At 67.8% G+C, this 57,671-nt stretch carries 53 protein-coding genes, 2 tRNA genes and 1 pseudogene (1 of these 56 running past the window's edge); 16 read left to right on the forward strand and 40 right to left on the reverse strand.

Annotation, left to right across the window (positions count from 1 at the left end; all coding sequences use genetic code 11):
- The 13 genes and pseudogenes from GS4_RS00465 to GS4_RS00525 form a co-directional block, all read right to left on the reverse strand.
- Nucleotides 1–790 (reverse strand): annotated as a pseudogene (locus tag GS4_RS00465) (ComEC/Rec2 family competence protein); the annotation flags it as partial.
- Complete coding sequence (locus GS4_RS00470) at nucleotides 787–1,461, reverse strand: ComEA family DNA-binding protein (protein ID WP_369403289.1); 675 nt, start codon at nucleotides 1,459–1,461, stop codon at nucleotides 787–789. The pseudogene GS4_RS00465 and the gene GS4_RS00470, both read right to left, overlap by 4 nt.
- A gap of 1,031 nt (nucleotides 1,462–2,492) precedes the next feature.
- The gene (locus GS4_RS00475; RefSeq protein ID WP_040508889.1) at nucleotides 2,493–3,353 is read right to left on the reverse strand and encodes a DegV family protein; all 861 of its coding nucleotides are present in this window, start codon (nucleotides 3,351–3,353) and stop codon (nucleotides 2,493–2,495) included.
- Between the two features lie 39 nt (nucleotides 3,354–3,392).
- Complete coding sequence (octT, locus tag GS4_RS00480) at nucleotides 3,393–4,118, reverse strand: diglucosylglycerate octanoyltransferase (protein ID WP_040508891.1); 726 nt, start codon at nucleotides 4,116–4,118, stop codon at nucleotides 3,393–3,395.
- Nucleotides 4,119–4,166: 48 nt separating this feature from the next.
- Complete coding sequence (locus GS4_RS00485) at nucleotides 4,167–4,880, reverse strand: histidine phosphatase family protein (RefSeq protein WP_007616385.1); 714 nt, start codon at nucleotides 4,878–4,880, stop codon at nucleotides 4,167–4,169.
- Complete coding sequence (gene rsfS, locus GS4_RS00490) at nucleotides 4,877–5,239, reverse strand: ribosome silencing factor (RefSeq protein WP_007616387.1); 363 nt, start codon at nucleotides 5,237–5,239, stop codon at nucleotides 4,877–4,879. Before rsfS ends, GS4_RS00485 begins: the two co-directional genes overlap by 4 nt.
- Before the next feature lie 61 nt (nucleotides 5,240–5,300).
- Complete coding sequence (nadD, locus tag GS4_RS00495; RefSeq protein ID WP_040508894.1) at nucleotides 5,301–6,008, reverse strand: nicotinate-nucleotide adenylyltransferase; 708 nt, start codon at nucleotides 6,006–6,008, stop codon at nucleotides 5,301–5,303.
- A gap of 97 nt (nucleotides 6,009–6,105) precedes the next feature.
- The gene (locus GS4_RS00500; protein WP_007616391.1) at nucleotides 6,106–7,545 is read right to left on the reverse strand and encodes a vWA domain-containing protein; all 1,440 of its coding nucleotides are present in this window, start codon (nucleotides 7,543–7,545) and stop codon (nucleotides 6,106–6,108) included.
- Nucleotides 7,545–8,462 carry an AAA family ATPase gene (locus tag GS4_RS00505; RefSeq protein WP_007616393.1) on the reverse strand — a complete coding sequence of 306 codons (918 nt, stop codon included), beginning with the start codon at nucleotides 8,460–8,462 and terminating at the stop codon, nucleotides 7,545–7,547. Before GS4_RS00505 ends, GS4_RS00500 begins: the two co-directional genes overlap by 1 nt.
- Nucleotides 8,459–9,748, reverse strand: a complete 1,290-nt coding sequence (locus GS4_RS00510; RefSeq protein ID WP_007616396.1) for a glutamate-5-semialdehyde dehydrogenase — start codon at nucleotides 9,746–9,748, stop codon at nucleotides 8,459–8,461. Before GS4_RS00510 ends, GS4_RS00505 begins: the two co-directional genes overlap by 4 nt.
- 119 nt (nucleotides 9,749–9,867) lie before the next feature.
- Complete coding sequence (locus GS4_RS00515; protein ID WP_369403290.1) at nucleotides 9,868–10,536, reverse strand: HNH endonuclease family protein; 669 nt, start codon at nucleotides 10,534–10,536, stop codon at nucleotides 9,868–9,870.
- A 100-nt stretch (nucleotides 10,537–10,636) separates the two neighbouring features.
- The gene (gene recG, locus GS4_RS00520; RefSeq protein ID WP_007616408.1) at nucleotides 10,637–12,886 is read right to left on the reverse strand and encodes an ATP-dependent DNA helicase RecG; all 2,250 of its coding nucleotides are present in this window, start codon (nucleotides 12,884–12,886) and stop codon (nucleotides 10,637–10,639) included.
- Entirely contained in the window at nucleotides 12,886–14,553 is a 1,668-nt protein-coding gene (locus GS4_RS00525) for a DAK2 domain-containing protein (RefSeq protein WP_007616409.1), read from the reverse strand. Before GS4_RS00525 ends, recG begins: the two co-directional genes overlap by 1 nt.
- A gap of 467 nt (nucleotides 14,554–15,020) precedes the next feature.
- Between GS4_RS00525 and rpmB the strand changes: the two genes are divergently transcribed.
- Nucleotides 15,021–15,212 carry a 50S ribosomal protein L28 gene (gene rpmB, locus GS4_RS00530; protein ID WP_007616411.1) on the forward strand — a complete coding sequence of 64 codons (192 nt, stop codon included), beginning with the start codon at nucleotides 15,021–15,023 and terminating at the stop codon, nucleotides 15,210–15,212.
- Nucleotides 15,213–15,324: 112 nt separating this feature from the next.
- Nucleotides 15,325–16,155 carry an enoyl-CoA hydratase/isomerase family protein gene (locus GS4_RS00535; RefSeq protein ID WP_007616413.1) on the forward strand — a complete coding sequence of 277 codons (831 nt, stop codon included), beginning with the start codon at nucleotides 15,325–15,327 and terminating at the stop codon, nucleotides 16,153–16,155.
- A gap of 90 nt (nucleotides 16,156–16,245) precedes the next feature.
- Here the strand turns inward: GS4_RS00535 and GS4_RS00540 are convergent, their stop codons facing one another.
- From GS4_RS00540 to thiL, 3 genes are all read right to left on the reverse strand, one after another.
- Nucleotides 16,246–16,929: a uracil-DNA glycosylase gene (locus tag GS4_RS00540; RefSeq protein ID WP_007616415.1), complete on the reverse strand. Its 684-nt coding sequence runs from the start codon at nucleotides 16,927–16,929 to the stop codon at nucleotides 16,246–16,248.
- Entirely contained in the window at nucleotides 16,926–17,447 is a 522-nt protein-coding gene (locus tag GS4_RS00545; RefSeq protein ID WP_007616417.1) for a gamma carbonic anhydrase family protein, read from the reverse strand. The genes GS4_RS00540 and GS4_RS00545 overlap by 4 nt, the downstream gene beginning before the upstream one ends.
- A gap of 107 nt (nucleotides 17,448–17,554) precedes the next feature.
- Nucleotides 17,555–18,646 (reverse strand): thiamine-phosphate kinase, encoded by a 1,092-nt coding sequence (gene thiL, locus GS4_RS00550; RefSeq protein WP_040508900.1) that lies wholly within the window; start codon nucleotides 18,644–18,646, stop codon nucleotides 17,555–17,557.
- 242 nt (nucleotides 18,647–18,888) lie between these two features.
- Here thiL and GS4_RS00555 point away from each other — a divergent pair, with 242 nt between their 5' ends.
- Complete coding sequence (locus GS4_RS00555) at nucleotides 18,889–19,134, forward strand: Lrp/AsnC family transcriptional regulator (protein WP_007616420.1); 246 nt, start codon at nucleotides 18,889–18,891, stop codon at nucleotides 19,132–19,134.
- Between the two features lie 54 nt (nucleotides 19,135–19,188).
- On the forward strand, nucleotides 19,189–19,764 hold the full coding sequence (locus GS4_RS00560) for a DUF3515 domain-containing protein (RefSeq protein WP_040508903.1): 576 nt from the start codon (nucleotides 19,189–19,191) through the stop codon (nucleotides 19,762–19,764).
- A gap of 29 nt (nucleotides 19,765–19,793) precedes the next feature.
- Here the strand turns inward: GS4_RS00560 and GS4_RS00565 are convergent, their stop codons facing one another.
- The gene (locus GS4_RS00565; RefSeq protein WP_007616425.1) at nucleotides 19,794–20,801 is read right to left on the reverse strand and encodes an NAD(P)H-dependent glycerol-3-phosphate dehydrogenase; all 1,008 of its coding nucleotides are present in this window, start codon (nucleotides 20,799–20,801) and stop codon (nucleotides 19,794–19,796) included.
- A 125-nt stretch (nucleotides 20,802–20,926) separates the two neighbouring features.
- Between GS4_RS00565 and cofC the strand changes: the two genes are divergently transcribed.
- From cofC to GS4_RS00580, 3 genes are read left to right on the forward strand one after another with little or no spacing between them, the layout of a single operon-like run.
- On the forward strand, nucleotides 20,927–21,730 hold the full coding sequence (gene cofC / locus GS4_RS00570; RefSeq protein ID WP_245555525.1) for a 2-phospho-L-lactate guanylyltransferase: 804 nt from the start codon (nucleotides 20,927–20,929) through the stop codon (nucleotides 21,728–21,730).
- A gap of 7 nt (nucleotides 21,731–21,737) precedes the next feature.
- Nucleotides 21,738–23,921: an RNA degradosome polyphosphate kinase gene (locus GS4_RS00575; RefSeq protein WP_007616427.1), complete on the forward strand. Its 2,184-nt coding sequence runs from the start codon at nucleotides 21,738–21,740 to the stop codon at nucleotides 23,919–23,921.
- A 37-nt stretch (nucleotides 23,922–23,958) separates the two neighbouring features.
- Complete coding sequence (locus GS4_RS00580; protein WP_007616428.1) at nucleotides 23,959–24,888, forward strand: NUDIX hydrolase; 930 nt, start codon at nucleotides 23,959–23,961, stop codon at nucleotides 24,886–24,888.
- 236 nt (nucleotides 24,889–25,124) lie between these two features.
- Here GS4_RS00580 and GS4_RS00585 read toward each other — a convergent pair whose 3' ends face one another.
- The 3 genes from GS4_RS00585 to leuC form a co-directional block, all read right to left on the reverse strand.
- On the reverse strand, nucleotides 25,125–25,730 hold the full coding sequence (locus GS4_RS00585) for an HU family DNA-binding protein (protein WP_007616429.1): 606 nt from the start codon (nucleotides 25,728–25,730) through the stop codon (nucleotides 25,125–25,127).
- A gap of 175 nt (nucleotides 25,731–25,905) precedes the next feature.
- Nucleotides 25,906–26,499, reverse strand: a complete 594-nt coding sequence (leuD, locus tag GS4_RS00590; protein WP_007616430.1) for a 3-isopropylmalate dehydratase small subunit — start codon at nucleotides 26,497–26,499, stop codon at nucleotides 25,906–25,908.
- Between the two features lie 102 nt (nucleotides 26,500–26,601).
- The gene (gene leuC / locus GS4_RS00595) at nucleotides 26,602–28,050 is read right to left on the reverse strand and encodes a 3-isopropylmalate dehydratase large subunit (protein WP_007616431.1); all 1,449 of its coding nucleotides are present in this window, start codon (nucleotides 28,048–28,050) and stop codon (nucleotides 26,602–26,604) included.
- Between the two features lie 114 nt (nucleotides 28,051–28,164).
- On the opposite strand from leuC, the gene GS4_RS00600 reads away from it, so the two are divergent.
- Nucleotides 28,165–28,899 carry an IclR family transcriptional regulator gene (locus GS4_RS00600; RefSeq protein ID WP_040508904.1) on the forward strand — a complete coding sequence of 245 codons (735 nt, stop codon included), beginning with the start codon at nucleotides 28,165–28,167 and terminating at the stop codon, nucleotides 28,897–28,899.
- Nucleotides 28,900–28,943: 44 nt separating this feature from the next.
- The gene (locus tag GS4_RS00605) at nucleotides 28,944–29,450 is read left to right on the forward strand and encodes a pyridoxamine 5'-phosphate oxidase family protein (protein WP_007616433.1); all 507 of its coding nucleotides are present in this window, start codon (nucleotides 28,944–28,946) and stop codon (nucleotides 29,448–29,450) included.
- A gap of 21 nt (nucleotides 29,451–29,471) precedes the next feature.
- Here the strand turns inward: GS4_RS00605 and GS4_RS00610 are convergent, their stop codons facing one another.
- The 6 genes from GS4_RS00610 to GS4_RS00635 all read right to left on the reverse strand — a co-directional run bounded on the left by GS4_RS00610 (nucleotide 29,472) and on the right by GS4_RS00635 (nucleotide 34,687).
- Nucleotides 29,472–30,992, reverse strand: coding sequence for a catalase (locus GS4_RS00610; RefSeq protein WP_007616434.1), 1,521 nt, complete (start codon nucleotides 30,990–30,992; stop codon nucleotides 29,472–29,474).
- A 290-nt stretch (nucleotides 30,993–31,282) separates the two neighbouring features.
- A tRNA-Glu gene (locus tag GS4_RS00615) sits at nucleotides 31,283–31,355 on the reverse strand.
- 53 nt (nucleotides 31,356–31,408) lie between these two features.
- Nucleotides 31,409–31,480 (reverse strand) — tRNA-Gln (locus tag GS4_RS00620).
- A gap of 77 nt (nucleotides 31,481–31,557) precedes the next feature.
- Nucleotides 31,558–33,045, reverse strand: coding sequence for a glutamate--tRNA ligase (gene gltX / locus GS4_RS00625; protein WP_051989579.1), 1,488 nt, complete (start codon nucleotides 33,043–33,045; stop codon nucleotides 31,558–31,560).
- A 47-nt stretch (nucleotides 33,046–33,092) separates the two neighbouring features.
- Nucleotides 33,093–33,917: an alpha/beta fold hydrolase gene (locus tag GS4_RS00630; protein WP_007616436.1), complete on the reverse strand. Its 825-nt coding sequence runs from the start codon at nucleotides 33,915–33,917 to the stop codon at nucleotides 33,093–33,095.
- Nucleotides 33,914–34,687: a fumarylacetoacetate hydrolase family protein gene (locus GS4_RS00635; RefSeq protein ID WP_040509012.1), complete on the reverse strand. Its 774-nt coding sequence runs from the start codon at nucleotides 34,685–34,687 to the stop codon at nucleotides 33,914–33,916. The genes GS4_RS00630 and GS4_RS00635 overlap by 4 nt, the downstream gene beginning before the upstream one ends.
- A gap of 156 nt (nucleotides 34,688–34,843) precedes the next feature.
- Here GS4_RS00635 and GS4_RS00640 point away from each other — a divergent pair, with 156 nt between their 5' ends.
- Nucleotides 34,844–36,064, forward strand: coding sequence for an MFS transporter (locus GS4_RS00640; protein WP_281169192.1), 1,221 nt, complete (start codon nucleotides 34,844–34,846; stop codon nucleotides 36,062–36,064).
- Between the two features lie 138 nt (nucleotides 36,065–36,202).
- Here the strand turns inward: GS4_RS00640 and GS4_RS00645 are convergent, their stop codons facing one another.
- Together GS4_RS00645 and serA are read right to left on the reverse strand one after the other, a co-directional pair.
- Nucleotides 36,203–37,216, reverse strand: coding sequence for a 3-isopropylmalate dehydrogenase (locus tag GS4_RS00645; RefSeq protein WP_007616441.1), 1,014 nt, complete (start codon nucleotides 37,214–37,216; stop codon nucleotides 36,203–36,205).
- Nucleotides 37,213–38,808: a phosphoglycerate dehydrogenase gene (gene serA, locus GS4_RS00650; protein WP_007616443.1), complete on the reverse strand. Its 1,596-nt coding sequence runs from the start codon at nucleotides 38,806–38,808 to the stop codon at nucleotides 37,213–37,215. Before serA ends, GS4_RS00645 begins: the two co-directional genes overlap by 4 nt.
- A 295-nt stretch (nucleotides 38,809–39,103) precedes the next feature.
- Here serA and GS4_RS00655 point away from each other — a divergent pair, with 295 nt between their 5' ends.
- Entirely contained in the window at nucleotides 39,104–39,772 is a 669-nt protein-coding gene (locus GS4_RS00655) for a chymotrypsin family serine protease (RefSeq protein WP_007616446.1), read from the forward strand.
- Between the two features lie 203 nt (nucleotides 39,773–39,975).
- On the opposite strand, the gene GS4_RS25480 is transcribed toward GS4_RS00655, so the two are convergent.
- The 7 genes from GS4_RS25480 to GS4_RS00690 all read right to left on the reverse strand — a co-directional run bounded on the left by GS4_RS25480 (nucleotide 39,976) and on the right by GS4_RS00690 (nucleotide 45,856).
- Entirely contained in the window at nucleotides 39,976–40,221 is a 246-nt protein-coding gene (locus GS4_RS25480; RefSeq protein ID WP_157226440.1) for a hypothetical protein, read from the reverse strand.
- Between the two features lie 142 nt (nucleotides 40,222–40,363).
- The gene (locus GS4_RS00665) at nucleotides 40,364–41,170 is read right to left on the reverse strand and encodes a hypothetical protein (RefSeq protein WP_007616452.1); all 807 of its coding nucleotides are present in this window, start codon (nucleotides 41,168–41,170) and stop codon (nucleotides 40,364–40,366) included.
- A complete protein-coding gene (locus tag GS4_RS00670) occupies nucleotides 41,167–41,730 on the reverse strand; it encodes a hypothetical protein (RefSeq protein ID WP_007616454.1) in 564 nt (187 codons plus the stop codon). Before GS4_RS00670 ends, GS4_RS00665 begins: the two co-directional genes overlap by 4 nt.
- A 51-nt stretch (nucleotides 41,731–41,781) precedes the next feature.
- On the reverse strand, nucleotides 41,782–42,084 hold the full coding sequence (locus tag GS4_RS00675; RefSeq protein ID WP_007616456.1) for a hypothetical protein: 303 nt from the start codon (nucleotides 42,082–42,084) through the stop codon (nucleotides 41,782–41,784).
- Between the two features lie 226 nt (nucleotides 42,085–42,310).
- Complete coding sequence (gene ilvC, locus GS4_RS00680; protein ID WP_007616458.1) at nucleotides 42,311–43,324, reverse strand: ketol-acid reductoisomerase; 1,014 nt, start codon at nucleotides 43,322–43,324, stop codon at nucleotides 42,311–42,313.
- 70 nt (nucleotides 43,325–43,394) lie between these two features.
- The gene (gene ilvN, locus GS4_RS00685) at nucleotides 43,395–43,898 is read right to left on the reverse strand and encodes an acetolactate synthase small subunit (RefSeq protein WP_007616460.1); all 504 of its coding nucleotides are present in this window, start codon (nucleotides 43,896–43,898) and stop codon (nucleotides 43,395–43,397) included.
- Entirely contained in the window at nucleotides 43,895–45,856 is a 1,962-nt protein-coding gene (locus GS4_RS00690) for an acetolactate synthase large subunit (protein WP_007616462.1), read from the reverse strand. Before GS4_RS00690 ends, ilvN begins: the two co-directional genes overlap by 4 nt.
- Before the next feature lie 271 nt (nucleotides 45,857–46,127).
- On the opposite strand from GS4_RS00690, the gene GS4_RS00695 reads away from it, so the two are divergent.
- From GS4_RS00695 to ilvD, 3 genes are all read left to right on the forward strand, one after another.
- Nucleotides 46,128–46,574 carry a PH domain-containing protein gene (locus tag GS4_RS00695; RefSeq protein WP_007616465.1) on the forward strand — a complete coding sequence of 149 codons (447 nt, stop codon included), beginning with the start codon at nucleotides 46,128–46,130 and terminating at the stop codon, nucleotides 46,572–46,574.
- Nucleotides 46,575–46,640: 66 nt separating this feature from the next.
- Nucleotides 46,641–47,978 carry a magnesium transporter gene (gene mgtE, locus GS4_RS00700; RefSeq protein WP_007616467.1) on the forward strand — a complete coding sequence of 446 codons (1,338 nt, stop codon included), beginning with the start codon at nucleotides 46,641–46,643 and terminating at the stop codon, nucleotides 47,976–47,978.
- 220 nt (nucleotides 47,979–48,198) lie between these two features.
- Nucleotides 48,199–50,043 carry a dihydroxy-acid dehydratase gene (ilvD, locus tag GS4_RS00705; protein WP_007616468.1) on the forward strand — a complete coding sequence of 615 codons (1,845 nt, stop codon included), beginning with the start codon at nucleotides 48,199–48,201 and terminating at the stop codon, nucleotides 50,041–50,043.
- 114 nt (nucleotides 50,044–50,157) lie between these two features.
- Here the strand turns inward: ilvD and GS4_RS00710 are convergent, their stop codons facing one another.
- A complete protein-coding gene (locus GS4_RS00710) occupies nucleotides 50,158–51,471 on the reverse strand; it encodes a DoxX family membrane protein (protein ID WP_007616470.1) in 1,314 nt (437 codons plus the stop codon).
- 172 nt (nucleotides 51,472–51,643) lie between these two features.
- Here GS4_RS00710 and GS4_RS00715 point away from each other — a divergent pair, with 172 nt between their 5' ends.
- Nucleotides 51,644–52,720, forward strand: a complete 1,077-nt coding sequence (locus tag GS4_RS00715) for a PQQ-dependent sugar dehydrogenase (protein ID WP_040509018.1) — start codon at nucleotides 51,644–51,646, stop codon at nucleotides 52,718–52,720.
- A 129-nt stretch (nucleotides 52,721–52,849) separates the two neighbouring features.
- Here GS4_RS00715 and gatB read toward each other — a convergent pair whose 3' ends face one another.
- Nucleotides 52,850–54,352, reverse strand: coding sequence for an Asp-tRNA(Asn)/Glu-tRNA(Gln) amidotransferase subunit GatB (gene gatB, locus GS4_RS00720; RefSeq protein WP_007616472.1), 1,503 nt, complete (start codon nucleotides 54,350–54,352; stop codon nucleotides 52,850–52,852).
- A gap of 146 nt (nucleotides 54,353–54,498) precedes the next feature.
- On the opposite strand from gatB, the gene GS4_RS00725 reads away from it, so the two are divergent.
- Nucleotides 54,499–54,747, forward strand: a complete 249-nt coding sequence (locus GS4_RS00725) for a PspC domain-containing protein (RefSeq protein ID WP_007616473.1) — start codon at nucleotides 54,499–54,501, stop codon at nucleotides 54,745–54,747.
- A 22-nt stretch (nucleotides 54,748–54,769) separates the two neighbouring features.
- Here the strand turns inward: GS4_RS00725 and GS4_RS00730 are convergent, their stop codons facing one another.
- The 3 genes from GS4_RS00730 to GS4_RS00740 all read right to left on the reverse strand — a co-directional run.
- Nucleotides 54,770–55,804 (reverse strand): ATP-dependent 6-phosphofructokinase, encoded by a 1,035-nt coding sequence (locus GS4_RS00730; RefSeq protein WP_007616474.1) that lies wholly within the window; start codon nucleotides 55,802–55,804, stop codon nucleotides 54,770–54,772.
- A gap of 319 nt (nucleotides 55,805–56,123) precedes the next feature.
- Nucleotides 56,124–56,780, reverse strand: a complete 657-nt coding sequence (locus GS4_RS00735; RefSeq protein ID WP_007616476.1) for a response regulator — start codon at nucleotides 56,778–56,780, stop codon at nucleotides 56,124–56,126.
- A 10-nt stretch (nucleotides 56,781–56,790) separates the two neighbouring features.
- Nucleotides 56,791–57,671 carry the 3' portion of a sensor histidine kinase gene (locus GS4_RS00740; RefSeq protein WP_007616477.1) on the reverse strand. The gene runs 493 nt beyond the window's last position, so 881 of the gene's 1,374 nt are visible here — the last part of the coding sequence; the start codon falls outside the window, past its right edge; the stop codon is at nucleotides 56,791–56,793.

Genomic DNA, 57,671 nt, shown 5'->3' on the forward strand with positions numbered 1-57,671 from the left:
AGACCGCCACGAGGTGCGTGAGCCCGGCAGCGCGGAACTGTTCCTCGACAACGGGATCGAGGGTGCTGACGTCGCCGAGGACCAAACCGGGCAAGAGTCCGCCTGCCTCACGACCGAGCGCTTGCGCGCTCAACAACTGGAGGCGCTCGCGGACGGCTGCGGCGATCCGATGGTGCCGGGGCGGTCCCCCGATCACGGTCGGCGACCCGACGGCGGTCAGGCGAGCGACCGTCAGATCGTGGCCCCGCGGCGGCCGGATGCGTACCAGCGACACCGTCCGGAGGCCGGGTACCACCTGAGCCCATTCCGAGCTGTCGCCGATGAGGTCGGACCGACCGGCGCGCACCGCGGTGGTCCCCATGCCGACCACGTCGACGGTCACCCGCACCTGCCCGTGGTCACCGAGTGCGACCGGGTCGTCTCGGACGATGATCGTGGCGGTCACCTTCTGTCCGGCGGCGCGTGCCACCGGATGATCGGCGACGGCGTCGACCCGGAGGAGAACTGCCGCACCGCATCCCGCCGCGAGACCGCCGACGACGATCACCAGCCCGACGGACGACCAGCCCACCCGACCGCTGACGGCGGCGACCGTCGCGACCACGCAGACCATGCCCGCGACCCCGACGACGGTCACGGCCACCGCGGTGGGCGTCAGCAACGCGACGAGGGTGACGATCCACACCGCGACCGCGGGGATGACCAATCGGAGGTCGAGATCGGATGCGGCTGAACCCGATTGGGGCCCCGGTGCGCCCTCCCCCACGGCACGGGAATAGTCATCCGTCACACCGTGACCAGATCACGCAACCGGGCGAGACGCGCCGGACCGATCCCGTTCACCTCACCGAGTTGGTCCACCGACGCGAAACGGCCGTTGCGGGCGCGCCATTCGATGATCGCCGCAGCGGTCACCGGGCCGACGCCTGGCAACTCGTCGAGCTGAGCTTCGGTCGCCGAGTTCAGGTCGACCTTGCCACCGGTCGGCGCGCCACCGGTGCCACTCGCCGCCGACGCCGGCGGACCGTCGGCGGGCGCGGCTCCAGCTGAGCCGCCGGCCGACACCACGGCGCTGCGCATACCCATCCCGCCGCGTGCAGCAGCCACCCCGACGAGTACCTGATCACCGTCGCGGAGGGGCTGGGCGAGGTTGAGCGACAACGTGTCCGCGCCCGGACGGGCACCACCGGCCCGATCGAGTGCATCCGCCACCCGCGCCTGAGAGCGCAAGCGCACGAGCCCCGGACGCTGCACCAGACCGACGACACTGACCACGATCTCGCCGGACGGTGTCGCGCTCTCATGGCCGGGTCGTGGTCGCGTCGACTGTCCTGCAGTCGACGGCCCCGCAGCCGACGACCCGGTCGGGCCGGCCTGCACGGGAAAGGCGACTGTCCCGATCTCGTCGTCCCCTCCGAACACCCGGACCCCGGCTATCACACAGGCGACGATGCCAACCACGATCAATGCGATCGCAGCCGGTGGCGCCGGCGCCCATCGTCGTCGGGCCGGGTGCCCACGACGGTTATCGAGGTCCCAGTTTCGGTCGTGGTCCCCATCCCAGTCGTGATCCTCACTCAGGTCGTGGTCCCCGTCCCTGTCGGAGCCGGCCCCGAACGAATCCCGACCGAAGCGGTCCTCGGCGCCGTGGCGGTCCCAGGCATCACGCACGCGCCCCGGTGAACCACGCCGACCGTCCCGTCTGCCCGGATCACCCTGCGACGGAGCAGGTCCTGATTCCAGCCAGGTCGGCATGGCGGTGATCCCCCACCCTCGGGGTGGTGCCGCCGTCGGATCCTCGACGGCGTCGGTATCGCCGACCGCCTCGGTCTCCTCGACGATGGCTGTCGGCGGCCGCCACGCATCGATGGGCCTCGGCGCGATCTGCGCAGTGTCCGATCCTCCAGCACCCGATCCCGCAGCGTCTGATTCGGCAGCGTCCGATCCGCCAGTGTCTGATCCGCCAGTGTCCGATCCCCCTGTACCCGACCCGCTGATGCCCGGCCATGCGGTGTCCGCCCCTTCCCCCACCACCGTGTCCACGAATCTGTCGGGGTCCCGCCCCACCGTCGGCGCCGGGCCCAACCGATCGAGCGGACTGCCGCCGGCGCGGTCGACGCCATCGCGTCGGCGGTATCCGGTACGACGCACGCTTCCGTCGAGGCGTCGACCGGCCGTACCGATCGACGGTTCACGCTGCGGTCCGGATTCGTCGTCCGTGCGCGAGGCGGGTCCGGACGTCACTCGCGGGTCCGGAACGGGCACCTGCCATCCCGGGCGCGCAGGTTCACCTCTGGGCGGCGTCGGACTGTTCATGCTCGAGAACGCTAGGAGTCGATCGTCCCCGATGGGAGCGTCGATCGGGATCTGTGGATGGACCGCAGGGTGTGCACAACGCGTGCGGCGGCCGACCGACGCGGGCCGGCGTCAGCCCGGACCGGCTCAGCCGGCGTCAGTCCGGACCGGCTCAGCCGGCGTCAGTCCAGATCGGTTCAGCCGGCATCGATGCCCTCGATCGGGTCGAGGTGCTCTGCGATGACGACGCCCAAGGCGCCTGGCCCCACATGGCATCCGAGGATCGGTCCGAGATCGACGGTGATCCGAGATGTGACCACACGGAGACGCTCGGTCAGCTGGTCGCCGAGATCGTGCGCCATGTCGGCAGCGCGACAGTGTTGGATGCCGACGGTCACCGGACGCCCGGCGGCGGACTCGACCGCGGCGTCGACCATCTTGCCGATCGCCTTGGAGAACGTACGGTGCCGTTCCTTGAGCGTCAGGACACCGTCGACCATGTGCAGGATCGGCTTGATCGACAGTGCGGAACCGAGCATCTTGCTGGCAGCACTGATCCGACCGCTGTTGCGCAGATTGTCGAGATCGTGGACGCAGAGCATCGAATCGACGGTCGCAGCCTGTCGGATCGCCGACTCATAGACGCGGTCCCGGTCGGCACCGGACTGTGCGGACTGTGCCGCGGCGACCGCGGCGAAGCCGACCGCGAGTCCGACGGATCGGGAATCCACCACGCGCACCTGGCCGGAGAACTTCTCCGCGGCCAACCGGGCCGCCGACCATGTTCCCGACAGCCGGCGGGACATGTGTACCGCGACGACACCCGCACCCTCGCTCGCCTCGACCGCCTCGTCGAAGGCGGTCGCGATCTCGGCCGGGTTCGCCCCCGACGTGGTGACCCCGGGGGTGGAGACGATGTCCGCCGGGATGTCGTCGACCCCCTCGCTGTAGTCCTGACCATCGAGGGTCAGATGCAACGGCACGACGCGGACGCCGTAATGATCGGTCACCGACGTGGGCAACCGCGACGACGAATCCGTGACGACGACTACAGGCACGCGTCTACGTTAGCCGGTACACATCGCTTGCTCGCGGGCTCACCCGCGCGCAGCTGCGACGGCGGGCGCCACCGCGGCCGCGATCTGCCGATGACACTCGAACCCCCAGTGGATGCCGTCCGGATTCATCTCATGGGTCGGGTCGGCGAAGGCTGCTCGGGTGATCTCGTAGAACTCGACGGTCGGGACGCCGGCCTCGCGTGCCCACTCCGCCATCGCCGACGTCGTCGGGATGCGACCCGGATGCGCCCGTCCGTAATAGGGACTGATGTGGGTGGACGGAAGGCACAGCACCACCGGCAGATCCGGCCGCAGATGGCTGATCGCGCCGTGGATGCGATCCAGGTACTCGACCGTCACCGCGGGCGGCAACGCCATCGGCCAACCGACCGGCGAGAGCCTGGGCTGCAACCATTCGTAGGCGCTGCGGACCACCTGCCGCAGGCGGGCCGGCCGTACGTAGCGGATCTGCTCGCGGAGCGCGGTCGGCAACGGCGACGGAAGGCTGTCCATGCCCCCGAACGCGAGCACCAACACCTGAGCGTGCGGGAGCGCCGCCCAGATGTTCGGGTCCTGGGTGACCGCCCACCACACGTCGCGACTGGTCCACCCGATCCGACCGAAGACGTCGACCTCCGCGCCCACGCTCGCGCCAACCAGGTTGGGCCAGATCCGTGGATCGTCCGCCGCCAGTCCGCCTCGAGGCCCGTAGTACGCCAACGAATCCGACAACACCACCACTCGTGCACGCGTAGTCTCGGTCATCGTCGATGCCGACCGTCCCCGAGCCGGCGCAGGGTCATCGGGCCCGGCTCACTGGATACCCGCGTCGGCCGGCTCGGCCGAGGCGTTCCAGACGTCCAGGCGCCAGCGAGCCGGATGTCCGGGGACACCGTGGCCGGACAACTGGACCCAGCTCGTGTTCGCCAGTCCGCCGAAGACCGGCCAGTTCGCGACCGGGAGGTCGAGCAGCGCAGCGGTCATCGCGGCGATCACGCCGCCGTGCGCCACCAGCACCACCGGCGCCTCCGGACGGTCACCGCTGCCCCACTCGTCGAGTTCGGCCACCAGTTCGTCGACCACCGGGGTGGCCCGCCGGGCCACGTCGATCCTGCTCTCGCCGTTCGGCGGTGTCCACGAAGCGTCGTCCCGCCACGTCCGGCGCGCGCCGGGCATCGCCTCGTCGACATCGCCGTGGGTGAGGCCCTGCCAGTCCCCCAGATGCGTCTCACGCAGGCGCTCGTCGGTGTCGACAGTCAGTCCGGTTCGCACCGCCAGCGCCTCCGCGGTGTCACGTGCCCGACGCAGATCCGACGACCTGATCAAGAGCGGACCCCGGTCGGCAAGCGCGTCGGCGGCCGATTTCGCCTGACGCACACCGAGTTCGGTGAGGTCGGTGTCGAGCTGCCCCTGCATTCGACCGCCGGCGTTGTAGTCGGTCTGCCCGTGCCGGAGCAGGATCAATCGACGGACGATCGGGGTCAGGCGTTCGACGGAGGTGTCGTGGTCGTCGGGCCCACCGCTCACGCGAGGCCCTCGATCTCGACTGTCGGGCAGTCTTTCCAGAGCTGTTCCAGCGCATAGAACGAGCGCTCGTCGTCGTGCTGGATGTGTACGACGATGTCGATGTAGTCCAGCAGTGCCCAGCGGCCTTCGCGGGTGCCTTCCCGGCGCACCGGCTTGTATCCGGCCTCACGGAGTTTGTCCTCGACCTCGTCGACGATCGAGTTGACCTGGCGCTCGTTGTCGGCCGACCCGATGACGAAGAGGTCGGTGATCACCAACTGCTCGGAGACGTCGATCACCGACACCTCGCGGGCCAGCTTGTCGGCCGCGGCCAGTGCGGCGATCTTCGCCATCTCCAGCGATTCGGGTGATGCAGTCACGAACGATCCCTTCTCGAGAGTCTGTGGTCGGCGTGCACGGTGCACCCGACGGATGGTGCGGTCACGGCGCTCCCGGGGCAGACACACCTGGTGACGACGCCCGCGGCGTCCGGTAGAGACGACGTTTGGCTATGTACTGGACCACGCCGTCGGGCACGAGATACCAGACCGGCCGACCCGACGCCGCCCGTGACCGGCACTCCGTCGACGAGATCGCCAATGCGGGGATCTCGAGCAACTGCAGCGTATCTTCCGGCAGGGTCGTGAGGTGCTTTGCGAGATGCTTGGCGTCGAGCACGTAACCGGGCCGGCTGACGCCGATGAAGTTGGCGAGCTCGAAGAGCTCCTCCCAGTTCTGCCACGACAGGATCGACTCGAGCGCGTCGGCGCCGGTGATGAAGTAGAGCTCGGCGTTCGGGTGCAGCGACTTCAGGTCACGCAACGTGTCGACGGTGTAGGTGTCGCCTGCCCGATCGATGTCGACGCGGCTCACGCTGAACCGGGGATTCGACGCAGTCGCGATGACGGTCATGAGATACCGGTCCTCGGCCGGGCTGACCGGTCGCGATCCGCTCTCCGCCGTCGGCGCCGAGTCACCCCCCGGGCCGCCGAGCTTCTGCCACGGTCTGCCCGTCGGGACGAAGACGACCTCGTCCAATCGGAACCGGTGGGCGACCTCGCTGGCGGCCACCAGGTGACCGTTGTGGATAGGGTCGAACGTGCCGCCCATGACGCCGATGCGGCGCACCCGCGGGCGGTCTCCTGACATGGGGTGAGAGTTTACGCGGTGCGGCACAGGTCACCGCCACGCGTACGCCGCGACGCCTGATGCGCGGGTCCGTCCGTGGCCTGCGGTCACCATGGGATCAGACCGGCAGCAGGTCGGCGATGGCGCGGCCGAGCTGCGTCGCGTTCCGGCACTCGAACATCTCGATGACCTCTGCGTACTCGGTCGCCACCGAGTCGCCGACACCCCAGTTACGCCGGGCCTCGGGATTGAGCCAGTAGGCGTGACGGGCGCGCTCGACGAGCACCCGCAGGGCGTCCAGCCGCGGGTCGTGATAGTTGCTGCGGCCGTCGCCCAGGATCAGCAGCGCACCGCGATGGGTCACCGAGTCCAGGTACTCGTCGACGAACCCGCGCAGCATGTTGCCGTAGTCGGAATGCCCGTCGCGCGTGCTGATCCGCGCGGTGCTGATCATCCGGTGCATCGACGCACCGAAGTCCTCGTCGTCGGAGCCGCGCTCGAAGAACTCGGTGACCTCGTCGACGGTGTCGACGAAGGCGAAGACGCGGACCGACGAGAACTGTTGGCGCAGAGCGGACACCAACCGGAGCGTGAACTGCGAGAAGCCGGCCACCGAGCCCGACACGTCGCAGATGACGATCAGCTCGGGCCGGCCGGGACGCGGCTTGCGGAGCTTGAGGTCGATCGGCACGCCGCCGGTGGACATCGAGGCGCGCAGGGTCGACCGGACGTCGACGGCCCCGTGATGAGCTCGGCGACGGCGGGTCTCGAGCTTCGCGGCGAGCAGTCGGGCGAGTGGCTCCACCGTTCGCCGGATCTCGGCCATCTGCGAGGCCCCGGCCGACAGGAAGTTCATGTTCTCGGGGAGGTCGGGGACCGCATACTCGGCCACGCGTTCGCGGCCGCTGCGCGCGGCCATCCGACGTTGGGTCTCGGTCTCGATCGCGGCCCGGAGATCGGCGGCACGCGCCCGCGCGGCCGACCGGTAGACCGGCTCGGTGCCCGGCCGGTTGCCCAACTCGTCGTCGCCACCACCGGCCATCGCGGCGGCGATCCGCGCGATCAGCGTCTGCGGGTTGACCGAGCTCATCGCCTGATATGCGGAGAACGCCTCGCCGCGCGTCGACTCGTAGCGCCCCAGTTCGTCGACCACCATCGCCACGAACTGACTCAGCCGACCGTCTTGACCGGCGCTGTCGTCGGCGAGCAGTTCGGCGGCCAGGTCACGCACCGCCTCGACGTCGATCGCGCCGGCGTCGGTCCGGGGCAGTGCGGTGTCGACCGTCCGCTTGCCGGTGCCGAGCGGAAACCAGAGGTCGAAGACCCGGTCGAACACCCGCCGGTGGGTCTGGTCGTCGATGAGCGTCGTCGCCAACCCCTCGCGGAGACTCCCCCGATCGAGCAGGTCGAGGACCTCCATTGCGCGGGCCGCGTCGATCAGCTCCGACGGACCGACGACGATTCCGCGTGTGCGGAGATCGTCGACGAAACCCGTCAGGTGGCCGACCAACGGGACGTCGGCGTCCTGATCGGGTGGCGACGGCGGATGCGCGGTCATCAGCCCAGCTTGAGCTCTTTGAGCGCGGTCTTGAGGTCGGGCCGGTGCTTGAGCACCACGCCCAGGGTTCGTGCGATGAGGCCGTCGTCCAGCCCGGACCCGGATCGACCACCAGCGCCGTCTCCCGCGCCGAGCGCGAGCAGGGTGTTGGCCCAGTCGATGGTCTCGGCCACCGACGGCTTCTTCCGCAGGTCGAGGGTGCGTAGGACGCCGACCACGCGGACGAGCTCGGCGGCGAGCCGGTCCGACAGATCGGGCACTCGCGAGGCCAGGATCTCGCGCTCGCGAGCCGCATCCGGGAAATCGATGTACAGGTAGAGGCAGCGACGCTTGAGCGCCTCGGACAGTTCGCGGGTCGCATTCGACGTCAGCAACACCACCGGGCGGCGGGTCGCGGCGACGGTCCCCATCTCCGGGATGGTCACGGCGAAGTCGCTGAGGACCTCCAGCAGCAGTCCCTCGACGTCGACATCTGCCTTGTCGACCTCGTCGATCAGCAACACCGTCGGCTCGGTGCGGGCGATCGCACGGAGAAGCGGTCGGGGCAGCAGGAACTCGTCGGAGAAGATGTCGTGCTTGGCCTCGTCCCAGTCCCGCGTGCCGGTCGCCTGGATGTGCAGGATCTGCTTGGCGTGGTTCCACTCGTAGAGCGCGCGGGCCTCGTCGATGCCCTCGTAACACTGCAAGCGGATCAGCTCGGCGTCGGTTGCCGTGGCGATGGCCCGAGCCAGCTCGGTCTTGCCGACACCGGCGGGACCCTCGACCAGCAACGGCTTGCCGAGGCGATCGGCGAGGAATGTCGACGTCGCGGTCGCCTCGTCGGCCAGATAGCCGGTCGCGCGGAGTCGGGCGACGACGTCGGGGACGTCAGCGAAGGTCGGGACCACGGTGGCGCCGCCGGGCGCGGTGCCGGTCATGCCGGACGGACGTGGCCGTTGCCCCAGACCAGCCACTTGGTCGAGGTCAGCTCCGGCAGGCCCATCGGGCCGCGTGCGTGGAGCTTCTGGGTGGAGATGCCGATCTCGGCGCCGAACCCGAACTGCTCACCGTCGGTGAACGCGGTGGACGCGTTGACCATCACGGCAGCCGCATCGACCCGCCGCGTGAACTCGTCGGCAGCGGCCAGGTCGGCGGTGACGATCGCCTCGGTGTGGCCGGTGCCGTAGGTGTCGATGTGCGCGATGGCGGCGTCGATCCCGTCGACCACCTTCACCGCGATGTCCATCGACAGGTACTCCTCGGACCAGTCGGCCTCGGTCGCCGGTTCCATCCCGGTCTCGTCACCGTGGATGACCACTCCCTGAGCCTGCAGCACGGAGGTGATCCGGGGCAGGGCATCCGCGGCGACCGCGGCGTCGACGAGCACGGTCTCGGCGGTGTTGCACACGCTGGGACGCCGGGTCTTCGAGTTCAACACCACCCGGGTCGCGACATCGAGGTCGGCGAGCGCATGGACGTAGACGTGGCAGTTGCCGACGCCGGTCTCGATCGTCGGCACCGTCGCGTTGGCCACGACTGCCTCGATCAGTCCGGCACCGCCGCGCGGGATCACGACGTCGACCAGTCCGCGCGCCTGGATGAGCGCGGTGACACTCGTCCGGGACTCACTCGGCAGCAACGCCACCGCATCGGCGGTGATGCCGTTGGCGGAGAGCACCTCCCGCAGGATGCGTACCAGTTCGGCATTCGAGTCGGCCGCCGACGACGAACCACGCAGCAGCACCGCATTACCCGACTTGAACGCGATCCCGAACGCATCGACGGTCACGTTCGGCCGGGCCTCGTAGACGATGCCGACGACTCCCAGGGGTACCCGCACCTGCCGCAGCTGCAGACCGTTCGGCAGCGTCTTGCCCTGCACGATCTCCCCGATCGGATCCGGGAGCACCGCGACCTGACGCAGACCGTTGGCGATGCCGGTCACGCGCTCCGGGGTCAGTCGGAGCCGGTCCATCAGCGACGCCTCGATGCCGTCGGCGGCGCCGCGATCGAGATCTCGCTGGTTGGCCGCCAGGATGGTGTCAGCGGCCGCCTCGATCGCGTCGGCGGCGGCCAGCAGCGCGGCGTTCTTGTCGGCGGTGGTGAGTCCGTTCAGCGAGCGTGACGCGGTACGCGCCTTCTTCGCGAGACCGTGGACGACCTGCGTGGTGTCGGAGGAGTCCGACCCGGTGGCCACGGCCCGATCGGCGGTGGGAGCACTCATGAGACCTCGTCTTCGCCTGCGGGAATATGTCGCCCACCAGAGTAACCACGCGTTGCCGGGTGCCCAATCGGCCCCCGAGCCCGGCTCGGTCCCTGATCACCGCCGATACCGACGCCCCCTCAGCATCGGTGGAGCGCACGATCGAGTACCGGACGCGAACGACCGTCGACTGCGAGCCCGTACGCGGCGCTGACCGCGACGAACTGCATGGCGTACTGGCAGTGGAAGCCCGACTGCCGGGGCATCCACCGTGCCGGCTCTTTGTCGCTCTTGGCCTGGTTGGACGCCGCGTCGACCGCGACCAGGTTCGCCGGATCGTTGGCGAAGTCGAGTCGGCGGATAGCCGTCCACGTCGAGGCGCCCATGTCCCAGGCGTAGGACAGCGGCACGATGTGGTCGATCTGAACCTCCGCCGATCCCCGACCACGCCGGAAGGAGACGAACTCCCCTGAGTAGGGGCTGCGGAACTCCCCCGCGACGACCGTCGTCGGGCAGCGCGCGCTCGGTGCGGTGCGGATGTCGGCGAGATCGCGGGCCAGGATGTCGTTGCGGGTGTCGCACCCGTTGCCCGCCCCCAGCACCTGCGCGTCGTCCGACCAGCTCTGCCCGAACGCCGTCCGCTCGTAGCTGTGATCAGAGGATCGGACGACCACCGGCAGCGTCGCGAGGCGCCCGGCCAGGTCACGGGCGGCCGCGGCGCGCGCCGGATTCGCCGACGAGTCGTCGGGCATCAGGGAAACGGCAGGCAGGACGGAGACGGTCGCCGCCGCGACCGTACCGACGGTCACGACGAGCAGTATCGCCCAGCGTCGGACCGGCCAGCCGCCGGCGAGCCGGTGGGCCCACCGACGGATTCGGAACGGCAGCAACACATGCCACGGCCACCGGTCACGACTTGTCGAGGTACTCGACCTTCTGCGGGACGAGGATCGAGTCGACCAGATCGGCCAGCGGGCGGTGATCGGCGAGCGGGAGATCGGCAGAGACGATCTCCTCCGCCAACCCCCGGGCATCGGCGATGACCTCGGCGTCGGTGAGCAGCGACAGATAATGCAGCGACGACGTCCCACCGGACTGCAGTGCTCCGAGGACATCGCCCTCCCTCCGCTGCTCGAGATCCACGCGGGCCAGTTCGAACCCATCATTGGACGCCTCGACCGCCCGCAGTCGTTCCATCGCCTGCGAGACCTGCCCCGCACGGGTCATCAGCAGGCACAGTCCGGGGTGCTCGCCACGCCCGACGCGACCGCGCAGCTGGTGCAACTGGCTGACGCCGAACCGCTCCGCGTCGACGATGACCATCGTCGTCGCGTTCGGGACGTCCACACCGACCTCGATCACCGTGGTGGAGACCAGGATGTCGACCTCGCCGCGGCCGAAGGAGTCCATCACCGCGTTCTTCTCGTCGGCCGGCAGCCGACCATGGAGGTACTCGATCCGGCGATCACCCAGCGGTCCCGCCACCAGTTCGGCGTACTGGTCCAGCACGGAGACCCCGCGCGGCCGACCGTCGTCGTCCTTGGGGTCGTCGTTGTCACCGATTCGCGTGCACACCACGTAGACCTGCCGACCGGCATCGATCTCCTCGGCCGCCCGGGCCCATACGCGTTCGACCCAACGCTCGTTGCTCATCGGGACCACCGACGTGGTGATGGGCTGACGTCCGCGCGGCAGTTCGCGCAGCGTCGAGGTCTCGAGATCGCCGAACACCGTCATCGCGACCGTCCGCGGGATGGGTGTCGCGGTCATCACGAGGAAGTGGGGCTGTACACCGTCGCGACCTCGGGAACGCAGGATGTCGCGCTGTTCCACACCGAACCGGTGCTGCTCGTCGACGACCACCATGCCGAGGTCGAAGAACTCGACGTTCTGCTCCAACAGCGCGTGGGTGCCGACCACGATGCCGGCCGTACCAGTGACCACGTCCAGGAGTGTCTGGCGTTTTCCGGCCGTACGCATCGAACCCGTCAGCAACGCCACCGATGTCGCGTTCTCGGCCGAGCCGAGTTCTCCCGCACCGGCGAGGTCGCCGAGCATCGTCGTCATGGTCCGATGGTGTTGCGCGGCGAGCACTTCGGTCGGCGCGAGGATGGCGCACTGATGCCCGTTGTCGACGACGCGCAACATCGCCAGCAGGGAGATCAGCGTCTTTCCCGAACCGACCTCTCCCTGCAGCAACCTCGACATCGGGGTGGGCGCGGCCAACTGTTCGCCGATCTCGTCCACCACGCGCCGCTGACCGTCGGTGAGGGTGAAGGGCAGGCGCTCGAGGAGCTGATCCTCCAGCCCCCCCGGGACATGTGGGCAGGTCGCGGCCGACTCGGAGCGCCCCGCGAGGCGCCGTTGCGCTAGCACGGTCTGGATGGCCAGGGCCTCGTCGAAGCGCAGCCGTTCGGCAGCGGTCTCGATCTCTTCCTCGGTGTCGGGCAGGTGCACCGAACGGATCGCCTCGGCGGTGGTCGGCAATCCACGCTCGGACCGTTCATCGGGGGTCAGGGCGTCCTCGGCGAAATCACACCGCGCGAGGATCGAACGCACCGAGGACCAGATCGCCCAGGTCTGGATCTCTTTGGAAGCCGGGTACATCGGGACGATCGGACGATCGAAGTCGGCGGGGTCGATGTCGCTGTCGACGCCACTGCCGTCGGCCGACTCGGCCTGCATTTCCGACTGTGCGGAATACATCTCGGAGAGCATCGCCGAGCCGACGATGGTCTCCACGCCGAGCTCACCGTCGGGTAGGACCAGCCAATCCGGATGCGAGAGTTGGACCCTCCCCCGGAACACCTTGACCTTGCCGGCCATCATCACGCGCGCGCCCGGCTTGAGGCGTCCTTGAATCCATTTGGCGTTGAAGAAGTTCGCGTCGTAGGTGTTGCCGCCGTCGTCGAGGCTCACCTTCAGGAACGAGCCCTTGCGCTTCTTCATCTGGACCATGGTGGAACGGGTGACCCGGCCGATCACGGTCACCCACTCGTCGTCGGCGGGCAGTTCTTCCGCCGACAACTGACCATGGCGCACATAGCGTCGCGGGGTGTAGCGGAGCAGCGCGCCGACAGTGGTCACACCGAGCTCAGCCAGCGCGGCCACACGCTTGGGCGGCAGCAGGCCGTCCAACGGATCCGATTGCACGACCACTACTCGACCCCGACCTGCAACAGTTGATCGGCCTGACCGGTCCGGTAGACCCCCAGCTCCACACCGGCGTACGACCTCCGCATCAACTCGGACACGGCATCGAGCGCCTCGTCGTCGACCTCGGATCCGGCGAGCACGGTGACCATCTCGCCACCGGTCGCCAGCATGAGGTCGAGCAACGCAGTGACCGCCGCCGACTGGTCCGGCGCGATGACCAGGACATCGGACCCGATGAGCCCCAACACGTCTCCGACCTCACAGGTGCCGGCGAGCGTCATCATCTTGGTCGGTGCGCTGATCAACGAGCCCCATCGGGTACCAGCCGCCGCCTCGGCCATCGCGTAGGCGTCCGCGTCGGGCGACTCGCCCGGATCGTGGACGGCCAGGGCCGAGAGGCACTGCGCCATGGACGATGTCGGCAGGTACACCACTGATCGCTGATGGGATCGGACCTCGGCCGAGACCGTGACCAGGTCTTGAGAACTTAAGGCGCCGTTGGCCATCACGATCACGTGCGCGCTGTCCGTCGTGCGGATGGTGTCGACGAGTGACTGCGGGGTCAGTCCGTCGTCCGCACGCACCACCGCCGCACCGGCCTCGGTGAACAGTTCGGCCGCGCCGTCACCCCGGACCACGGCCACCACGGCCCGGCGATGACGAGGCGGCGGCTCCGAGGTGTCGGTGAGCGAACGCATCGCGTCGAGCGCGAAACAGCTGATCCGGATCTCGGAGATCTGTCCGAGAGCCACACCGGCCTCGACGGCCTTGCCGGGTTCGCAGGTGTGGACGTGGACGGAGAAACGCTCGCTGTCGGTGGAGCTGTCGCCGACGATCACGACGGCGTCGCCGAGTTCGTCGAGGGTCGAGCGCAGCGCGCCGATCGCCTCGCCTGCAGCACCGTCGAGGAGGTACATCACCTCGAAGTCCATCTCGCTGTCGCCCGAGCACTCCCCGACACTGTGATCGCGTGCCTCGCCACCACCGGTGAGGATGCCGCGGTAGCGCCGACGACGGTGGGCGACGCCGGTCAGCACGGTGACCATCGCGTCGAGCAGCGCCAGCAGTCCGCGACCACCGGCGTCGACCACTCCCGCCTCGGCGAGCTCGCGCAACTGGTCGGGGGTCTGCTCCAAGGCGTCGGCGCAGTCGTCGGCGACCGCGCGGGCGAGGTCCGCCGCCGAATCGCCGGAATGGACGGCCGCGGTCTCGGCGGCCACCCGGATCAGCGTGAGCACGGTCCCCTCACGCGGATCGCTCACCGCGCGGACCGCGGCCAGCGACCCGAGCCGCAGGCCCTTGGTCCACAACTGACCGAAGGTGAGGTCGGGTCCGTCGCCGATGAGTTCGGCCGCGTCGGCGAGCCCGACCAGCACCTGCGAGAGGATCACGCCGGAGTTGCCGCGCGCATTCGCGACCGCACCCTCGGCCATCAGCCGCGCGACCGTCGCGACGTCGGCATCCCCGGCCGCCGCGGTCGCTGCGTCGGCAGCAGCCTGCATGGTGAAGACCATGTTGCTACCGGTGTCGGAATCCGGGATGGGGAACACGTTGAGGTCGTTGATCTCGCCGCGCAGGTCTGCGAGGCCGGATGCGCTCTGCGTCGCCCAATCGCGCAGCAGCTGCGGGTTGAGGGTCGGAACGACGCGCGTGTCCTCATCGGCGGTCATCGACGCTCCGTTCGACCGATCGGCGAAGGGACCCGATCTGCACTCACACCGCCACCTCCGCGAGGACGAGGGACTCACCGGACGATTCATCACGCGTCTGCGTCCGGGGCACAGGCCACCGAAGCGAGACCTGGCCGCCGGGGCCCGGCGGCACTCGTGTCCGAGATTACTTCCCCACCGTGACGATGCCGAGGTGCACCGCCCACCCGCGGAACGGTGCAACCATGGTGGCTGCCCGCCGCGCTCGGCGCTGCCCATGTCGGTGGCCACGGTCACCCGTCGGCATCGAGTCGTCACCGCGTCGGCACCGCAGGCGTCGCCGGGTGCGGACGCCGGGATTTGGCCGGTGTGGCATCGCCCCGTTATCCTTGCAGGGTTGTCCGACTGCCGTCGGGTCGTGCCCGGCGCGATCACCTGAGCGGTCGGACCGACCACAGACCATCATCATCTACCGAGGGAGTTCGACCATGGCTGCCGTTTGCGACGTATGTGGCAAGGGCCCGGGCTTCGGCAAGTCGGTGTCGCACTCGCATCGCCGCACCAACCGCCGCTGGAACCCGAACATCCAGTCCGTCCGCGTCGAGGTCGCTCCGGGCAACCGGAAGCGCAAGAACGTCTGCACCTCCTGCCTCAAGGCAGGCAAGGCCGCAGGCGTCTGACCCACTGACCTACCGAGGTCAGGCCGGACACATCACCTGAACCCGACCGCCGACCGAGCATTCGCTCGGACCCGGCGATCGGGTTCTCGTGCTCTCCGGCTAAGGTTCGGCCATGACCGACACCGCCCCCTCCCCCACCTCCGCGCAGCAAATCGATGTCGTCGACGTCTCCGACGGAATCCTGACCATCGCGGTCTCCACCGCTGCGGCAGGCAACTCCCTCTCCGACGAAGCCCTCGTCCAGGGCGCCGCCGAACTACGGGCCGTCGCCCGCGGCGAACGTGAGGTCGGCGCGATCCTCCTGGTCGGCACCGGTGCCAACTTCTGCGCCGGCGGCAACGTCCGCGCCTTCGCCTCGGCCGAGCACCGCCCGACCTATCTGCGCGGTCTCGCCGACACCTTCCACGCCTTCGTCACCGCACTGATCGAGGCGGACCGTCCCGTGGTCGCCGCGGTCAAGGGCTGGGCCGCCGGCGCAGGTATGAGCATCGTGCTGCACGCCGACGTCGCCATCGGCGGACCGTCGACCAAACTGCGCCCGGCCTACCAGGGCATCGGCCTGTCACCCGACGGTGGACTAACCTGGTCCCTGCCGCGTGTCGTCGGGACGGCACGCGCGCGACGAATCCTGCTCACCGACGAGATCCTCGACGCCGAGACGGCCCTCGCACTCGGAGTGCTCGGCGACACCGTCGCCGACGATGCCCAGGTCGAGGAGGCGGCCCGGGCCGCTGCGCGGAAACTCGCCGCAGGGCCACGCAATGCACTGTCGGCGACCCGCGCATTGTTGTCGGCCTCGCCGACCAACGGACTCGCGGATCAGCTCGTCGCCGAGGCCCGGTCCATCGCCCGCCTGTCCGGTCGGGCGGAAGGCATCGAGGGCGTGGACGCATTCATCGGTAAGCGCCGCCCCGATTTCGGCGCGGCACGTACCACCGACTGAACCGTCGACCGTGCGCTGAAAAGCGTCGACCGTGCTCTGAAAAGCGTTGATCGTGCACCCGATCGTGACCGACGGTCGGGTGCACATCGATCAGGACGGCAGCCGCCAGTCGACAGGGTCACCGCCGAGATCCTCGAGGGCCTCGTTCGCGCGGCTGAACGGCTTCGAGCCGAAGAACCCGCGGCTCGCCGACAACGGCGACGGATGAGCGGACTCGATCACCGGGACGTCGGGCAGCCACTGCTTCAGTCCGGCCGCGTCGCGCCCCCAGAGGATCGCCACCAGCGGGTCGGCATCGCGGTCGACCAGCGCCTTGATGGCGCACTCGGTGACTTCTTCCCAGCCCTTGCCGCGATGTGAGGCGGGCGTTCCAGGAGTGACCGTCAACACCCGGTTCAGCAGCAGCACACCAGATCTCGCCCACGGCGTGAGATCTCCGTTGGCCGGCCGCGGGTAGCCGAGATCATCGGTGTACTCGGTGTAGATGTTCTGCAGCGAGCGTGGGATCGGCGACACCTCCGGCGCGACCGAGAAACTCAGGCCGACCGCGTGCCCCGGCGTCGGGTAGGGGTCCTGCCCGACGATCAGCACACGGACGTCGTCGAAGGGATGGGTGAAGGCGCGCAACACGTTCGCGCCCGACGGCAGGTATCCGCGTCCCGACGAGTTCTCCTCGCGCAGGAACTGTCCCATGGTCGTGATGGTCTCCTCGACGGGCGCGAGTGCCTGCGCCCACCCGGGATCGATCAGCTCGGCCAGCGGACGAGCGCTCACTCGACCCTCCTCAGGGATTCTCGGTAATACTGCGCATTCTGGTAGTACATCTCGACGTTCAGGTCGACGTGGCCTTCGGGTACCTCGAATCCCTCACGGATGCGTGCCGGGACGCCGAGTGCCATGCGTGCGGGCGGCACGGCGAACTTGTAGGGGATGACCGCGCCGGCACCGACAATCGCCCGGTCACCGATCGTCGACCCGTTCAGCACGACCGACCCCGAGGCGATCAGGCAGTCGTCGCCGATCGTCGCGCCCTCGATATGGGCGTTGTGGCCGACGACGCAGCCGCTGCCGATCACGGTCGCGTCGATCGGCGTGCAGTGGATGATGGTGCCGTCCTGGATGTTGGTCCGCGCCCCGATCGTGATGGAACCAGAATCTCCGCGTAGCACCGCGGACGGCCACACCGACACACCGTCGCCGAGGGTGACGTCGCCGATCACGACAGCCTCGGGGTGGATGTAGACATCGGCGCCGAGAGTGGGCTCACGGTCCCCGAGCGCATAGATCGCCATGGGGCGATCTAATCATTCCGACCCCCCGTTCGGGCCCGGACCCCGAGCGCGGCCGGGACTCGAGCTGGTCAAGAGGTGCGGTCGCCGCGTGTCATCGTCGCCGCGGGTCACCTCCGACGGCCGTCGGGTTCGATGTCGGCGAACGACTGCCATCCGCGGAGCGCCCCCGCCGCTGTCCCGTCGACGATCACCGACCCAGAGGTATCCGAGTGGGTCACCGCGCCGATCACGGTCCATCCCGGCGGTATCGTCCCGCTCGGAAAGGCACCGAGCAGCTCGTGGTCCTCTCCCCCGGCCAGCGTCCATTCCCGGAGATCGACATCGAGGTCGCGTGCGGCGGCCGCGAGGGAACCGACCCGCGGCAGGCGATCGGAGTCGATCTCGACGCGGACCCGGGATGCCGCGGCCAAGGTTCTCAATTCCTCGATCAGCCCGTCCGAGATGTCGGTGAGCGCGTGGGCTCCGCAACGGGCCGCCGCGACCCCCTGTGCGAGATCGGGATCCGGCAGACGATAGGCCTCGACCAGGCGTGCATACCGATCGAGAAGTGCTCGGTCACCACCGGACTCGACAGCTCGCAGGACCGCCAACCCAGCCGCACATCCCCCGAGGGGGCCGCTGACCGCGAGTTCGTCACCGACCTGCGCGCCACCGACCACGATGGGTGCGATGCCATCGAGCCTGCCGACCGCGGTGACACTCACGACGAGTTGCTCGGCCGCGACGAGATCGCCGCCGAGCACACGAGCGCCGAGTCGGTGCGTCGCGGCCACGATCCCGGCGTCGAGGTCGAGAACGGTGCCGACCAGGGTGGTCGGCGGGCAGGCGATGGACACCACCACGCCGGTGGTCCGCGCACCCATCGCGGCGATGTCGGCGGCGCCCTGGACCACCGCACGCGCCCCGATCTGATGCGGGGCCGACCAGTCGAGTCGGAAATGTCGTCCCTCGACCGCGGTGTCGACACTGATGACGGTCGGGCCGGCGGTGTCGATCACCGCGGCATCGTCACCCGAACCGATGACGATGTCACGCCCGGGCGGGTCGTCGTGGTCGGCGACGGTGCGTGCGTCGCGGGCCGACGGGAGCTCGGCGGCCCGTGCGAGCACGGCGATCAGTCGTCGCTCACCGACCTCCCCGACCGTCCGGGTGCGGCCGGTCGGGGTGACGACGTCGTCCTCACCGAATCCGGCGGTCACGATCTCCCCTCGATCTCCCTGAGTCGCGCAGGCCCCGGGTCGTCGGTGACAATGTGTGCCACAGTGTATTGGCTGCGGGTCACGAGCCGATCTGGTCGGGTTGCCCACATCGGCTTCTGGGGCGCGACGCGAATCCGGATCGGCGGGACGGGAGTCGGCCGTGGCCGACAGGTCGCGTCCGGACAGCAGCCGGATCAGGTTCGACGCGTCGAGGCGTCGCTCCGCGATCCCCAGGGGAGAGGATGGCCGTGGTCGGAGCGTACGTACTGATCCAGACCGAGGTGGGACGGGCAGCGGTGGCAGCCGCGACAATCGCCGAGATCGCAGGCGTCGCATCGTCGGAGGAGGTCAGCGGCCCGTACGACGTGATCGTGCGTGTCGATGCCGCGGACGTCTCGCAGCTCACCGACGAGGTGGTACCGCAGATCCAGAAGGTCGACGGGATCACGCGCACCTTGACCTGCCCCATCGTCAGCGTGCCGCGCTGACCCCTTTCCCAACCGGTCGTCGGCGTGACCGACGTCGTGCCTAGGGTGGGACCCGTGGGTGCCACCGACGACAACGATCAGGACGCCGAGGCGTCGAGGCCCGCGGAACCGACCACCGGCTCTCCGCAGACCGCCGGCCCGCGGCTGAGTCCGGTCCTGATCGCCACGCTCGTCACCATCCCCGTCATGGTGATCGTGGCCTTCATCACCTACGCCGCGCTACGTCCCGACGACGCTCCGCCGATCGAGTCCTATCGCACCCAGGCCGCACCGCAGTGTCCGGCTTTTCTCGCGGCGCTGCCCGACACGTTCAAGGGATTCGGGACCAAGGCGGTGTCGGACTCCCAGGCGAGTTGGCCCAATTCCGAATCCGGCGGCGATCCGCTGGTGGTCCGCTGCGGCGTCGAACGACCCGCGGGCCTGGCGCCGACCAGCAATCTACAGGTCGTCCATCCGGTGCAGTGGTTCATCACCGACACCATCGACGGCGTCGGCCAGGCGTACGTGTGCGTCGATCATCGCCCCTACGTTGCGATCTGGGTCCCGGCCAATGCGGGCAACGGCCCCATCACCGACGTGTCGGCGCTGATCGACCGTGAGCTACCGCGCGCCCCACTGGATTTCGGGTGACCGACGATGCGGCGATCGCCACCGTCGGCTCAGTCGCGGTAGATCTCCGGCTTGATGCTGCGGCCCAATAGCGAGCTGATCGCCTCGGCCACCGACACCCCACCGTGGCAGACCTGGTGTACCGCGTCCGTGAGCGGCATCTCCACGCCGTGCTCGACCGCCAGTGCGCGTACCGAGGTGCACGACTTGACGCCCTCGGCGACCTGACCGTTGGTCGCCTCCTGGGCCTCCTCCATGCTGGCCCCCTGCCCCAGGCGAGCGCCGAAGGTGCGGTTGCGGGACAGCGGCGACGAACACGTCGCGACCAGATCTCCGATGCCGGCGAGTCCGGCGAGGGTCTCGATGCGTGCACCGACGGCCACCGCCAGTCGGATGGTCTCGGCGAGACCCCGGGTGATGATCGTCGCCAACGTGTTCTGGCCGAAGCCCACTCCGCCGGCCATCCCGCAGGCAAGGGCGATGACGTTCTTGACCGCGCCCCCGATCTCACATCCGGCGACGTCGGTGTTCGTGTACGGACGGAAGTAGCCGGTCGCGAACGCTGTCTGCAGTCGTTCGCCGCGGACCTCGTCGCTGCAGGCGATGACGGTGGCCGCGGGCTGCCCTTCGGCCACCTCGCGCGCCAGGTTGGGTCCGGACAACACGGCGATCTGGCCCGCCGGGAAACCCGACACCTCGGCGATCACCTCGCTCATCCTGAGCAGGGTGTTGCTCTCGATCCCTTTGGCCAGCGAGACCAGAGTCGCATCCGATTCCAGGTGCGGCAGCCAGTCCGACAGGTTGGCACGCAACGACTGCGACGGCACCGCGCACACCACGATGTCGGCTCCGTCGAGGACGGTCGCCACCTCGCTGGAGGCACGGAGTTCAGCGGGGAGGCTGATTCCCGACAGGTAGTCGCCGTTGGTGTGATCGGCGTCGATCTGCTCGGCCAAAGCGGGTCGGCGCGCCCAGATCGTCGTCGGGACCCCGGCATCCACCAGGACCTTGGCGGTGGCCGTCCCCCACGATCCCGCACCCATCACAGCTGCCCGCACATCAACTCCTCTGCCTGAAGCGATCGTTCCTGACACCCTAGTCGGCCGCCGCTCCCCGACCATGTGAATCCGTGCGCAGCCGGGCGGCGGTGGCAAATCCCTCACGGTCGTCCATGATGGAGGGCATGCAGTGGGGCAGCCGACCCATCGGACCGATGGGACTCGAGGGTGTCGCGGCGGTGTTGGCGGTCAAGGACCTCGACTCCGCCAAGACCCGACTCGCCGCATCCCTGCGGGTCACCGGCCACTGTCGGCATCGCGCCGGCGGGACGGTGGGTGCGCACCGCGATCTGGTGCTGGCCATGCTCGCCGACACCATCGGGGCGCTGGGTGCCGCCGGTGTCGCCGACATCGCGGTGGTCACACCCGACGACGCCGTGCTGCGGGTGGCCGCCGAGGTCGGGGCGATCGGGATCCGGGAGCGGCCGGCCGTCGACCACGGCCACCGTCCGGTGCATGGAAAAGCACACAGCGACGGGTTCACGTCCCGCGGGGTCGATCCCCTCAACCGCGCGTACGCCCAGGGTGCCATGGCGTTGTCGGCAGATCGCCCCGGTGTCCACACGATGGTCCTGGTCCAGGCAGACCTGCCCGCGGCCACCCCGCGGAGTCTGCGGGAAGTGCTGGCTGCAGCCGCCGGGCACCGGCAGGCGGTACTCGGCGATCGGGACGGCACCGGGACAACTCTGTTGGTGCGCGACGCATCGGAGAGCGCGCCACCGCGGTTCGGTGTGGACTCGCTGACCGCCCATATAAACGCCGGCGCAATCGATCTCGACCCGACGGGCCTGCTGTGGCCGGATCTGCGCACCGACGTCGACACCGCCACCGACCTGGACGCGGCACGGCTGCTCGGGCTCGGCCCCCGCACGATCGCGGTGCTGGATCCGTCGCAGCCCGGTGTCAGCGGCTCGGTGGATGCGTCATGATGGTGTGGTGAGCCCCGCCGACGACACCGTCACCCCTCCGATCCCGACGATCCCCGGTGCGCCGCCCGCAGCGACACTGGTGCCCGAGGAGTTCACCGATCTGCCCGAAGACCGCTATCTCAATCGCGAACTGAGCTGGCTGGACTTCAATTCGCGTGTTCTCGCACTCGCCGAGGACACCTCCCTGCCCCTGCTCGAACGCGCCAAGTTCCTGGCCATCTTCGCGTCCAACCTGGACGAGTTCTTCATGGTCCGCGTCGCGGGCCTCAAGCGGCGCGACGAGACCGGTCTCTCGGTGCGGTCCGCCGACGGGCTCTCACCACGGGAGCAGTTGCTGCGGATCGCCGGCCGCACCCAGACGATCGCCGATCGCCATGCACGGGTGTTCCTCGACTCCGTCCGTCCCTCGCTGGCCGCGAACGACATCCACGTCGTGAGCTGGTCGGACCTGTCGGACGAACAGCGCGCGCGGATGGTCGAATACTTCCACGACGAGGTGTTCCCGGTGCTCACGCCGCTCGCGGTCGATCCGGCGCACCCGTTCCCCTACATCAGTGGACTGAGCCTGAACCTCGCCGTCACGGTGCGTGATGCCGGTGAGGGCGGTGAACATTTCGCCCGCGTCAAGGTGCCCGACAACGTCAACCGTTTCGTTCGCGTCGACCGACTGCTCCCCGCGCCACCCCGTGCCGACGGCGAGCGTCCCTCGGTGGTCTTCCTGCCGATGGAGAATCTGATCGCGGCGAACCTGGGACAGCTGTTCCCGGGCATGGAGATCGTCGAGACCCACGTCTTCCGCATCACCCGCAACGCGGACTTCGAGGTGGAGGAGGACCGGGACGAGGATCTCCTACAGGCGCTCGAACGTGAACTCGCCCGTCGCCGGTTCGGCTCCCCGGTGCGCCTCGAGGTCGCCGACGACATGAGCGAGCACATGCTCGAACTCCTCCTGCGCGAGCTCGACGTCGACCCCGGCGATGTGATCCAGGTGCCCGGGCTCCTCGATCTGTCGTGTCTGTTCGAGGTCTACGGTCTCGATCGGCCCCACCTCAAGGACCGCCCGTTCGTGCCCGCGACCCATCCCGCATTCGGCGAGCGCGAGACACCCAAGAGCGTCTTCTCCACACTGCGTGAAGGCGATGTGCTGGTGCACCATCCGTACGACTCCTTCTCCACCAGCGTGCAGCGGTTCATCGAACAAGCTGCGGCCGACCCCCAGGTACTGGCGATCAAGCAGACGCTGTACCGCACCTCCGGTGACTCGCCGATCGTCAACGCGCTCATCGACGCCGCCGCGGCGGGCAAGCAGGTGGTCGCGCTCGTGGAGATCAAGGCGCGGTTCGACGAGCAGGCGAACATCAAGTGGGCGAGGCAACTCGAGCAGGCCGGTGTCCACGTCGTCTACGGTCTCGTCGGCCTCAAGACGCACTGCAAGACGTGCCTGGTGGTCCGCCGCGAGGGCTCGACGATCAAGCGCTACTGCCACATCGGGACCGGCAACTACAATCCCAAGACCGCCCGACTCTACGAGGACGTGGGCCTGCTGACCGCCTCCCCGGATGTGGGCGCCGACCTGACCGACCTCTTCAACACGCTCACGGGGTATTCGCGGAAGAAGGAGTACCGCAACATCCTGGTGGCCCCGCACGGGATTCGCGCCGGGATCATCGATCGGATCCACACCGAGATCGAGCGCTTCCGCGACGGCGACGAGTCGGCGCGGATCCGGGTCAAGGCCAACGCACTCGTCGACGAGCAGGTGATCGATGCGCTGTATCGGGCCTCCCAGAGCGGGGTGCCGGTAGACGTGGTCGTCCGCGGCATCTGCGCGCTGCGTCCCGGCATGCCCGGCGTCAGCGAGAACATCGCGGTGCGATCGATCCTCGGCCAGTTCTTGGAACACTCACGGATTCTGCATTTCGGGTCGCAGAACGAGTTCTGGATCGGCAGTGCCGACATGATGCACCGCAACCTCGACCGTCGGGTCGAGGTGATGGTCCAGGTACGGGACACCCGTCTGACCGCCGAGTTGGGTGACATCTTCGCGTCGGCGCTGGACGAGCGGACCCGGTGCTGGGTGCTGCAGTCCGACGGCAGCTGGGTCGCCTCCCCCGCCGCAGGCGAGGAGGTCCGCGACCACCAGCGCCAGATGATGCGCCGACACCGCCGACAGTCGGACCAGGCAGGGTGAGAGATCTCGTAACCTTCGCTGCCTAGGATCACGTGCGATGTCGAAGAACACGAAGACCGTGTGGGCCGCAGGCGGAGTCCTGTGGCGTCCGGGTGACGATGGCCGTGTGGAGGTCGGGCTGGTGCACCGCCCCCGCTACGACGACTGGACCCTGCCCAAGGGCAAGGCCGATCCCGGCGAGACGATGGTGGACACCGCTGTCCGCGAGCTCCGGGAGGAGACCGGATACGACGTGCGGCTGGGACGGCACCTACGGGACGTCGCCTACGATCTGCCCAACAGCACTCGAAAGCGGGTGCGCTACTGGTCTGCTCGGGCGGTCGCCGGTCAGTTCCACAGCAACCACGAGGTCGATGAACTCCGATGGCTGAGCGTCGCAGATGCCGACACAGCTCTCAGCTACCGACTCGACAAGAAGATCCTGCGCGAGTTCGACCGGCTGCCCGCAGATCTCGACACCCTGCTGGTGGTCCGCCACGCCAAGGCGGGCCGGCGGTCACGCTATCGCGGCGACGACCGCCTGCGCCCGCTGGATCGGGACGGACGCCGCCAGGCCGAGGCTCTCGTCCCGCTGCTGTCCGCTTTCGGAGCGCAGACGTTGTACGCGGCCGATCGGGTCCGATGCCGGGACACCCTCGAGCCGCTCCGGCGTGCACTCGACGTCGACATCATCCCGGAACCGGATCTGTCCGAAGAGGCGTACGCGGCCGACCCGACGATGGCACACCGGCGCATCCGTCGGATCGCCGAGCAATCCGACACTGTCGCCGCGGTGTGTAGTCAGGGCAAGGTGATCCCACCGTTGATGCGGTGGTGGTCCGATCACGACGGCTTGAGACTGCCGTCCGCACGCAACCGGAAGGGCAGCGTATGGGTCGTGTCGCTGCACGAGGGGCGATTGGTCGCCGCCGATCACATCGACAGCCCACTCCCGGACACCGATCACGGCGAGCTGGCCGGCACCTGACGGCGGTCAATCCGACTCAGTCATGAATCGTTGCGCTGCAACTGATTTCGGGCAGGTCGACAGCGAGACGGCGTAGCATCCGCGGCCGACGCGACCCGACCGGGAATCGTGGAGTCCGGAATCTGATGTAGGCACCCCATCGCAGCCCGGACAAGCATCGGCCCCCGACGAGGGAAGTACGTCGGGGGCCGAGCTGGGTTGCTTGTCGCGTCAGCGACAATTTTCGCGCTGTCGCGTCAGCGACGAGTCCGCTTGGCAGCGGTCTTCTTCGCCGGAGCCTTCTTGGCAGCCGTCTTCTTGGCCGGGGCCTTCTTGGCCGGAGCCTTCTTGGCGGCCGTTGTCGTCTTCTTGGCCGGAGCCTTCTTCGCCGCCGTGGTCTTCTTGGCGGCCGTCGTGGTCTTCTTCGCCGGAGCCTTCTTGGCGGCGGTGGTCTTCTTGGCCGCGGTGGTCTTCTTCGCCGCCGTCGTCTTCTTGGCCGCGGTGGTCTTCTTCGCCGCGGTCGACTTCGTCGGTGCGGCAGCGCTACTGCCACGCTTCACGGCCGGGCCGCTGGCGGACAGGCGCTGCTTGCCCGCGACGACTGCCTTGAACTGTGCGCCCGGACGGAACGCGGGAACCGAGGTGGCGCGGACCTTCACGGTCTCGCCGGTGCGCGGGTTGCGTGCGACGCGCGGGGCGCGGCGACGCTTCTCGAAGACACCGAAGCCGGTGATGGTGACGCTCTCACCCTTGTTCACCGCACGCACGATGGTGTCGACGACCAACTCGACGGCCTGGGTCGCGGTCTTGCGATCAGCGTCGAGCTTCTTTGTCAGCTCGTCGATGAGCTCTGCCTTGTTCATGGATACCTCCGCAAGCTGTTCTGACCCATCTTCAAGGCCAGCTACCACCACACGGTAAACGTCGAATTCGAAAACGTCCATCTTCCACGCGGATTAACCAGGCGTGTTACGAAATCGACAGCGGAAAACGACTTCCGGGAAAGGCTCCGAGAACCCGAGCAGACACCCGCCGAGATCACTGCGGCAGGGTCGCGGGCTTCCATCCGGGGCGGTCGGCCTCGAACTCGGAAATCGCGTCTACCTGGCGCAATGTCAGTCCGATGTCGTCGAGACCCTCCATCAGACGCCACCGCGTGTAGTCGTCAATCGCCAACGGCACCACGAGGTCTGCAGCCGTCACGGTCCGATCGGCAAGACTGACGGTGATTTCCAGCCCCGGCTGCTCCTCGAGCCGCTTCCAGAGCAACTCGACGTCGGACTGCTCCACCTGCGCCGCCACCAGACCCGCCTTACCGGCGTTGCCGCGGAAGATGTCGGCGAACCGGGACGAGATGACCACCCGAAAGCCGAAGTCCGACAGCGCCCACACCGCGTGCTCGCGGGAGGACCCGGTTCCGAAGTCCGGTCCGGCCACCAGAACCGACCCGCGGCTCCACGGCTCGACGTTGAGGATGAAGTCGGGATCGCTGCGCCACCCGGCGAACAGTCCGTCCTCGAAACCGGTGCGGGTCACGCGCTTGAGGTACACGGCGGGGATGATCTGGTCGGTGTCGACGTTGCTGCGGCGCAGTGGCACACCGATGCCGGTGTGGGTGATGAAGGGCTCCATGGAAGTTCTCCGTACGGTCGGTCCATACCTTCTGGGTACGGACACCCGGGTTCGTCGGGTTCGATTCGGGCGGCGGCTCGGGCGTGCGCACCGCTCGGTGGGTCAACGGGCGACGGGCTCCAGATCGGCGGGGGCCGACAGGGTCCCGCGGATCGCGGTCGCAGCCGCGACCGCCGGTGACACCAGATGGGTCCGGCCGCCCTTGCCCTGCCTGCCCTCGAAGTTGCGGTTCGAGGTCGACGCGCACCGCTCCCCCGGCGCCAACTGATCGGGGTTCATGCCCAGGCACATCGAACATCCCGCCTGACGCCACTCGGCGCCGGCCGCGGTGAAGATCTCGCCGAGTCCTTCGTCCTCGGCCTGCGCGCGCACGCGCATGGAGCCCGGCACGATCAGCATCCGTAAGTTGTCGGCGATGTGGCGGCCGTCCAAGATCTCCGCCACCGCACGCAGATCCTCGATCCGGCCGTTGGTGCACGAGCCGACGAAGACCGTGTCCACCGAGACATCCCGGAGCGGAGTGCCCGGGGTCAGGTCCATGTACTCCAACGCCTTTGCCGCGGACGTCGAGGCGGTCTCGTCGACCATCTCGGCGGGATCCGGGACCGAGGCGCCCAGCGGCGCACCCTGACCCGGGTTGGTGCCCCAGGTGACGAACGGCGTCAGCGTCGAGGCATCGATGTGCACCTCGGCGTCGAATTCGGCTCCCGGATCGGTGCGCAGGCTGTCCCAATAGGCCACGGCCGCATCCCAGTCGGCACCCGCCGGAGCGTGCGGACGCCCCTTCAGGAACTCGTAGGTGATGGCGTCGGGGGCGATCATCCCGGCGCGCGCACCGGCCTCGATCGACATGTTGCAGATGGTCATCCGGGCTTCCATCGACAGCTTCTCGATGGCGGAGCCGCGGTACTCGAGCACGTAGCCCTGTCCGCCGCCGGTACCGATCTTCGCGATCACCGCGAGGATCAGGTCCTTGCTCGTGACACCGGCCGGCAGTTCACCGTCGACGGTGATGGCCATCGTCCGGAACGGACGCAGCGACAACGTCTGGGTGGCCATCACGTGTTCGACCTCGGAGGTACCGATGCCCATCGCGAGTGCGCCGAACGCCCCGTGGGTGGACGTGTGGCTGTCGCCACACACGACGGTCGTACCGGGCTGGGTGAGTCCGAGCTGCGGACCGACGACGTGGACGATGCCCTGCTCGGCGTCGCCCATCGGATGCAGGCGGATACCGAACTCGGCGCAATTGCGGCGCAATGTCTCGACCTGGGTCCGTGAGACCTCGTCGGCGATCGGCTTGTCGATGTCGACCGTCGGGACGTTGTGGTCTTCGGTGGCGATCGTGAGATCCGGGCGACGCACCGGGCGTCCGGCCAGACGCAGCCCCTCGAAGGCCTGCGGGCTGGTCACCTCGTGGACGAGATGGAGATCGATGTAGATGAGGTCGGGGTTCTGATTGCCTGCGGCGTCTTTCTCTCCGCGGACGACGACGTGGTCGTCCCACACCTTCTCGGCGAGTGTGCGCGGCGCGGTCGGGCTGTGACTCATGGCTGTAACTCACATCTGTTCGGTCGCTTCGACACCTCGTCGGAGGTCGGGCTGTGGCCTCGACGTGCGTCGCCAGCATGGACATCTCACTATTTGGACAGCTAGTATCGTCCTATGGGACAGCATAGCTCATCGGCACCCGTCAGCGGAATCGGCGTGCTCGACAAATCGGTGGCGGTTCTGCGGGCCATTGCGGAGGCACCGTGCAACCTCACCGAGCTCTGCGAACGCACCGGATTACCGAGGGCCACCGCCCATCGCCTCGCCGTCGGTCTGGAAACGCACCGACTGCTGGCGCGCAACGCTTCTGGTCGATGGCAGCCCGGTGCCGCGCTGGGTGAGCTCGCCGCCTCCGCACACGATCCGGTGCGTGAGGCCGCCCTGATGGTGCTCCCCAGACTCCGTGAGATCACCGGGGAATCGGTGCAGATCTACCGGCGCGAGGGCTCCGAGCGTGTCTGCGTCGCCGCGGTCGAACCACCGACGGGACTGCGGGACACCGTTCCCGTCGGCACCCGGCTGCCCATGAGCGCCGGCTCGGCCGCCAAGGTGCTGCTGGCGTGGGCGGAGCCGTCGACACAACGCGCACTCCTGCACGACAGTGTGTTCGGCGAGCGAGCGCTGCACGAGATCCGCCGTCGCGGCTGGGCGCAGAGTGCGGGCGAACGCGCCGCGGGTGTCGCGAGCGTGTCAGCTCCCGTGCGTGACGCCGCTGGCGAGGTCGTCGCCGCGATATCGGTGTCGGGTCCGATCGATCGGATGGGCCGACGTCCGGGCGCGCGGTGGGCGGCCGATCTCCTGGCAGCCGCCGATGCGATCCACAAACGCCTGCAGTCCACCCGCTCCTGAACAACCGGGCGCCGCCTTCCGAGGCGGTCCGATACGGTGCGGGTATGGGAGTCAACCAGCGCACACAGATCGTGATGTCCGACGAGGAGATCGCCGACTTCGTCGGCCGCAGCCGCACCGCGACCCTGGCCACCACGGGCCCTGACGGCAGCATCCACCTGGTGGCGATGTGGTACGGCGTCATCGACGGTGAGATCTGGTTCGAGACGAAGGCCAAGTCACAGAAGGCCGTCAACCTCAGGCGCAACGCGCGATGCTCGGTGCTGATCGAGGACGGCGACACCTACGACACCCTGCGCGGAGTCGCGTTCGAGGGAACCGCGGAGATCCTCGACGACCCCGAATCCTGTCTGCGCGTGGGTATCAGCGTGTGGGAGCGATACACCGGCCCGTACTCCGACGAGGTGCGTCCCATGGTGGACGCGATGATGAACAAACGCGTGGCGGTCCGCGTCGCGGCCGACCGGGTGCGTTCGTGGGATCACCGCAAGCTCGGGCTGCCCGAGATGCCCGTGGCCGGTACCACGGCCCCTGCCGCGTCGACCGAGTAGGTCGACGCGACAGGTCGAGCGTCAGACCTTCGCCTGCATCGACGAGCGGGCAGGGTTCCCCTGCTCGTCGACCTTCGGGTCGGGTTCGTCTTTCTTCTCGTCGACGCCCGTGCGGATACGGGCGCCGATGTCGGGATCGATACGGTCCCAGTACTCGAACGCCCGCGCGAGGACCGGATCGGTGACGCCGTTCAGCAGGTGCCCGACCACGTTGTCGACCAATCGGGCGCGGGCGTCGTCGTCGAGGACTTCGCGGACCATCGTCCCCGCCTGACCCCAGTCGTCGTCCTCGGGATGATCGACATAGGCGGTCCGCACGATCTCACCGTCGGCCGCCCACTGTGGTTCGCCCTGGCCGCTGTAGGTCGCTGCCGGCCCACCCTTCGAGTTCGGCGCGTAGACCGGATCACTCGCCAGGTCGATGCGCATCCGCCCGTCCTTGGAGTAGCTGTGCACCTCGTTGGTCGGCGCGTTAACGGGGATCTGCTTGTAGTTGCTGCCCAGGCGATGCCGATGTGCGTCGGCGTAGGAGAAAACACGCGCCAACAGCATGCGGTCGGGACTGAACCCGATGCCCGGGACAGTGTTGTTGGGCTCGAACGCGAGTTGCTCGATCTGCGCATGGTTGTCGGTGGGGTTGGTGTGCAACGTCATCTTCCCCACCTCGTGCAGCGGGTAGTCGCCGTGTGGCCACACCTTGGTCAGGTCGAACGGATTGAATCGATAGGCCGTGGCGTCGTCGTACGGCATCAGCTGCACCTTCAGCGTCCAGCTCGGGTTGTCCCCGTTCGCGATCGACTCGAACAGATCCCGAGTGTGGAAGTCGGTGTCGGCGGCCGCCATCTGGTCACCTTCGTGCTGGGTGAAGAACTCGATCCCCTGATCGGTGATGAAGTGATACTTCACCCAGTGTTTGACGCCTTCGGCGTTGACCCACAGGTAGGTGTGCGAGCTGTACCCGTTCATGTGGCGCCACGTCTTCGGGATCCCGCGGTCGCCCATCAGCCATGTCACCTGGTGAGCCGACTCGGGTGACAGGGACCAGAAGTCCCACTGCATGTCGTGGTCGCGGAGGTTGTTGTCGGCACGGCGCTTCTGCGATCGGATGAAGTGCTGGAACTTCATCGGATCCTTCACGAAGAAGACCGGGGTGTTGTTGCCGACCATGTCGTAGACACCCTCGGACGTGTAGAACTTGAGCGCGAATCCTCGTGGGTCGCGCCAGGTGTCGGGACTGCCACGTTCTCCGGCCACCGTCGAGAAGCGTGCTGCCATCTCGGTTCTCACACCGGGTTGGAACAATGCCGCACTCGTGTAAGCGGATACGTCTTCGGTCGTCTCGAAGGTGCCGAAGGCGCCACTCCCCTTCGCATGGGGCTGACGTTCCGGGATTCGCTCCCGGTTGAACTGTGCCATCTGCTCGATCAGGTAGTGATCGTGCAAGACGATGGGTCCGCCGGCACCGACGGTCAGCGAGTGTTCGTCGCTCCCGGCCGGAGCACCGGAGTCGCGTGTCGTATAGGGCTGTTGATTATCGGACATGCCGCCTCCGAAAAGGTCGATGTCGTGTGGGCTGTGAGAGTCCCGGCGGCTTCAGGGCCCTGGATCCGACTGTAGACCCGTGATCGACGAGTGGTTCGGCGATCACGGCGGACGATGGTGCGAGCCCGGGCGGCACGAGTGGCTCGACACATGTCGTGCCGATGGGTGTGCGCTGCAAGTTCCCGCCTTCCCAACAGACGAGGCTGCCCATCTCGAGTCCATTGAGGAACTACCCCGGCCGACAAGAAGACCCCCTCTCCGGATACGCCGGTGAGGGGGTCTTTCTCGAGTAGCCCCGACGGGATTCGAACCCGCGCTACCGCCTTGAGAGGGCGGCGTCCTAGGCCGCTAGACGACGGGGCCCTAGAACTGAACTGAGGAACCAAGTGTAACCGGTCCGCACTGCTCTCAGCTCGCTGGGGTACCAGGACTCGAACCTAGAATGGCGGTACCAGAAACCGCTGTGTTGCCAATTACACCATACCCCAATGGTCTGCTTCTCCTTGCGGAAAACGACCGAGGAGAAGAGTATCAAAGGGTTCCCGGAACTCCACAAACGCGCAGTTCAGGCCTGGTTTTCTGCACTGACAGCGCGCGCGGCGGCGAGGCGCGCCAGGGTGCGCTCGCGTCCCAGCAGTTCCATCGACTCGAACAGTGGCGGCGAGATCGCCGCTCCGGTCACGCCGACGCGGATGGGCCCGTAGGCCTTTCGCGGCTTGAGCTCCAATCCGTCGACCAGAGCGGCACTCAGGGCGGCCTCCAGGGCCGGTGTCGTCCACTCGTTCAGGTCTGCGACCGCGGCCACCGCCGCGTCGATGACGGGCAGGGCATCGGCGCCCAGGTTCTTGGCAGCGGCCTTCTCATCGAAGACGAATGCATCCTCGGACACGTAGTAGAAGGAGATGAGTCCCCACGCGTCGGACAGGACCTGGATGCGGGTCTGCACGAGGTCGGCGAGCACGCGGAACGGCTCCTCCTCGACAGGTTCGGTCAAGTCACCGCTCGCCACCAGGAACGCCCGCAAGCGCGCCGCGAAGTCGGCCGGTTCGAGACGCCGGATGTGCTCGGCGTTGATCGCGTCGGCCTTCTTCTGGTCGAAGCGGGCCGGGTTGGCATTGACGTTGCGCACATCGAACGCAGCGATCATCTCGTCGAGCGAGAAGATGTCGTTGTCGGACGAGTATCCCCAGCCGAGCAGGGCGAGGTAGTTGAGCAGCCCCTCGGGGATGAAACCGCGATCGCGGTGATGGAAGAGGTTCGACTGCGGATCACGCTTGGAGAGCTTCTTGTTGCCCTCCCCCATCACAAACGGGAGGTGCCCGAACTCCGGGACCACCTCGGCGACACCGATGCGGATGAGAGCGCGGTACAGCGCGATCTGACGCGGGGTCGACGACAGCAGGTCTTCTCCGCGCAGGACGTGGGTGATCTTCATCGTCGCGTCGTCGACCGGATTGACCAACGTGTACAGCGGGCCACCGGAGCCGCGCGTCAGGGCGAAGTCGGGGACGGTACCGGCCTTGATGGTCGTGGTCCCGCGGACGAGGTCGTCCCACGTGATGTCCTCGTCGGGCATCCGCAGGCGCACAACGGGTGTCCGTCCTTCGGCGCGGTACTGCTCACGCTGTGCGTCGGTCAGATCGCGGTCGAAGTTGTCGTAACCGAGTTTGGGGTCGCGACCGGCAGCGCGATGCCGTTGCTCGACCTCTTCGGGAGTCGAGAAGGCCTCGTAGGCCTCGCCGGCGGCCAGGAGCTCCGCGACCACCCCGACATGGAGTTCACGGCGCTGGGACTGTCGGTAGGGCGCGTACGGCCCACCGACCTCCGGACCCTCGTCCCAGTCCAGACCGAGCCAGCGCAGCGCATCCAGGATCGCGGCGTAGGACTCCTCGGTGTCCCGAGCGGCGTCGGTGTCCTCGATGCGAAAGACGAAGGTGCCCTTGTCGTGCCGCGCCTGAGCGAAGTTGAACAGCGCCGTCCGCACCAGGCCCACATGGGGAACGCCGGTGGGCGACGGGCAGAAACGGACACGCACAGCATCAGAACCGGTCATGACGCTCAGCGTATCGAACGTCATCTCGCCTCCCGTGGGCCCGGCGGTCAGCTCGGCAACGACCCCAGGAAGTCGATGAGCAGGCGGTTCACCTCGTCGGGACGTTCGAGGTACCCGAAGTGACCCGCACGCTCGATCTCCTCGTAGCGGGCCCCGGGGATTGCCTCGGCCACCTCTCGCGCGAGATGAGCGGGCAGCGTCCGGTCGTCGGCGAAGCCGATCACGAGGGACGGACGCGAGATCCCGCGATATGCGGTCCGTCGATCCGCTTCCCGATTGTGCAGTTCGAGCTGCGCGCGGACGCCCGGGGTGATCGCCTGTGACGAGAACCCGATCACGTCGAGCCAGTCGCGCGCCGAGCGGTCGTCGTCCAGCGTGTGCCGAGAGAGATTGAGGTGCGCGGTGATCGCGGCCTGGTACTCCGCGGGCAGGGTGATCTTGTTGTCGTACAACGCGCGCTCACCCGCCGAGATCGCCTCTTGCAGAGCGGTGTTGCGTCCGTAAGTCGCGATCATCACGGCGGCCCGCACGACGTCCGGGCGCGCCAGCGCGAGCTCCTGGGTGATCCGCCCACCCAGTGAGGTACCGATCACGACGGCTGGTCCCCCACCCACGTGCTCGATCAGTGCCGCAGTGTCGGCGACCATGTCGTCGAGGGTGAATCCCTGGGCGCATTCCGACGACGGCGAGATGCCACGGTTGTCGAAGGTGACGACGCGATAGCCGGCCCGGACCAGTGCGGGCTGCTGGTTGGCCTTCCACACCCGACCGGGACTCCCGGTACCCATCACCATGACGACGAGCGGTCCGTTGCCGGCCACCTCGTAGGACAGGTCGATCCCGTTGACGCGGGCAGTCTGCGGTGCGGTCACGGCTTGTCCACCACCGGATTGCTCAGGGTGCCGATGCCCTGCACCGACACCGACACCCGCTGGCCTGCCACCATCGGACCGATCCCCTCCGGGGTGCCGGTCAGGATGACGTCACCCGGCAGCAGGGTCATCACGCGCGAGACCCACTCGATGATGTCGCCGACCGAGTGCAACAGCAGCGACGTGCGGCTCCGTTGTTTGACCTCACCGTCCAACTCGGTGGTGATCTCGAGGTCCGTGGGGTCGAGATCGGTGACGATCCACGGCCCCAGCGGGCAGAAGGTGTCGTAGCCCTTGCCCCGCGTCCATTGCCCGTCGGCCTTCTGTTGATCGCGCGCGGTGACATCGTTGGCCACGGTGTAGCCGAGGATCACATCCTTGGCGGCTGCCGCCTTGACGTCCTTGCACGGCCTGCCGATGACAACTGCGAGCTCACCCTCGTAGTCGACACGGTCGGACGACGGCGGGCGGACGATCGGCACCTCCGGCCCGATGATCGAGGTGTTCGGCTTCAGGAAGATCACCGGGTTCTCCGGCGCCTCGCCTCCCATCTCGGCGGCATGGGCGGCGTAGTTCTTGCCGATGCAGATGACTTTGCTCGCCAGGATCGGCGCCAGCACACGCACATCCGCGAGCGGCCACGACCGACCGGTGAAGGTCGGTGAGCCGAACGGGTGTTCCGCGATCTCACGCACCGTCTCGGAGCCTTCATCGCCCTCGACGGCCACGAAGGCGACGCCGTCAGGGCTGGCAATTCGTCCCAAACGCATGGCCACGACCATATCCCACATCGCGGGAGCCGACTTCGCCGACCCCGTCATCTCGTTCTACAATGTGGGCAATATGTCTCATATCGTGAGACTTGATCTCACCGGATCATCGACAGCCCGATGTCCCGGCAGCCACCGAAGGAGGAGACCGTGTCGATCACCGTCGCACCGACCACCACATTCCGACGATGGTCTATCCTCGCGTGCTCACTGCTCGCAGCGATGGCGACGACGTGCGTGGTCAGCGGCGTGGCGTTCCTCATCCCGGAACTGCAACGCGGAGGTCACATCAGCCTCGCGCACGCATCGCTGCTGGCATCGGCTCCGATGGTCGGGTTGATGCTGACGACGGTTGCCTGGGGATGGGCACTCGATCGCCGCGGCGAGCGGCGGATACTCCTGATCTCGCTGGGCGCCACCGTCGTCTGCACCGCGGCCATCGTGGCTGCCGCGGCGACCGGTCAGGATTTCGGCGTCATCGGCGCCCTGTTGCTCGTCGCGGGCGCGGCCGCGGCATCGACGAACGGAGCCAGCGGACGCATCGTGGTCGGTTGGTTTCCGCCGGAACAGCGCGGGACTGCCATGGGGGTCCGCCAGATGGCGCAGCCCCTCGGGGTCGGCGTGTGTGCGATGACGGTTCCGTCGGCATCCCAACACTTCGGTGTGGCATCAGGATTCGCGGTCTTCCTGATCGTGGCTGTGCTCGCCCTGATCGCCACGGCAGTCGCGATCGTCGACCCGCCGACAGCGGAATCCGGTGTCTCGACGCAGACCTCGTCGGGCGCCACGTCCCCGGTGTCCCGCAATCCCTACCGCGGCAACCGTTTCCTGGTCCGCGTCCATGCGGTGAGCGTGTTGCTGGTGATACCCCAGATGATCCTCTGGACGTTCGTTCCCGTCTGGCTGATCGTGGACCGAGGTTGGTCGGCCCCCGCGGCCGGCGCTCTGGTCACGGTGACCCAGGTGGTGGGTGCGCTGGGGCGGATTGCGGCCGGACGATGGTCGGACGTCTGGCGGTCGCGGATGAAGCCCATCCGGGTCATCGCGGTGGCGGCGGGCCTCACCACCGGGCTGCTGGCACTGACCGACCTGATCGACTCACCGGTCGCCATCGCCGTCATGGTCGTCGCATCGGTGGTGACCGTCGCCGACAACGGGTTGGCGTTCACCGCGATCGCCGAGTATGCGGGTCCGTCGTGGAGTGGTCGCGGACTCGCCATCCAGAACACCGCGCAGTACCTTGCCGGGTCGGCCGCCGTCCCGATCATCGGCGCCACCATCTCGGCGGTCGGTTACCCGGCCGCGTTCGCGATCGCGGCCATCGCCCCGGTCGTCGCGGCTCCGCTGGTCCCTCGTGACCGCAGCGCATCGGACTGACTCCAGGCCAGGCCGTCGAGGGCCCGGACTCGAGGCGAACGTCCGATCGTGCCGACCCGGCAGACGAATTCACCCGCCCTCCCGCACGGACTTCGGCGCGGGAGAGCGGGTGGACTACTGGCGATCTGACCCGTGGGGTCAGGACAGACGCGCGCGGATGCGGCGGCCGACTTCGGTGGTCGACAACTTCTCGTCACCGCGTTCGGCGAGGTCGGCGGCAACCGCGGCCTCGATCCGTGCAGCGGCGTCGGCCTGACCGAGGTGGTCGAGCAGCAGCGACACCGACAGGATCGCGGCGGTCGGATCCGCCTTGTCCTGACCGGCGATGTCGGGCGCACTGCCGTGGACCGGCTCGAACATCGACGGGTTGGTGCCGGTGGCGTCGATGTTGCCCGATGCCGCCAGCCCGATGCCGCCGGTGACCGCTGCGGCGATGTCGGTGATGATGTCGCCGAAGAGGTTGTCGGTGACCACGACGTCGAAGCGACCGGGATCGGTGACCAGGTAGATGGTGGCCGCATCGACGTGGCAGTAGTCGGTCGTGACGTCGGGGTACTCGGCCCCGATCTCCTCGACCGCGCGGCTCCACAGCGACCCGGCGAATGCCAACACGTTCGTCTTGTGCACGAGGGTCAGGTGCTTGCGACGTGACTGCGCACGCTCGAAGGCGTTGCGCACCACCCGCTCCACACCGAAGCGGGTGTTGACACTGACCTCGGTGGCCACCTCGTGCGGCGTACCGGCGCGGATCGCGCCACCGTTGCCGGTGTACGGCCCCTCGGTGCCTTCGCGGACCACCACGAAGTCGATGTCGGGATCGCCGGCCAGCGGCGACCGGACACCCGCGAACTTGCGCGAGGGGCGGAGGTTCACGTGATGGTCGAGCGCGAACCGCATGCGCAGTAACAGTCCTCGTTCGAGCACACCCGACGGGACCGACGGATCTCCGATGGCGCCCAGCAGGATCGCGTCATGGTCGCGAAGCGAGGCGAGATCGTCCTCGGTGAGCAACTCGCCGTTGCGGTGATAGCGACGGGCGCCGAGGTCGAACTCTGTGGTGGAGACCTCGGGGACGACGGTGCGCAACACGTCGAGCGCCTCGCCGATGACCTCGGGTCCGATGCCGTCGCCGGCGATGACTGCGAGCTTCACGACAGGTCCACCTGTTCGATCAGGGTGGCGCCGACGGCCTCGCGGATGGCGGCGACCACATCGTCGTCGAGCGCACGGTCCACACGCAGCAGAACGGTGGCGCCCGAGCCCTCGGCGTCCTGGGACAGACCGGCGGCGAGGATGTCGACGCCGGCATTGCCCAGCAGGGTGCCGATCTTGCCCAGCGAACCGGGCTGGTCGGCGTAACTGACGACGAGGTTCAGACCCTCGGCACGCAGATCGAAGTTGCGGCCGTTGATGTTGACGACCTTCTCGACCAGACGCGGGCCGCTCAAGGTGCCGGTCACGTTGTGGACCGTGCCGTCTCCGAACACGGCCTTCACGTCCACCACGCTGCGGTGGTTCGGGCTCTCGGTCGCCGTGGTGACCTCACTGGAGACACCGCGATCGGCGGCGACGCTCGGGGCGTTGACGAAGGTGATCGGGTCCTCGAGGACCGCGGAGAACAGCCCCCGGAGGGCCGACAGTCCCAGGATCTCGACGTTGTTGGCAGCCAGCTCGCCACGGACGTCGACGACGATCGACGTGGGCACCTCGGGGCTGATCGCGCCGACCAGCACGCCCAGCTTGCGGGCGACCTCGAGCCAGGGGGCCACCTCTTCGTTGACCGCACCGCCGGTGACGTTGACCGCGTCGGGGACGAAGTGACCGGCCAGCGCCAGTCGTACGCTCTTGGCGACGTCGGTGCCCGCCCGATCCTGGGCCTCGCTCGTCGATGCGCCGAGGTGCGGGGTCACCACGACCTGCGGCAGCTCGAACAGCGGCGAGTCGGTGCACGGCTCGGTCGCGTACACGTCGAGACCTGCGGCCCGGACGTGTCCGGAGTTGATGGAGTCGGCGAGGGCCTGCTCGTCGATCAATCCGCCGCGCGCGGCATTGACCAGAATGACGCCCTTCTTCGTGCGCGCCAGCTGATCGGCACCGATCAGACCGAGTGTCTCCGGCGTCTTCGGCAGGTGCACGGTGATGAAGTCGGCGCGCTCGAGCAGTTCGTCGAGGCTCACCAGCTCGATCCCCAGCTGCGCGGCGCGGGCCGCCGAGACGTAGGGGTCGTAGGCGATGATCTCGGTTTCGAAGGCGGCCAGGCGTGCGGCGACCAGTTGGCCGATCCGGCCCAGACCGACCACGCCGACCGTCTTGTCGAAGATCTCGACACCGTTGAAAGACGACCGCTTCCAGGTGTGCTCACGCAGCGTGGCGTCCGCGGCCGGGATCTGGCGGGCGGCCGACAGCAACAGGCTGATCGCGTGCTCCGCAGCGGTGTGGATGTTCGACGTCGGCGCGTTGACGACGATGACACCGCGAGCGGTCGCGGCCGGCACGTCGACATTGTCGAGGCCGACTCCTGCGCGGGCGATGATCTTCAGGTTCGGGCCTGCCTCGAGCACCTCGGCGTCGACGGTGGTCGCCGAGCGCACCAGGATCGCGTCGGCGTCCGCGACGGCTTCGAGCAGCTTCGGGCGGTCGGGACCGTCGACCCAACGCACCTCGACATCGTCACCGAGGGCCTCGACGGTGGAGGCGGCCAACTTGTCGGCGATCAGAACGACCGGACGGCCAGCAGAGGTCACTTTTGTCTCCAGACTCGGGTGGATTGACTGACAGCGGATCACAACGTCTTTTCCGGGCCTCAGCTTAGAGGTCCCTCACGCGCCACCTCGCAGCCGGTCCGCGCCGGTGACGGCGGCCGCCGCGAGGTCCGGCTGGAGTGTGACGGGCATTACCGCTACGTTGTGACGGGCATTACGGATAGGTTGCAAACGCACCCCAGGAAGATTCCGTGATCTACGGTGCCTCGGAATCGCCGGGTACGGTGTGCATGGCCCGCCGGGCCGTGGCTGTGGTGCGTCGACGAGTGGAGAGTGGATGATCAAGAAGCTGACGGTGCTGTTGGCAGTTCTGGCTGCTGCAACGGTGCTGACCGGCTGGGGGGCGAGTTCTGCTGTCGCCGCACCGGCGAAGGTGTTCCTGGGCGGTGGCTCCGGAATCCTCGTGCTGAAGGGCGGCAACTCCGCATCTGCGTGCACGCTGACCACCATCGGCCGCTCGAAGACGAACAAGCTCATCGGCATCACCGCGGGTCACTGCGGCAAGCCCGGACAGAAGGTCTACTCCGAGACCTTCCAGGATCGCGGCCAGGCCGGCGTCATCACCTATTCGGCGAGTGACCTCGACGTCGCGATCATCGAGTTCGACGCAGCCAAGGTCGTCCCGCTCCGCACCGTGCGTGGCGTGACCATCCGCACCATCGACACCCGACCGATCGGCTTCCCCACCGTGGCCTGCAAGCAGGGGCGCACGACGGGCAACACCTGCGGTCTGGCGTGGTTCTCCGAGGGCAGCGCCCACTTCTCCCAGATCTGCGTGATCGAGGGTGACTCCGGCAGCCCGGTCGTCGTCGGCGACCGCCTCATCGGAATGGTCAACGCCTACTACTTCCTCGGCTGCATCGGTCCGGAGACCGGCACCAACATCGCCCCGATCCTCAAGCGGGTCGGCTCGCTGCCGCAGTACGGCAGCTTCCGCCCGATCTGACACACACCACTCGATGATGAAGGGCCCCAGCGCTTGCGCTGGGGCCCTTCATCGTTGATCTGACTGACGACCGGTGCACGCGGTCCATTCCGCGTGTCTCCCCTGCTGACCCGACCGCCCGGGCGATTCCGTAGTCGAAGGTGTCGCTCACCGACACTTTCGACTACGTACTGGGTGAAACAACAGTGCTGAGCGACCGGGAATCAGTCCTCGTACGGGGCATCGGGGTGGCGACGGCGCCACACCTCCATCTCGAGGTAGAACTGCTCGCTCGTCCACTCCGCGATCCGACGTCGCTCGTCATCTGATATCCCGGTGGTGAGGAGCCCGCCGCGGTCCTCGAACCACTCATCGACCGCCATTCGGATGCGGCGTTCGATCTCTGCAGTACGTACTCGACCGTCAACAGCGAACAGCTCGTAATCGTCTGCGCGCCAACGTGAAGGCATGGGCGTGATCTGTTCTCTCAGACCAGGGTCACCGAGATCCGCGATTGCTGCGCGCACCTCACCAGCGGTGAGCGGGTCTCGCGACATTTCCTGCAAGACCATGATGTACTCGCTCGGCAACGGTAGCCGTGACGGGGTCGAGTCACGCATATCGGTCTGCCATCTCGACCACAGCGCCAGACCGAAGACGAGCTATCGACCGTCCGTCCGAGAGTTCTTCTCTCAGCTCTGGGTGCCGCGCGTAGAAGTCGAGGAGCCACAACATCGCGGGGGCACCTATCGACAGGTTGTCGACGCGCACACTTCGATTGTTCTCCGTCGGGCCGATCGAGACCCTGGTTCCTATGTTGCGATCGCCACGAGTCTCGATCGGGCGAACGCCCGACGCCGGCCACCTGATCGGTTCGCGACCCAGGGACCACGTCGAGATCCCTGCTTCGGACAACCGCACGGATTCGCCGAAGTTGCGGGATCTCGCGATTGTCTCCCGTGCGTAGTAGATAGCCACGATCAGTGCCGCGGCCGGATAGATCAGGCGTGCACCTTCGCCCGCAAAGGGAAAGTCCATCAAACGTCGCGGAACTCCTACCGCAAACATCAGCATGCCGGTGACAACCAAGACTGCAGAAACGAGGTCCAACACGACGAACTTCTCGTCCAGGCGGACTTGCAGCCGACGGCCCTGCAGAGTGACACCGCGCATCGGTGCACGTGACATTCGACGTAGTACCTGTGCCCTGAACAAGGCGAGGACGTCGAATCCCCAGCCTGCACTGAGCGCAAGCATCGAAACGGCTCCGTACCACTCACTCCGCGCGAGATTGAACACACCCTGCACCCCGAAGAACACAGTGAAGAGTAGGAAAATGAGTATTCCTGTAACCGCGCCGCGCCAAGGAATCGTTCGCCACGCGTGGAGGGCAGGAAATGGCTCAACGTCGTGACTCAATTCCCACACCTCTGTTCTGCCAGGAACTTTCCGATCCCACTGGTCACCAGGCCGCCGACCATCCCGGCACCTAGTGCCTTTGCCGGTGCAAGCTCGGGCATCAGCGACATCATGAGCAGATCTCCCGTTACGCCAACTGCCGCAGTAGTCGTGGCGACGCATCTGCCATAGTCGCTCTCTGCGGTCGCGTAGTTGACTCCAGAGGACAGAACGCCAAGAACTGGGCCCAACATCTGTCCGCCGTACTTGATCGTCGCCGCTTGGTTCGCCGTCAGAATCGGATTCGTCTCGGCAATGTGTTTGGCGGTGACGTCCACCATCGTCGTACCCGCCAGTGTTTCCAGCTCGCGCGGCGTCGTAAGCGCATAGCTCACACCGTCTGCCTTCGCGGTAGCGTGGTCTTCGCCCGGCTTCTGCGTGCCTTTACCGGCCGCCGCACTGGCTGCGTGGTGCGATGTACCGGACCATGACCTGTCGGTACTCATTCTCACGACGCCGTTCTCGATGTTCGTCCCGAGTGAGGCGATCGACGCAGCACCGGTTTTGAGATTCGGTGCCACCGCTTGCGAGTCCGTCGACCCTCCATGTGTTGAAGACAGTCCGACTGGGGATCACTTCGGTTCTGCCACTCGACGCAGCTTTCCGGCGATCTCGTCGTCGGTTCCCTGGAATTCGCCTGCTGAGTTCGTGACGGCGGTGGAGAGCGAGTAATAGAAGAGCCCCAGCGAACGCAACGCTCCACGAACCACCGGCGCAGCGGTGCTCGCGGAATAGGACGTCGACGAACCGGGCATACACGTGGCGATCTCGTCCAACGTACTGGGCAACCCGGATTGCGACACCGAGGTGGACGCATCGCTCACCTTGGTGGCATAGCTCCGCAAGACCTCCGGATCGACTTCTACCCCGGTCATGAATCCCCCGTCGTATCTCAGCTCGCGTAGATCCTAGGTCACTCGATTCATTGGACGCGCGCTCGTCTGGTCCGGTTCCCGAGCGGGCGACCTCCCCTGTAGTCACCCGGCTGAAGCGTCGCTCACCGACACTTTCTACGACGGATTCACCTGCGCGCGGCTGCCCCACGAAAGGACGAGCCCCGCACCGGGAATCGGTGCGGGGCTCGTCAGCAGAGCAGTGAGATCAGGCGGTCTCGGTGATCGGCCGGTCGACCCAGCTCATCAGGTCGCGCAGCTTCTTGCCGGTGACCTCGATCGGGTGCTCGGCGTTGGCCTTGCGGAGGCCCTCGAGCTCGGTGTTGCCGTTCTCGACGTTGGCGACGAGGCGACGGGTGAACTCACCGGACTGGATGTCGGCGAGGATCGCCTTCATGCGCTCCTTGGTGTCGGCGTCGATGACGCGCGGGCCCGACAGGTAGCCACCGAACTCCGCGGTGTCGGAGACCGAGTAGTTCATGCGCGCGATGCCGCCCTCGTACATGAGGTCGACGATCAGCTTGAGCTCGTGCAGAACCTCGAAGTAGGCCATCTCCGGCGCGTAACCGGCCTCGACCATGACCTCGAAGCCCGTCTTGACCAGTTCCTCGGTGCCACCGCAGAGCACGGCCTGCTCGCCGAAGAGATCGGTCTCGGTCTCTTCCTTGAAGGTAGTCTTGATGATGCCCGCACGACCACCGCCGATGGCGCTGGCGTAGCTGAGCGCGAGGGCCTGGCCCTCACCCTTCGGGTCCTGGTCCACGGCGATCAGGCAGGGCACACCCTTGCCGTCGACGAACTGGCGACGGACGAGGTGGCCCGGGCCCTTCGGCGCGACCATGCCGACGGTGATGTTCTCCGCGGGCTTGATCAGGTCGAAGTGGATGTTGAGGCCGTGGCCGAAGAAGATGGCGTCGCCATCCTTCAGGTGCGGCTCGATCTCCTCGGTGAAGATCTTCGCCTGCGAGGTGTCCGGCGCCAGGATCATGATGACGTCGGCCCACTCGGCGGCCTCGGCGGCGCTGAGCACCTTGAGGCCCTGCTCGGCGGCCTTCTCACGCGACTTGCTGCCCTCACGCAGACCGACCGCGACCTCGACACCCGAGTCCCGGAGCGACAGTGAGTGAGCATGGCCCTGGCTGCCGTAGCCGATCACCGCGACCTTGCGACCCTGGATGATCGACAGATCGGCGTCGTCATCGTAGAACAGTTCGATCGCCACTATTACTTCCCTTCGATTTTCTGTTGCCCTCGAGAGTCGTTGCGACCCAAGGGATGTGTACTACGTGCTGTCAGCGGTTGGCCGACATGCTCTTCGGCCCCCGACCCAGCGTCACAGCCCCCGACTGCGCGATCTCGCGGATGCCGTACGGATCGAGCATCCGCAGCAGCGCCTCGAGCTTCTCCGACGTTCCGGTGGCCTCGATGGTCAGCGACTCGGGCGAGACGTCGATGACCTTGGCGCGGAACAGGTTGACCACCTCGATCACCTCGGTGCGCACCGTGGCGTCGGAGCGGACCTTGACCATCATCAGCTCGCGGGACACCGAGTTGGCCGGGTCCTGCTCGACGATCTTGATGACGTTGATCAGCTTGTTGAGCTGCTTGGTGACCTGCTCGAGCGGGAAGTCCTCGACGGAGACCATGATGGTCATCCGCGAAATGCCCTTGAGCTCGGTCGGTCCGACCGCCAGCGACTCGATGTTGAAGCCGCGACGCGAGAACAGTGCCGACACACGTGCCAGGACACCCGGGGTGTCCTCGACGAGGACGCTCAGCGTGTGGGTGGTGCTCATCGGTTGCCCTTCTCCGCAGACGCGTCGGCCGGTGCCTTCGCGACCGACTGCTCGGCGTTCATCGTCTGGTGGATCTCGACCGGGCCCGACGCCGACTCGTCGTCGTCGAACAGCGGCCGGATGTCACGGGCCGCCATGATCTCGTCGTTGCCCGTGCCTGCTGCGACCATCGGCCACACCTGCGCGTCGGCACCGACGATGAAGTCGATGACCACGGGACGGTCGTGGATCTCGCGTGCCTTGGCGATCACCTCGTCGACCTCTTCTTCGGTCTCGGCACGGAAGGCTGCACAGCCCAACGCTTCTGCGAGCTTGACGAAATCCGGGATACGGCGCGAGTGCGTCGCCAGGTCGGTGTTCGAGTACCGCTCCTCGTAGAAGAGCGTCTGCCACTGGCGGACCATGCCCAGGTTGCCGTTGTTGATGAGTGCGACCTTGATCGGGATGCCCTCGATGGCACAGGTGGCCAGTTCCTGATTGGTCATCTGGAAGCAGCCGTCACCGTCGATGGCCCAGACCTCAGTCTCGGGAGCGCCCATCTTGGCGCCCATCGCGGCGGGAACGGCGTAACCCATGGTGCCCAGACCGCCCGAGTTCAACCACGTACGCGGCTTCTCGTAGGAGATGAACTGGGCAGCCCACATCTGGTGCTGACCGACACCTGCGCAATAGACGGCGTCCGGTCCCCCGGCCTTGCCGATCGCCGAGATCACGTACTCGGGCGACAGCGAGCCGTCGGCCTGACGGTCGTAGCTCAGGGGGTACGTCGAGCGGATGCCGTCGAGGTACTTCCACCATTCGCTGATGTCGGGCGAGGTGCCGGAGGTGGCGCGCTCGTTGCGGAGCGTCTCGGTCAGGTCGGCGATGACGGCCTTGCAGTCACCGACGATCGGCACGTCGGCCACCCGGTTCTTGCCGATCTCGGCCGGATCGATGTCGGCGTGGATGACCTTGGCGTTGGGTGCGAACGACGACAGCTGACCGGTGACGCGGTCGTCGAAGCGTGCGCCGAGTGTGATCAGCAGGTCGCTGCGTTGCAATCCGGCGACCGCCGCGACGGTCCCGTGCATACCGGGCATACCCAGGTGCTGTTCATGGCTGTCGGGGAACGCTCCGCGAGCCATCAGCGTGGTGACCACCGGGATGCCGGTCAGTTCGGCCAACTCCCGGAGTTCTTCTGTCGCATTGGCCTTGATCACGCCGCCGCCGACGTAGAGCACCGGAGCGGATGCCGCGTTGATCAGTCGAGCGGCCTCGCGGACCTGTTTGCCGTGCGGCTTGGTGACCGGGCGGTATCCGGGCAGGTCGATCTGCGGCGGCCAGGAGAAGGTCGTCTGCGACTGCAGGACGTCCTTGGGGATGTCGACGAGAACCGCACCCGGGCGGCCACTCTCGGCGATGTGGAAGGCCTCAGCCATCACGCGCGGGATGTCGGCACCGTTGCTCACCAGGAAGTTGTGCTTGGTGATCGGCATCGTGATGCCGGAGATGTCGGCCTCCTGGAAGGCGTCGGTACCGATCAGCGCCTTGCCGACCTGGCCGGTGATGGCGACGACGGGCACCGAATCCATCTGGGCGTCGGCGAGCGGGGTGACCAGGTTGGTGGCGCCGGGCCCCGAGGTCGCCATGCAGACTCCGGCGCGGCCGGTGACCTGGGCGTAGCCGGTGGCGGCGTGACCCGCCCCCTGCTCGTGGCGAACCAGGACGTGACGCACCTTCTGCGAGTCGAGAAGCGGATCGTAGACGGGCAGAACCGCTCCACCAGGGATGCCGAAGACGACGTCGACGCCGAGCTCCTCGAGCGACCGGACGACCGACTGGGCACCGCTGACGCGCTCCGGCGCGACCGTGTGCTGCCCTACCGCCCGGAGGTTTCCCGCCGCCGGGGACTGGGTGCGTCCATCTCCCGTACGCGCCGCCCTGTCGGCGGCGTCGGTGCGTGCTGTTGGTGCGCTCACTGCACGATCCTCATCTTGTGTGGTCTGGTCGGTGACAAGAAAAAACCCCCGACAGCTGAGCTGTTCGAGGGTGGCGCGTCGATGCTGAGGTCTACGAAGTGACCGGTCAGGCGACGACGCGCCGGCCGATTACTACGAGAGAGTGGTTCTGCATCACGTCCACCACGGTATGACCGCGTATATCGCCTAGTCAAACTCCGGACCAATGCGTCCCACACTGTGGGAACGGGCAGGTGGACAGCATCATCGGAGCGGGTGACAGAATGGAAGCGTGTCCACGCCACCGAGTGATTCCGAGGCCTCCCCCCCTGCGGACGAGCCGCAGCCGATCGACCTCCCGCAGGAGTTCCGCGTCCAGAAGGTCGCGTACATCACCGTGTTGATGGTGCTGCTCGTCTGCGTCATCGTGGCCGGCATCTCGCTGCCGCTGCTCGGCTGGACCCTGGTTCTGCCCTTTGTCCTGGCGTGGTGGATCTGGCGTATCCGCACCGTCGTCACGGTCGACGGATTGCAGGCCGTCGGGACGTTCTCCACCCGCGACATCCCGTGGGCCGAACTGGACGGCCTCCAGTTCAAGCGCTGGGGTTCGGTGCGCGCCGTGCTCATCAACGGAACCAGTGTCCGCTTGCCCGCCATCGCATTCCAGGATCTGCCGCGGTTGTCGGCGGCGAGCGCCGGCCGCATCCCCGACCCCTACGCGACGCTGCCCGAGGACTGACCTTCTTGATCGGCGCGTCGACCCCCGACGGCGCCCCGGCCTCCGCGCGCCGCCTATCGTCCGCATGTGACGGTTCATGAGGTTCGCAGCATCGACGACCTGGTCCGCGACGGCGATCTGGGCGCCATCTCGGCAGCGGTGGCAGCGATGCCACCCGGCGACGTCGCGGCGATACTCGAACAACTCGTCCGACGCAGGCGTCCCATCGTCTTCCGTCTGCTGGCCAAGGACGCCGCCGTCGAGGTGTTCGACGATCTGAGTCCGGCCGCCCAGCGCGACCTCGTGGCCGACCTCGGCACCGCCGAGGTCGCCGACGCCTTCGACGCACTCGACCCCGACGACCGCGCCGAATTGCTGGACGAACTACCCGCGACCGTCGCCAACTCGCTGATCCAGCGACTCTCGCCACGGGAGCGTGAGCGGACGGCCACGGTCCTCGGCTTCCGGCGGGGCTCCGTCGGCCGCCGGATGAGTCCGGAATTCGTGCACGCCCACCCCGACGAGCCCGTCGGCGAAGCCCTCGAACGGGTGAAGACCCGCGGTCACGCCGCCGAGACCATCTACACCGTCCCGGTCGTCGACCGCACGCGACACCTCTGCGGGGTCGTATCGCTGCGCGACCTGCTCCTCGTCGATCAGTCCGACCCGGTGCGGGATCACCTGCGGCAGCCCATCTTCGCCCATGTCGACGACTCCGCCGAACCCACGGCCCAGCGTTGTGTCGACCGCGGCATCCTGGCGATGCCGGTGGTCGACAGCGAGGAACGCCTCGTCGGGGTGCTCACGATCGACGATGCCGTCGACATCATCGAACAGGCCAGGGACGAGGACGAGGCCCGCGCCGGAGCGCGCGAGCCCCTCGATGCCCCGTATCTCGCGTCGTCGATCTTGTCGATAACCCGCGCCCGCATCGTGTGGCTGTTCGTGCTCGCGGTGTCGGCCATCCTGACGGTCAACGTATTGGAGATCTTCGAGGGCACCCTGGAGCAGCGGGTGGCGCTCGCCCTCTTCATCCCGCTGCTGACAGGCATCGGCGGCAACACCGGATCACAGGCGGCCACCACCGTCACCAGGGCCCTCGCCGTCGACGAGGCGGCGCCGCGCGACATCGCCCGGGTCGCGGGCAAGGAGGCCAGGGTCGGCCTGACCATGGGCCTGGGACTCGGCGTGGCCGGGTTCGTCGTCGCGACACTGGTCTACGGCGTCGACATCGGCACCGTGATCGCGACGACCATCCTCGCGGTCTGCACGATGGCCGCGACGGTGGGTGGGGTCATGCCCCTGATCGCCCGGGTCATCCGCGTCGACCCCGCGGTGTTCTCGACCCCGTTCATCTCCACCTTCTGCGACGCGACCGGGCTGATCATCTACTTCCTCATCGCCCGAGCGGTCCTCGGCATCTGACGATGTCCGGCGCCGGGCGACACCGGCGGACGAATCGAGGTCGACACCGCGGAGTAGCCTGATGAGCACCGGTGGCGGCGTCATCCTCGGTGCCACCGCGCGAGGCCGATGTCCGCGGCGCGTGAACAACCTCCGCAGCCGCACGTCGACCCCATCAGTCCGACTCACCAGTGCCCGTACGCCTACCCGCGTGCGGACCATCGATCCTGATCGAGGAACCATGCCAGCCCTGAGGTCCCGCACCACGACCGTCGGCCGCGAGGCCGCCGGTGCCCGCTCGCTCTGGCGGGCGACCGGAATGACCGACGACGACTTCGGCAAGCCGATCGTCGCGATCGCGAACTCGTACACCCAGTTCGTGCCCGGTCACGTCCACCTCAAGGACGTCGGCGAGATCGTGGCGGACGCGGTGCGCGCCGCGGGCGGCGTGCCCCGTGAGTTCCACACCATCGCCGTCGACGACGGGATCGCGATGGGACACAGCGGCATGCTGTACTCGCTGCCCAGCCGCGAGATCATCTCCGACTCCGTGGAGTACATGGTCAACGCGCACACCGCCGACGCACTCGTGTGCATCTCCAACTGCGACAAGATCACCCCGGGCATGCTCAATGCCGCGATGCGTCTGAACATCCCGACCGTCTTCGTCTCCGGCGGTCCGATGGAGGCGGGCAAGGCGGTGGTGGTCGGCGACATCGTCCATCCGTCGTCGGATCTGATCACCACCATCTCGGCGTCGGCCAACAGCGACGTCGACGAGGACGCGTTGTCCGAGGTCGAGCGGTCCGCCTGTCCCACCTGCGGTTCGTGTTCGGGGATGTTCACCGCCAACTCGATGAACTGCCTCACCGAGGCGCTGGGACTCGCTCTGCCCGGCAACGGTTCCACCCTGGCCACCCACGAGGCGCGCCACGCCCTGTTCGAGCGTGCCGGTCGTGTCATCGTCGACGCCGCGACCCGCTGGTACCGCGACGACGACGAGTCGGTGTTGCCGCGCAACGTCGCGACCGCCACCGCCTTCCGCAACGCGATGGCGCTGGATGTCGCCATGGGCGGTTCCACCAACACCGTGCTGCACATCCTCGCGGCCGCGGTGGAGGGTGAGGTCGACGGCTTCGACCTGAACGTGATCGATCAGATCAGTCGAAACGTCCCGTGCCTGTCGAAGGTGTCGCCGAACTCCGACTACCACATGGAAGACGTCCACCGTGCGGGCGGAATACCGGCAATTCTCGGCGAACTCCGTCGCGCCGGCCTGGTCGACGACTCGGCGAGCACGGTCCACGCGCCGACCCTCGCCGCATTTCTGGACGACTGGGACATCCGCGGCGGCTCGCCCACCGACGAGGCGCTCGAACTCTTCCACGCCGCGCCCGGTGGTGTCCGCACCACGACACCGTTCTCGACCGCCAACCGCTGGTCGAGCCTCGACACCGACGCGGCCGGTGGCTGTATCCGTGATCTCGAGCACGCCTACACGGTCGAGGGCGGATTGTGCGTCCTGAAGGGCAACCTCGCGCCGAACGGCGCGATCCTCAAGACCGCCGGCATCGACGAGGACCTCTGGCACTTCGAAGGACCCGCTCGCGTGGTCGAGAGTCAGGAAGACGCCGTGCAGGTGATCCTCTCCAAGACCATCCAGGCCGGCGAGGTGCTCGTCGTGCGCTATGAGGGACCGTCCGGCGGCCCCGGCATGCAGGAGATGCTGCACCCGACCGCCTTCATGAAGGGCACCGGCATGGGCAAGAAGTGTGCGCTCATCACCGACGGTCGGTTCTCCGGCGGATCGTCGGGTCTGTCGGTCGGACACATGTCGCCCGAGGCCGCCGCCGGCGGGGCCATCGGACTCGTCGAGGACGGCGACCCGATCTTCATCGACGTCAAGACGCGTCAGCTCAAGGTCCTCGTCGACGACGAGGTGCTGGCCGAGCGTCGGGCGAAGATGGAGGCGTCCGAGCGTCCGTGGCAGCCCAAGGATCGCCAACGGCACGTCACCACCGCACTGCGCGCCTACGCGAAGTTGGCCACCTCGGCCGACCGTGGCGCGGTCCGGCACGTCGACTAGGTACCGCCGCTCCACACACCTCCGCCCCGCGAGGTCTCCCACCCGATCACGGGTGGTCCGACCACACGGGGCGGAGTGCTGTCCGGGGCTCTCGTGATCCGACGGGTGTCGGGATCAGCCGTTACCGGGTGAGTTGAACGGGTTGGTCCCGTTGAACACCATCCACACCGCGACCGCAGCGCCGATCCCGACGAGGAGGAGCAGCAACGATCCCCACGACGGTCGGCGCGCCCAGCCCCGCGGCGCGTCGAGTGCGATCCGACCGGGGCCGGTCAGGATGATCACCGCGGCGGCCAGCGCCAGGAGCAATTCGTACTCGATCCCGGAGCCGTTGCCGTCGGCGGCGAAGAACCACACCCCACCTGCCAGCGTCGACTTGTACGCGCCCGCGATCAGCAGCACACCCAGCGCACCCGCGGCCGCGACGGGCGTGAACAGTCCGACGACCAGGAGCACACCGCTGAGCGTCTCGGTGATGGCGCCGACGATCGCGAGGGGCCGCGCGGCGTCCGGTGTGAACCCGATCGCCGGATTCGTCGAGTTCAGCAAGAAGTCCTCGAATCCGCTGAGGCGAGGACCGTTCCACAGCCCGAAGAGCTTCTGCGCCCCGTGCGCCACGAGAATCGCGCCGACACCGACGCGGAGCAGCAACAGACCGATGTCGAGTGTGCCGCGCCGCGCGCGTCGCTCGGCGTCCTCGAGTTCGTCCTCGGCCACGCGCAGCCGACGATCCGACGGTTCGTCGTGGTCGGCCTCGTCGTACAGGTGTCGGGTCTCCGGCGAGTCGTAGGCTGCCGGGGAGTCGAATGTCGGCGCATCGAACTCGGGGGCCGCCGGTGGCAGTGGATCGCCTGCGGCGAACGCGGTGGTGGCCGTCTCGTCGGCGACGGGTTCCGCGGGGTCGGGCGCGGGTCGACGTCCCGACTTCGCGGACGTGACGGGTGCGGCGGCGGGGAACGCGACCGTCGGGTCGGCCGGGTCCTTCGGTGTCGCGGGTCCGGTCGCTCCGAATCCGGCTGCCCCCGAACCCGCCCGGGGCGGTCCTGCAGCGGGCGGACCCGCAGGGTCGCTGCCCGGCGCTGCGGGCGCGGGCACCGTCGGTGCGGTCGATCCGGCCCTCGGGCGGCCCGTTGCGGATCTGGGCGTACCGGCCGGGATGGCGGTGGTGTCGACGTCGTCCGGGTCCAGGTCGTCGAGATCGTCCACCCGGGACACACCCCGCCCCGGGTCGGTCGCGTGCCGTGCGTAGAAGGAGTCCCGATCCGCCGTCGTCGACGGCCGCCGGGTCAGTGCCTCGCCCGCCGTCGCCCGCGGGCCGCTGGGTGGGTTCTCGGCTGCCGCTCGCTCGAGCTCGCCGGCGTCGATCTCCCCGGTCGGTTCGTCGTACGGACTGGAACCGCTGGTCGCGTTCGTGTCACGTTCGCTCACATGCCCGACTCTAGAGGTTCCCGGCGCTGTGCCCGACGATCAGCGCACGGTGGGTCGTGATCGATCGCCTACTGTGGTTGGCATGATCCGCGAGCGCGACGGGCACGGTCGCACCGATGCCGGCGTACGTCGTCGCCACAGTGCGGCCGTGATCCTCGTCGCAGTGGTCGCGATGGTCCTGGCCGGGTGCGCGGACTTCACCGAGCAGGATCGCGCCAAGGACGCCGGCACCTTCAGCGCGAACAACGAGTCGATGGCGATCCGGCAGACCCCGCCGCCGCGCAGCGCGCCGACCGAGACACAGCCGCCACCCCCGCCGGGTCCCTGTGTCGATCCCGATCCCGCGGTCATCGCCACCTGCCTCGCATCGACCGGCGGCGTGCGTGCCGGTGACGACAAAGGAGACGTGACCACCGTCGCGGAACGGACCACGGGCCGGATCGTCACCACCAAACGGTATGGACCGCAACGGGTCCTGGGCACCGTTCCGGTCGACTCCTCGGGAGACGGCGGACTCGTCGACTTCGCCCTGTCCCCCACCTATGCGCAGGACCAGCTGATCTACGCCCTGGTGACGACGCCGTCGGACAACAGGATCGTGCGCCTGGCACCGGGCGACGTACCCAAGCCGATCCTCACCGGGATTCCCAAGGGCCAGACCGGGAACATGGGCGCGATGTTCTTCCGGACACCACGAGAACTGGTGGTCGCGACCGGCGATGCCGGCAATCCGGCATCCGCGGGTGACCCCGGCTCGTTGGCCGGCAAGGTGTTGCTCGTGACCGCCCTGGGGTCCGGTGACAACCCCCGACCTCGAATCCTGGCCTCCGGCTTGGGGTCCAACGTGTCGCTGTGCCCGAGCCCGACGAGCGGTTCGTTGTACATCGCCGACCAGGCACCGGCCGAGGACCGGATCCAGGTGCTCGAACGAAGCGGCCTCAAGCCGTTGTGGACCTGGCCGGACAAGCCTCAGATCGCGGGATGCGCGGTCTCGGCCGGCAGCATCTTCGTCTCCACCACCCGAACCCAGCAGATCCTCGGCATCAACGAGCCGACGCGGCAGCGGCCGACCATCTCACCGCCGACCGTCGCGCTCGAGAAGCGTTATGGCGCACTGGGGCGGATGACCGCACTCGAGAACGGCCTGATCCAGTTCGCGACCGTCAACCGCGAGAGCGGTAAGCCGGTCAGTACCGATGACCGCGTGGTCAAGTTCTTCCCGCCGTCGGCGTCCGAAGACCGCACCTGATCGGCATCCGTCGATTCGGCTGAGGTGCGTCGACGACGCATGTGACGTCGGTCGGCGACGCCGTGGGGCCGCGGACGGCTGCGACCTCAGAAGACCTCAGCCGACGAGGTCGTCACGCCAGTACCCGATTCAGCTGCAGGCGGCGATGACCAGTTCCTTGACACGGGCGGGATCTGCCTGGCCGCGCGTCGCCTTCATCACGTCGCCGACGATCTTGCCTGCTGCCGCGACCTTGCCGCCGCGGATCTTCTCGGCGATGTCGGGGTTGGCGGCCAGCGCCTCGTCGACCGCCTTCTGCAATGCGGAGTCGTCGCGGACGACCTCGAGTCCGCGGTCGGCGACGACCTGCTCGGGCTCGCCCTCGCCGTCGAGGACGCCGACGGCGACCTGTTGCGCGAGCTTGGTGGTGAGCTTGCCCTCGTCGACGAGGCCGATGATCGACGCGACCTGGGCAGGGGTGATCGTCAGGTCGGCCAGCTCGACCTCACGGCTGTTGGCCTGCTGGGCGAGGAAGGAGACCCACCAGCCGCGGGCGGCCTCGGCGCCCGCGCCGGCGTCGACGGTGGCGATGATCAGGTCGACCGCACCGACGTTGACGAGGTCGCGCATCACCTCGTCGGAGACACCCCACTCCTCCTGGATCCGGGCGCGGCGCACCCACGGCAGTTCCGGCAGCGTGGTGCCCAGCTGCTCGATCCACTCCGCGGCGGGCTGGACCGGCGGGAGATCGGGTTCCGGGAAGTACCGGTAGTCCTCGGCCGTCTCCTTGCGCCGTCCGGCCGACGTCGTGCCGTCCGTCTCGTGGTAATGCCGTGTCTCCTGGACGATCTCGCCGCCCGCGAGCAGGATGGCCGCCTGGCGGCGCATCTCGTAGGTGATCGCGACCTCGACGCTCTTCAGCGAGTTCACGTTCTTGGTCTCGGTGCGCGTACCGAACTCGGCGGCCCCCGTGGGCTTCAGCGAGACGTTGGCGTCGCAGCGCAACGATCCCTGATCCATCCGGACGTCGGAGACGTCGAGGGCTTTCAGCAGATCGCGGAGTGCGGTGACGTAGGCCCGGGCCACCTCGGGTGCGCGGGCGCCGGCACCGACGATCGGTCGGGTCACGATCTCGACCAGCGGCACACCTGCACGGTTGTAGTCCAGCAGCGAGTGGCTCGCTCCGTGGATACGTCCCGACCCGCCGATGTGCAGCGACTTACCGGTGTCCTCCTCCATGTGCGCGCGCTCGATCTCGACGCGCCACTCGGTGCCGTCGGTGAGCACGACGTCCAGGTGACCGTCGAAGGCGATGGGCTCGTCGTACTGCGAGATCTGGTAGTTCTTCGGCTGGTCCGGGTAGAAGTAGTTCTTCCGCGCGAAGACGCTGGAGGGCCGGATCGAGCAGTTCAACGCCAACCCGATGCGGATGGCGGACTCGATCGCCTTCTCGTTGGCGACCGGCAGCGATCCGGGCAACCCGATGCAGACCGGACACACCTGGGTGTTGGGATCGGCTCCGAAGGTGGTCGGGCATCCGCAGAACATCTTGGTGGCGGTGCCCAGTTCGACGTGGACCTCGAGGCCCATGACCGGGTCGAACTTCTCGATCACCTGGTCATAGTCGATGAGCTCCACGGCGGCTGCAGTCATGGCGATCAGTCTATTCGTCGGCCGACCGGGACGAGACGGGGGTGAGCCCCGCGGGCCACCTGATTCCCGGGTCACGTTCAGGGGAAACCCCGATGCCGATGCTGATCGGCGTCCGTAGCGTCGATGGAGACGAAAGGACATCGATCATGACGATCCAGACCACCGACCCCACCCGCAAGCTGATGCGTTCGCGGAGCGATTCCTGGCTCGGCGGTGTATGCGGCGGACTCGCACGGCGGTTCGGCATCGACGCCACGCTCGTGCGGGTGCTGTTCGTGCTGTCGATCCTGCTGCCTGGCCCGCAGGTACTGCTCTACCTGGTGCTGTGGCTGATCATCCCTCGCGAACCCGTTCCGGGCACCGTCGCACCGATCGCCTACCCACCCGCCGTCTGAGGCCGATGCCCTGGGGTCCGCGTCATCCGAAGATGACGCGGATCTCCTGGTACTGATCCTGGGGAACCGTCTTGTGGTTGGCGAGCGCCTCGTCGAAGCCGACCCGCACGATGTCGGTGCCGCGCAGCGCGACCATCTGGCCCCAACCGCGGTCGGCGATCAGATCGGTGGTCGCCATCCCCAGGCGGGTGGCGAGCACACGATCGAAACCGGTGGGGACACCGCCGCGTTGGATGTGCCCGAGCACGGTGGCCCTCGTCTCGATGCCGGTCCGCTCCTGGATCAACGGGGCGAGCACCTCCGCGATGCCGCCGAGTCGCGGACGGTTGAACCCGTCGAGCCCCTTGGTCGAGTGGGCGTCGGACATCTCGGGCAGCTTGAACCCCTCGGCGACCACCACCATCGGCGAACGACCGCGCTTCTTGACGCTGGTCACCCATGCACAGATCTGGTCGATGCTCTCCGGTTGCTCGGGAATGAGGATGGCGTGGGCACCGCCCGCGATCCCCGAGTAGAGCGCGATCCAGCCGGCGTGGCGCCCCATCACCTCGAGCACCATGCAGCGCTTGTGGGAGTTGCCGGTGGTCCGTAGTCGGTCGATCGCCTCGGTGGCGATCTCCACGGCCGTGTTGAAACCGAAGGTGTAGTCCGTGGCGTCGAGGTCGTTGTCGATGGTCTTGGGGACGCCGACGATGTTGATGCCGTCCTCGTACAGTCGCTTCGACGCCGATGCGGTTCCCTCACCGCCGATGGCGACCACGCCGTCGAGATCGAGCCGATCGAGGACCTTCGCGATGTTCTCCGCGCCGCCGTCGGGTTCCTGATACGGCCCGAATCGACTGGTGCCCAAGATCGTTCCGCCCTGGTGCGACAGACCGCGGACGACCGAGCGGTCGAGATCCATCACCTCGCCGTGGACGAGACCCCACCATCCGTCGCGGAACCCGACGAACTCCTGGCCGTAGACGGTCTCCCCCTTGAGCACCGCGCCGCGGATGACGGCGTTGAGGCCGGGGCAGTCGCCGCCGGAGGTGAGGATGCCGAACCGCTTGCCCATCGTCGAGAAGCCTCCCTGTCGGTCCGCCGTCGCATCCGGTAGCGGATCCGATCACTGCCCCAATCTAGTGGCCGACGGTCGCGCGCGCCGGATACCCGGGGTCCGCGCAGCAAGACGCGACACCCGAGCACGTCGATCGTGCGCTCCAGATCGTCGACCGTGCGCTCTGGATCGTTGACCGTGCGCTCTAGAGCGTTGACCGTGCGCCTCTACCTCTTCCCGGCTACAGATCAGCGCACGATGAACGAGTTCAAGCGCACGATCGACGTGCTCCGGCGCACGATGAACGAGCTCGAGCGCACGATCGACGAATCGCGGGCTACTTGAGACCGTTCTCGTAGGCGAAGACGACGGCCTGCGCGCGGTCGCGCAGCTGCAGCTTGCCGAGCACGCTGCTCACGTGCGTCTTCACGGTCTGCTCGGAGACGAACAACTCGGTCGCGATCTCCCCGTTCGACTTGCCGTCCGCAACCAGGTCGAGGACCTCTCGCTCGCGCGGGGTGAGCACGTCCGCGGCGCGGGACGGCGTCCGCCCACGGGACCGACGCGCGGTCACCTCGGTGATCAGGCGTCGGGTGATCGACGGCGCGAGCAGAGCCTCGCCTGCCGCGACCACGCGTACCGCGCGCACCAACTCCTCCGCCGGTGCGTCCTTCAGCAGGAATCCTGACGCTCCGATGCGGAGGGCCTCGTAGACGTAGTCGTCGATGTCGAAGGTGGTGAGCATCAGGACCCGGGTCTCGCGCTCGGTGCGATGTGGCCCGAGGATCTGTTCGGCGGCCCACAGTCCGTCCCGCTGAGGCATCCGGACGTCCATCAGTACGACGTCGGGCTGGAGCCGGGTGACGACCTCGACGGCCGCGACCCCGTCGGCGGCATCGCCCAGCACGGAGATGTCCTCCTGGGCGGCGAGCAACGCCGAGAACCCCTGACGCACCATGGCCTGATCATCGGCGATCACAACGGTGATGGGCACGAGGTGCAGCCTAGTGGGTACCGGGTCGGTCTCCGGCGGAGGTCGGCACTCCGGCGGACGTCGCCGACCCCTCGATCGCTGGACGGTCGCCCGACACCGTCGGCGTCTCGTCGATCATCCGGATCGTCGCCTCGCCCAGCGGGATCAGGGCCCGGACGGCGAATCCCCCGTCCGGGGTCGGACCGGCCCCGAGGGTGCCACCCACGGTCTTCGCGCGGTCGATCATCCCGGGGATACCGGCACCCCCGCCGGAGAGACCCATCGGCGCCGCGGTGGCGACCGAATTGCGCACACCGACCTCGAGACCCGCTGTGCCGTGAGCGATCACGCGAACGTCTATCCGCGAACCGGGCGCATGGCGGGTCGCGTTGGCCAGGGATTCCTGGATGATGCGGTACACCACAAGCGCGGCGGTGTCGCCGACCAGCGAATGATCCAGCTCGTCGACCAGGGTGACCTCGGCACCGGTCCGGCGCGTCGCATCGACCAGTGCCTCGATGTCGTCGAGCCCGGGATTGGGTGCAGCCGGTGCGTCACCCTCGAGCCGGAGCACGCCCAACAACTGGCGGACCTCGTTCAGCGAGGTGCGCGCAGCGCTGGCGATCTCGTCGAACTCGCCGGCAGCCTCGTCGCTCACCTCGGAGAGGCGGTAGCGGGCGGTCTGGGCCATCACCACCACCACCGACATCCGATGGGCGACGACATCGTGGAGATCTCGCGCGATCCGGGCCCGCTCCTCCAGGACGACCTTCTGCGACTCGGCGAGTTCGGTCTCCTCCGTGCGCGCGCGCAGCTGGCGACGGGAACGGACCAGGAATCGGATCAGTGCCACCACGATGGCGAGGAACGTGAGCCCGAAGGCCCAACCGAGTCCGTCGTTGCCGGGGGCCG

It is taken from the genome of Gordonia soli NBRC 108243 (assembly GCF_000334455.1).
In the GTDB taxonomy this organism is placed as follows: Bacteria; Actinomycetota; Actinomycetes; order Mycobacteriales; family Mycobacteriaceae; genus Gordonia; species Gordonia soli.

Excerpts from the sequence above, each read along its gene's own strand:
- GS4_RS25480 (WP_157226440.1), bottom strand. The coding sequence starts at position 40,221 with ATGCCTTCACGTTGGCGCGCAGACGATTACGAGCTGTTCGCTGTTGAC.
- ilvD (WP_007616468.1), top strand. The coding sequence starts at position 48,199 with ATGCCAGCCCTGAGGTCCCGCACCACGACCGTCGGCCGCGAGGCCGCC.
- GS4_RS00715 (WP_040509018.1), top strand. The coding sequence starts at position 51,644 with ATGGTCCTGGCCGGGTGCGCGGACTTCACCGAGCAGGATCGCGCCAAG.
- GS4_RS00580 (WP_007616428.1), top strand. The coding sequence starts at position 23,959 with ATGTCGAAGAACACGAAGACCGTGTGGGCCGCAGGCGGAGTCCTGTGG.
- gatB (WP_007616472.1), bottom strand. The coding sequence starts at position 54,352 with ATGACTGCAGCCGCCGTGGAGCTCATCGACTATGACCAGGTGATCGAG.
- GS4_RS00610 (WP_007616434.1), bottom strand. The coding sequence starts at position 30,992 with ATGTCCGATAATCAACAGCCCTATACGACACGCGACTCCGGTGCTCCG.
- GS4_RS00730 (WP_007616474.1), bottom strand. The coding sequence starts at position 55,804 with ATGGGCAAGCGGTTCGGCATCCTCACCTCCGGCGGCGACTGCCCCGGC.
- GS4_RS00525 (WP_007616409.1), bottom strand. The coding sequence starts at position 14,553 with ATGACCGCCGATGAGGACACGCGCGTCGTTCCGACCCTCAACCCGCAG.
- GS4_RS00535 (WP_007616413.1), top strand. The coding sequence starts at position 15,325 with ATGACCGACACCGCCCCCTCCCCCACCTCCGCGCAGCAAATCGATGTC.
- GS4_RS00605 (WP_007616433.1), top strand. The coding sequence starts at position 28,944 with ATGGGAGTCAACCAGCGCACACAGATCGTGATGTCCGACGAGGAGATC.
- ilvN (WP_007616460.1), bottom strand. The coding sequence starts at position 43,898 with ATGAGCACCACCCACACGCTGAGCGTCCTCGTCGAGGACACCCCGGGT.
- gltX (WP_051989579.1), bottom strand. The coding sequence starts at position 33,045 with ATGACCGGTTCTGATGCTGTGCGTGTCCGTTTCTGCCCGTCGCCCACC.
- GS4_RS00585 (WP_007616429.1), bottom strand. The coding sequence starts at position 25,730 with ATGAACAAGGCAGAGCTCATCGACGAGCTGACAAAGAAGCTCGACGCT.
- rpmB (WP_007616411.1), top strand. The coding sequence starts at position 15,021 with ATGGCTGCCGTTTGCGACGTATGTGGCAAGGGCCCGGGCTTCGGCAAG.
- GS4_RS00725 (WP_007616473.1), top strand. The coding sequence starts at position 54,499 with ATGACGATCCAGACCACCGACCCCACCCGCAAGCTGATGCGTTCGCGG.
- GS4_RS00675 (WP_007616456.1), bottom strand. The coding sequence starts at position 42,084 with ATGACCGGGGTAGAAGTCGATCCGGAGGTCTTGCGGAGCTATGCCACC.
- GS4_RS00505 (WP_007616393.1), bottom strand. The coding sequence starts at position 8,462 with ATGACCGGCACCGCGCCCGGCGGCGCCACCGTGGTCCCGACCTTCGCT.
- GS4_RS00510 (WP_007616396.1), bottom strand. The coding sequence starts at position 9,748 with ATGAGTGCTCCCACCGCCGATCGGGCCGTGGCCACCGGGTCGGACTCC.
- leuC (WP_007616431.1), bottom strand. The coding sequence starts at position 28,050 with ATGAGTCACAGCCCGACCGCGCCGCGCACACTCGCCGAGAAGGTGTGG.
- GS4_RS00500 (WP_007616391.1), bottom strand. The coding sequence starts at position 7,545 with ATGACCGCGCATCCGCCGTCGCCACCCGATCAGGACGCCGACGTCCCG.
- cofC (WP_245555525.1), top strand. The coding sequence starts at position 20,927 with ATGCAGTGGGGCAGCCGACCCATCGGACCGATGGGACTCGAGGGTGTC.
- GS4_RS00635 (WP_040509012.1), bottom strand. The coding sequence starts at position 34,687 with ATGCGTTTGGGACGAATTGCCAGCCCTGACGGCGTCGCCTTCGTGGCC.
- octT (WP_040508891.1), bottom strand. The coding sequence starts at position 4,118 with ATGACCGAGACTACGCGTGCACGAGTGGTGGTGTTGTCGGATTCGTTG.
- GS4_RS00600 (WP_040508904.1), top strand. The coding sequence starts at position 28,165 with ATGGGACAGCATAGCTCATCGGCACCCGTCAGCGGAATCGGCGTGCTC.
- leuD (WP_007616430.1), bottom strand. The coding sequence starts at position 26,499 with ATGGAGCCCTTCATCACCCACACCGGCATCGGTGTGCCACTGCGCCGC.
- GS4_RS00655 (WP_007616446.1), top strand. The coding sequence starts at position 39,104 with ATGATCAAGAAGCTGACGGTGCTGTTGGCAGTTCTGGCTGCTGCAACG.
- GS4_RS00545 (WP_007616417.1), bottom strand. The coding sequence starts at position 17,447 with ATGGCGATCTATGCGCTCGGGGACCGTGAGCCCACTCTCGGCGCCGAT.
- GS4_RS00555 (WP_007616420.1), top strand. The coding sequence starts at position 18,889 with ATGGCCGTGGTCGGAGCGTACGTACTGATCCAGACCGAGGTGGGACGG.
- nadD (WP_040508894.1), bottom strand. The coding sequence starts at position 6,008 with ATGTCAGGAGACCGCCCGCGGGTGCGCCGCATCGGCGTCATGGGCGGC.